The organism is Micromonospora sp. MP36, from assembly GCF_008119785.1.
Lineage (GTDB): Bacteria > Actinomycetota > Actinomycetes > Mycobacteriales > Micromonosporaceae > Micromonospora.
The window spans coordinates 281,068-336,955 of sequence record NZ_VSFA01000001.1 but is presented as its reverse complement, the minus strand read 5'-3'; the positions used below and the strand labels follow the sequence as shown (position 1 = coordinate 336,955).

The 55,888-nt window shown below is 72.9% G+C and carries 53 protein-coding genes and 3 pseudogenes (1 of these 56 cut by a window edge); 23 read left to right on the top strand and 33 right to left on the bottom strand.

Annotated elements, in window-relative coordinates:
- Both FXF52_RS01580 and FXF52_RS01575 read right to left on the bottom strand, forming a co-directional pair.
- Positions 1-734 carry the 5' portion of an alpha/beta fold hydrolase gene (locus tag FXF52_RS01580; protein WP_148793308.1) on the bottom strand. It extends 61 nt beyond the left edge of the window, so only the first 734 of its 795 coding nucleotides appear in the window; its start codon is at positions 732-734; the stop codon falls past the left edge of the window.
- Positions 735-840: 106 nt separating this feature from the next.
- The gene (locus FXF52_RS01575) at positions 841-1,761 is read right to left on the bottom strand and encodes a proline dehydrogenase family protein (RefSeq protein WP_148793307.1); all 921 of its coding nucleotides are present in this window, start codon (positions 1,759-1,761) and stop codon (positions 841-843) included.
- 114 nt (positions 1,762-1,875) lie between these two features.
- Here FXF52_RS01575 and FXF52_RS01570 point away from each other — a divergent pair, with 114 nt between their 5' ends.
- Genes FXF52_RS01570 through FXF52_RS01560 form a run of 3 tightly spaced genes read left to right on the top strand, consistent with a single transcriptional unit; the run spans position 1,876 to position 3,905 of the window.
- A complete protein-coding gene (locus tag FXF52_RS01570) occupies positions 1,876-2,142 on the top strand; it encodes a hypothetical protein (protein ID WP_255471687.1) in 267 nt (88 codons plus the stop codon).
- A gap of 1 nt (position 2,143) precedes the next feature.
- Complete coding sequence (locus FXF52_RS01565; RefSeq protein ID WP_148793306.1) at positions 2,144-3,310, top strand: glutathionylspermidine synthase family protein; 1,167 nt, start codon at positions 2,144-2,146, stop codon at positions 3,308-3,310.
- Positions 3,311-3,329: 19 nt separating this feature from the next.
- Positions 3,330-3,905, top strand: a complete 576-nt coding sequence (locus FXF52_RS01560; protein ID WP_148793305.1) for a CGNR zinc finger domain-containing protein — start codon at positions 3,330-3,332, stop codon at positions 3,903-3,905.
- 8 nt (positions 3,906-3,913) lie between these two features.
- Here the strand turns inward: FXF52_RS01560 and FXF52_RS01555 are convergent, their stop codons facing one another.
- Both FXF52_RS01555 and FXF52_RS01550 read right to left on the bottom strand, forming a co-directional pair.
- A complete protein-coding gene (locus tag FXF52_RS01555; RefSeq protein WP_187413280.1) occupies positions 3,914-4,720 on the bottom strand; it encodes a sugar phosphate isomerase/epimerase in 807 nt (268 codons plus the stop codon).
- Positions 4,721-4,792: 72 nt separating this feature from the next.
- Positions 4,793-5,737 (bottom strand): Ppx/GppA phosphatase family protein, encoded by a 945-nt coding sequence (locus tag FXF52_RS01550; RefSeq protein WP_148793304.1) that lies wholly within the window; start codon positions 5,735-5,737, stop codon positions 4,793-4,795.
- Between the two features lie 74 nt (positions 5,738-5,811).
- Here FXF52_RS01550 and FXF52_RS01545 point away from each other — a divergent pair, with 74 nt between their 5' ends.
- Positions 5,812-6,621 (top strand): hypothetical protein, encoded by an 810-nt coding sequence (locus tag FXF52_RS01545; RefSeq protein WP_148793303.1) that lies wholly within the window; start codon positions 5,812-5,814, stop codon positions 6,619-6,621.
- A gap of 6 nt (positions 6,622-6,627) precedes the next feature.
- Here FXF52_RS01545 and rraA read toward each other — a convergent pair whose 3' ends face one another.
- The 6 genes from rraA to FXF52_RS01515 are packed head-to-tail and all read right to left on the bottom strand — an operon-like array spanning position 6,628 to position 11,914.
- On the bottom strand, positions 6,628-7,113 hold the full coding sequence (gene rraA, locus FXF52_RS01540; protein WP_148793302.1) for a ribonuclease E activity regulator RraA: 486 nt from the start codon (positions 7,111-7,113) through the stop codon (positions 6,628-6,630).
- Positions 7,114-7,123: 10 nt separating this feature from the next.
- Positions 7,124-8,299 carry an MFS transporter gene (locus tag FXF52_RS01535; protein WP_148793301.1) on the bottom strand — a complete coding sequence of 392 codons (1,176 nt, stop codon included), beginning with the start codon at positions 8,297-8,299 and terminating at the stop codon, positions 7,124-7,126.
- Positions 8,300-8,314: 15 nt separating this feature from the next.
- Positions 8,315-8,707: a universal stress protein gene (locus tag FXF52_RS01530; protein ID WP_148793300.1), complete on the bottom strand. Its 393-nt coding sequence runs from the start codon at positions 8,705-8,707 to the stop codon at positions 8,315-8,317.
- Positions 8,704-10,209, bottom strand: a complete 1,506-nt coding sequence (locus FXF52_RS01525; protein ID WP_148793299.1) for a tripartite tricarboxylate transporter permease — start codon at positions 10,207-10,209, stop codon at positions 8,704-8,706. Before FXF52_RS01525 ends, FXF52_RS01530 begins: the two co-directional genes overlap by 4 nt.
- Positions 10,209-10,910, bottom strand: coding sequence for a tripartite tricarboxylate transporter TctB family protein (locus FXF52_RS01520; protein ID WP_148793298.1), 702 nt, complete (start codon positions 10,908-10,910; stop codon positions 10,209-10,211). The genes FXF52_RS01525 and FXF52_RS01520 overlap by 1 nt, the downstream gene beginning before the upstream one ends.
- The gene (locus FXF52_RS01515) at positions 10,907-11,914 is read right to left on the bottom strand and encodes a tripartite tricarboxylate transporter substrate binding protein (RefSeq protein ID WP_255471683.1); all 1,008 of its coding nucleotides are present in this window, start codon (positions 11,912-11,914) and stop codon (positions 10,907-10,909) included. Before FXF52_RS01515 ends, FXF52_RS01520 begins: the two co-directional genes overlap by 4 nt.
- A gap of 72 nt (positions 11,915-11,986) precedes the next feature.
- On the opposite strand from FXF52_RS01515, the gene FXF52_RS01510 reads away from it, so the two are divergent.
- Both FXF52_RS01510 and FXF52_RS01505 read left to right on the top strand, forming a co-directional pair.
- A complete protein-coding gene (locus tag FXF52_RS01510) occupies positions 11,987-13,657 on the top strand; it encodes an ATP-binding protein (protein WP_255471682.1) in 1,671 nt (556 codons plus the stop codon).
- The gene (locus tag FXF52_RS01505) at positions 13,654-14,328 is read left to right on the top strand and encodes a response regulator (protein ID WP_148793295.1); all 675 of its coding nucleotides are present in this window, start codon (positions 13,654-13,656) and stop codon (positions 14,326-14,328) included. Before FXF52_RS01510 ends, FXF52_RS01505 begins: the two co-directional genes overlap by 4 nt.
- A gap of 534 nt (positions 14,329-14,862) precedes the next feature.
- On the opposite strand, the gene FXF52_RS01500 is transcribed toward FXF52_RS01505, so the two are convergent.
- The 3 genes from FXF52_RS01500 to FXF52_RS01490 all read right to left on the bottom strand — a co-directional run bounded on the left by FXF52_RS01500 (position 14,863) and on the right by FXF52_RS01490 (position 18,396).
- Positions 14,863-15,459, bottom strand: a complete 597-nt coding sequence (locus FXF52_RS01500) for a hypothetical protein (protein WP_148793294.1) — start codon at positions 15,457-15,459, stop codon at positions 14,863-14,865.
- 940 nt (positions 15,460-16,399) lie between these two features.
- Positions 16,400-17,083 (bottom strand): response regulator transcription factor, encoded by a 684-nt coding sequence (locus tag FXF52_RS01495; RefSeq protein ID WP_148793293.1) that lies wholly within the window; start codon positions 17,081-17,083, stop codon positions 16,400-16,402.
- A 29-nt stretch (positions 17,084-17,112) separates the two neighbouring features.
- A complete protein-coding gene (locus FXF52_RS01490) occupies positions 17,113-18,396 on the bottom strand; it encodes a cell wall metabolism sensor histidine kinase WalK (protein WP_187413279.1) in 1,284 nt (427 codons plus the stop codon).
- A gap of 210 nt (positions 18,397-18,606) precedes the next feature.
- On the opposite strand from FXF52_RS01490, the gene phoU reads away from it, so the two are divergent.
- On the top strand, positions 18,607-19,251 hold the full coding sequence (gene phoU / locus FXF52_RS01485) for a phosphate signaling complex protein PhoU (protein WP_148793292.1): 645 nt from the start codon (positions 18,607-18,609) through the stop codon (positions 19,249-19,251).
- Between the two features lie 58 nt (positions 19,252-19,309).
- Here phoU and FXF52_RS01480 read toward each other — a convergent pair whose 3' ends face one another.
- Positions 19,310-20,077 (bottom strand): phosphoglyceromutase, encoded by a 768-nt coding sequence (locus FXF52_RS01480; RefSeq protein ID WP_148793291.1) that lies wholly within the window; start codon positions 20,075-20,077, stop codon positions 19,310-19,312.
- A gap of 151 nt (positions 20,078-20,228) precedes the next feature.
- On the opposite strand from FXF52_RS01480, the gene FXF52_RS01475 reads away from it, so the two are divergent.
- Complete coding sequence (locus FXF52_RS01475; protein ID WP_148793290.1) at positions 20,229-21,551, top strand: MFS transporter; 1,323 nt, start codon at positions 20,229-20,231, stop codon at positions 21,549-21,551.
- A gap of 101 nt (positions 21,552-21,652) precedes the next feature.
- Positions 21,653-22,915 (top strand): MFS transporter, encoded by a 1,263-nt coding sequence (locus FXF52_RS01470; RefSeq protein ID WP_148793289.1) that lies wholly within the window; start codon positions 21,653-21,655, stop codon positions 22,913-22,915.
- Between the two features lie 399 nt (positions 22,916-23,314).
- On the opposite strand, the gene FXF52_RS01465 is transcribed toward FXF52_RS01470, so the two are convergent.
- The 3 genes from FXF52_RS01465 to mshA all read right to left on the bottom strand — a co-directional run bounded on the left by FXF52_RS01465 (position 23,315) and on the right by mshA (position 26,334).
- Positions 23,315-24,301 (bottom strand): SAP domain-containing protein, encoded by a 987-nt coding sequence (locus FXF52_RS01465; RefSeq protein WP_148793288.1) that lies wholly within the window; start codon positions 24,299-24,301, stop codon positions 23,315-23,317.
- Positions 24,302-24,377: 76 nt separating this feature from the next.
- Entirely contained in the window at positions 24,378-24,911 is a 534-nt protein-coding gene (locus FXF52_RS01460) for a YbjN domain-containing protein (RefSeq protein WP_148793287.1), read from the bottom strand.
- A 58-nt stretch (positions 24,912-24,969) separates the two neighbouring features.
- A complete protein-coding gene (gene mshA / locus FXF52_RS01455) occupies positions 24,970-26,334 on the bottom strand; it encodes a D-inositol-3-phosphate glycosyltransferase (RefSeq protein ID WP_148793286.1) in 1,365 nt (454 codons plus the stop codon).
- A gap of 170 nt (positions 26,335-26,504) precedes the next feature.
- Here mshA and FXF52_RS01450 point away from each other — a divergent pair, with 170 nt between their 5' ends.
- Entirely contained in the window at positions 26,505-27,269 is a 765-nt protein-coding gene (locus FXF52_RS01450; protein WP_148793285.1) for an SDR family NAD(P)-dependent oxidoreductase, read from the top strand.
- Positions 27,269-28,054 (top strand): class I SAM-dependent methyltransferase, encoded by a 786-nt coding sequence (locus FXF52_RS01445; protein WP_148793284.1) that lies wholly within the window; start codon positions 27,269-27,271, stop codon positions 28,052-28,054. The genes FXF52_RS01450 and FXF52_RS01445 overlap by 1 nt, the downstream gene beginning before the upstream one ends.
- Before the next feature lie 47 nt (positions 28,055-28,101).
- Here FXF52_RS01445 and FXF52_RS01440 read toward each other — a convergent pair whose 3' ends face one another.
- Positions 28,102-29,193 carry a UDP-N-acetylmuramate dehydrogenase gene (locus tag FXF52_RS01440; protein ID WP_148793283.1) on the bottom strand — a complete coding sequence of 364 codons (1,092 nt, stop codon included), beginning with the start codon at positions 29,191-29,193 and terminating at the stop codon, positions 28,102-28,104.
- 70 nt (positions 29,194-29,263) lie between these two features.
- Here FXF52_RS01440 and FXF52_RS01435 point away from each other — a divergent pair, with 70 nt between their 5' ends.
- The 3 genes and pseudogenes from FXF52_RS01435 to FXF52_RS01425 all read left to right on the top strand — a co-directional run bounded on the left by FXF52_RS01435 (position 29,264) and on the right by FXF52_RS01425 (position 31,614).
- Complete coding sequence (locus tag FXF52_RS01435) at positions 29,264-30,019, top strand: maleylpyruvate isomerase family mycothiol-dependent enzyme (RefSeq protein WP_148793282.1); 756 nt, start codon at positions 29,264-29,266, stop codon at positions 30,017-30,019.
- 389 nt (positions 30,020-30,408) lie between these two features.
- Positions 30,409-30,587, top strand: a pseudogene (locus tag FXF52_RS01430) (family 1 glycosylhydrolase); the annotation flags it as partial.
- A gap of 19 nt (positions 30,588-30,606) precedes the next feature.
- Entirely contained in the window at positions 30,607-31,614 is a 1,008-nt protein-coding gene (locus FXF52_RS01425) for a LacI family DNA-binding transcriptional regulator (RefSeq protein WP_148793281.1), read from the top strand.
- A gap of 70 nt (positions 31,615-31,684) precedes the next feature.
- On the opposite strand, the gene FXF52_RS42800 is transcribed toward FXF52_RS01425, so the two are convergent.
- Positions 31,685-37,336 carry a ThuA domain-containing protein gene (locus FXF52_RS42800; RefSeq protein WP_148793280.1) on the bottom strand — a complete coding sequence of 1,884 codons (5,652 nt, stop codon included), beginning with the start codon at positions 37,334-37,336 and terminating at the stop codon, positions 31,685-31,687.
- A 175-nt stretch (positions 37,337-37,511) separates the two neighbouring features.
- Here FXF52_RS42800 and FXF52_RS01415 point away from each other — a divergent pair, with 175 nt between their 5' ends.
- Positions 37,512-38,411 carry a GNAT family N-acetyltransferase gene (locus tag FXF52_RS01415; protein ID WP_148793279.1) on the top strand — a complete coding sequence of 300 codons (900 nt, stop codon included), beginning with the start codon at positions 37,512-37,514 and terminating at the stop codon, positions 38,409-38,411.
- Positions 38,412-38,497: 86 nt separating this feature from the next.
- Here the strand turns inward: FXF52_RS01415 and FXF52_RS01410 are convergent, their stop codons facing one another.
- The gene (locus FXF52_RS01410) at positions 38,498-39,289 is read right to left on the bottom strand and encodes an EI24 domain-containing protein (RefSeq protein WP_148793278.1); all 792 of its coding nucleotides are present in this window, start codon (positions 39,287-39,289) and stop codon (positions 38,498-38,500) included.
- 64 nt (positions 39,290-39,353) lie between these two features.
- Here FXF52_RS01410 and FXF52_RS01405 point away from each other — a divergent pair, with 64 nt between their 5' ends.
- Entirely contained in the window at positions 39,354-40,373 is a 1,020-nt protein-coding gene (locus FXF52_RS01405) for a YafY family protein (protein ID WP_148793277.1), read from the top strand.
- On the opposite strand, the gene FXF52_RS01400 is transcribed toward FXF52_RS01405, so the two are convergent.
- Positions 40,364-41,278, bottom strand: coding sequence for an SDR family oxidoreductase (locus tag FXF52_RS01400; RefSeq protein WP_148793276.1), 915 nt, complete (start codon positions 41,276-41,278; stop codon positions 40,364-40,366). The genes FXF52_RS01405 and FXF52_RS01400 overlap by 10 nt on opposite strands.
- A 77-nt stretch (positions 41,279-41,355) precedes the next feature.
- On the opposite strand from FXF52_RS01400, the gene FXF52_RS01395 reads away from it, so the two are divergent.
- From FXF52_RS01395 to FXF52_RS01385, 3 genes and pseudogenes are all read left to right on the top strand, one after another.
- Complete coding sequence (locus tag FXF52_RS01395; protein ID WP_148793275.1) at positions 41,356-42,042, top strand: DNA polymerase beta superfamily protein; 687 nt, start codon at positions 41,356-41,358, stop codon at positions 42,040-42,042.
- Positions 42,043-42,054: 12 nt separating this feature from the next.
- Positions 42,055-42,204 (top strand): annotated as a pseudogene (locus tag FXF52_RS43960) (hypothetical protein); the annotation flags it as partial.
- 91 nt (positions 42,205-42,295) lie between these two features.
- Positions 42,296-43,198 (top strand): GNAT family N-acetyltransferase, encoded by a 903-nt coding sequence (locus FXF52_RS01385; RefSeq protein ID WP_148793274.1) that lies wholly within the window; start codon positions 42,296-42,298, stop codon positions 43,196-43,198.
- Between the two features lie 68 nt (positions 43,199-43,266).
- Here the strand turns inward: FXF52_RS01385 and FXF52_RS01380 are convergent.
- The 5 genes and pseudogenes from FXF52_RS01380 to FXF52_RS01360 all read right to left on the bottom strand — a co-directional run bounded on the left by FXF52_RS01380 (position 43,267) and on the right by FXF52_RS01360 (position 46,595).
- Positions 43,267-44,003: pseudogene (locus FXF52_RS01380) on the bottom strand (alanyl-tRNA editing protein).
- Positions 44,004-44,013: 10 nt separating this feature from the next.
- The gene (locus FXF52_RS01375) at positions 44,014-44,901 is read right to left on the bottom strand and encodes an alpha/beta fold hydrolase (protein WP_148793273.1); all 888 of its coding nucleotides are present in this window, start codon (positions 44,899-44,901) and stop codon (positions 44,014-44,016) included.
- The gene (locus FXF52_RS01370; protein WP_148793272.1) at positions 44,898-45,218 is read right to left on the bottom strand and encodes a DUF2516 family protein; all 321 of its coding nucleotides are present in this window, start codon (positions 45,216-45,218) and stop codon (positions 44,898-44,900) included. Before FXF52_RS01370 ends, FXF52_RS01375 begins: the two co-directional genes overlap by 4 nt.
- Positions 45,219-45,291: 73 nt before the next feature.
- Positions 45,292-45,945, bottom strand: a complete 654-nt coding sequence (locus FXF52_RS01365) for a hypothetical protein (protein ID WP_148793271.1) — start codon at positions 45,943-45,945, stop codon at positions 45,292-45,294.
- Positions 45,942-46,595: a helix-turn-helix domain-containing protein gene (locus FXF52_RS01360; protein WP_148793270.1), complete on the bottom strand. Its 654-nt coding sequence runs from the start codon at positions 46,593-46,595 to the stop codon at positions 45,942-45,944. Before FXF52_RS01360 ends, FXF52_RS01365 begins: the two co-directional genes overlap by 4 nt.
- Before the next feature lie 111 nt (positions 46,596-46,706).
- On the opposite strand from FXF52_RS01360, the gene FXF52_RS01355 reads away from it, so the two are divergent.
- On the top strand, positions 46,707-47,504 hold the full coding sequence (locus tag FXF52_RS01355; protein WP_148793269.1) for an alpha/beta fold hydrolase: 798 nt from the start codon (positions 46,707-46,709) through the stop codon (positions 47,502-47,504).
- Between the two features lie 79 nt (positions 47,505-47,583).
- Here the strand turns inward: FXF52_RS01355 and FXF52_RS01350 are convergent, their stop codons facing one another.
- From FXF52_RS01350 to mtfM, 6 genes are all read right to left on the bottom strand, one after another.
- A complete protein-coding gene (locus tag FXF52_RS01350; RefSeq protein WP_148793268.1) occupies positions 47,584-48,543 on the bottom strand; it encodes an asparaginase in 960 nt (319 codons plus the stop codon).
- Positions 48,544-48,637: 94 nt separating this feature from the next.
- Positions 48,638-49,465, bottom strand: coding sequence for a 3-keto-5-aminohexanoate cleavage protein (locus FXF52_RS01345; protein WP_148793267.1), 828 nt, complete (start codon positions 49,463-49,465; stop codon positions 48,638-48,640).
- Positions 49,466-49,591: 126 nt separating this feature from the next.
- Positions 49,592-50,704 (bottom strand): folate-binding protein YgfZ, encoded by a 1,113-nt coding sequence (locus tag FXF52_RS01340; RefSeq protein WP_148793266.1) that lies wholly within the window; start codon positions 50,702-50,704, stop codon positions 49,592-49,594.
- The gene (locus FXF52_RS01335; protein WP_073834482.1) at positions 50,701-51,129 is read right to left on the bottom strand and encodes a Fur family transcriptional regulator; all 429 of its coding nucleotides are present in this window, start codon (positions 51,127-51,129) and stop codon (positions 50,701-50,703) included. The genes FXF52_RS01340 and FXF52_RS01335 overlap by 4 nt, the downstream gene beginning before the upstream one ends.
- 134 nt (positions 51,130-51,263) lie before the next feature.
- Positions 51,264-51,857: an FABP family protein gene (locus FXF52_RS01330; protein ID WP_148793265.1), complete on the bottom strand. Its 594-nt coding sequence runs from the start codon at positions 51,855-51,857 to the stop codon at positions 51,264-51,266.
- A complete protein-coding gene (gene mtfM / locus FXF52_RS43800) occupies positions 51,851-51,955 on the bottom strand; it encodes a small membrane protein MtfM (RefSeq protein ID WP_274534545.1) in 105 nt (34 codons plus the stop codon). Before mtfM ends, FXF52_RS01330 begins: the two co-directional genes overlap by 7 nt.
- Before the next feature lie 12 nt (positions 51,956-51,967).
- Between mtfM and FXF52_RS01325 the strand changes: the two genes are divergently transcribed.
- The 3 genes from FXF52_RS01325 to FXF52_RS01315 all read left to right on the top strand — a co-directional run bounded on the left by FXF52_RS01325 (position 51,968) and on the right by FXF52_RS01315 (position 54,867).
- Positions 51,968-52,342 (top strand): DsrE family protein, encoded by a 375-nt coding sequence (locus FXF52_RS01325; RefSeq protein ID WP_148793264.1) that lies wholly within the window; start codon positions 51,968-51,970, stop codon positions 52,340-52,342.
- Positions 52,343-52,432: 90 nt separating this feature from the next.
- Positions 52,433-52,825: an SCP2 sterol-binding domain-containing protein gene (locus tag FXF52_RS01320; protein ID WP_148793263.1), complete on the top strand. Its 393-nt coding sequence runs from the start codon at positions 52,433-52,435 to the stop codon at positions 52,823-52,825.
- Positions 52,822-54,867 carry a glycogen debranching N-terminal domain-containing protein gene (locus FXF52_RS01315; protein ID WP_148793262.1) on the top strand — a complete coding sequence of 682 codons (2,046 nt, stop codon included), beginning with the start codon at positions 52,822-52,824 and terminating at the stop codon, positions 54,865-54,867. The genes FXF52_RS01320 and FXF52_RS01315 overlap by 4 nt, the downstream gene beginning before the upstream one ends.
- A 134-nt stretch (positions 54,868-55,001) precedes the next feature.
- Here the strand turns inward: FXF52_RS01315 and FXF52_RS01310 are convergent, their stop codons facing one another.
- Complete coding sequence (locus tag FXF52_RS01310) at positions 55,002-55,847, bottom strand: hypothetical protein (RefSeq protein WP_148793261.1); 846 nt, start codon at positions 55,845-55,847, stop codon at positions 55,002-55,004.
- Positions 55,848-55,888: the final 41 nt, after the last annotated feature.

The following is a 55,888-nucleotide window of genomic DNA, read 5'->3' as shown; positions in this document are numbered from 1 at the left end:
TCGGCGTGCGGGTAGTGGCCGGACTCGGCGATCATGCGGGCCTCGGCGGTGGCGAACAGCCGCCGGGCGGCCCGCGCCTCGGCGCCCGGATCCGGGAAGTCCGGGTCCTTCGTACCCATCAGCACCAGCACCGGCTGCCGCACGTCGCGGGTGCGTGCGGTCCAGTGCGGCTCGACCGGCGCGACCACGCCGCGCACCGCGGCCATCCGGCCGCGCAGCTTGGCGACCAGCTCCTTCCGGTACGCGGCGTCGTCGTCCGGCCGCCCGCACGGGAAGAGCGTGCGGTGGAACATCCCGAACAGCCGGGGGCTGCGCAGCACGACCGCCTGCGCCAGCCGCATGACCGGGTTCGGGTTCGGCACGGCGACGAACGGGCTGACCTGCACGATGCCGTTGACCAGCTCGGGCGCGTCGGCGGCGGCGAAGACCACGGCCGCCGCGCTGGACGAGCTGCCGACCAGGGTGGCCGGGCCGCCGCCGAGCGCCCGGACCACGGCGAGCAGGTCGGCGCCCACCTCGGCCGGGGCGTACGTGGGCCAGTGGGCGCTGGAGTCGCCGTGCCCGCGGACGTCGACCGAGGCCACCCGGTAGCCGGCCGCCACCAGCCGGGGCACCAGGTGCCGGAAGGCCGCCCGGTTCTCCCCCATGCCGTGCGAGAGGACCACCATCGGCCCCTCCCCGTGCACCTCGTACGCGATCGTTCCGCCGTCCCGCGACACCTGGCTAGCTGTCATAGCCAGAAAGCTAATACCATTAGCTTTCAGCGTCAAGCCCGCCCCGGAAAACACGGAACGGGCCGGGGGACATCCGTCCCGCCAGCCCGTTCGCCGTTCGGTCAGCTCACTTCTTGGAGATCAGCGCGCGGCCGAAGAACGCCAGGTTGGCCGGGCGCTCGGCCAGCCGCCGCATCAGGTAGCCGTACCACTCGTCGCCGTAGGGGACGTAGGTGCGCACCGTGTAGCCCTCGCCGACCAGGCGGGCCTGCTCCTCGGGGCGGATGCCGTACAGCATCTGGAACTCGAAGCGGTCCGGCCCGCGGTCGAACCAGCGGGCCCGGTCCGCGCCGATGGCGATCAGCCGCGGGTCGTGGGTGGCCAGCATCGGGTAGCCGTCCCCGGACATCAGCACGTTCAGGCACCGCACGTACGACTTGTCCACCTCGCGGGCGGACTGGTAGGCCACCGACTCCGGCTCCTTGTACGCGCCCTTGCAGAGCCGCACCCGCGACCCGGCGCCGGCCAGCTCGCGGCAGTCCGACTCGGTACGCCGCAGGTACGCCTGGAGCACGGCACCGGTCGACGGGTAGTCCTTGCGCAGCTTGGCGAGGATGTCCAGCGTCGAGTCGGTGGTGGTGTGATCCTCCATGTCCAGGGTCACCGTGGTGCCCGCCGCGTCGGCCGCCGCGCAGATCGCCCGCGCGTTGTCGTAGCCGAGCTGCTCGTCGAACTTCTGCCCGAGCGCGGAGAGCTTCACGCTCACCTCGGCCGCGGGGGTGAGCTCGGCGGCGGAGAGCAGCCGCAGCAGCTTGAGGTATTCGTCCCGGGTGGCGTTCGCCTGCTCGGGGGTGACGGTGTCCTCGCCGAGGTAGTCGAGGGTGACCGCCTGGCCGTCGGTGACGAGTGCACGGGTCGCGCGCAGCGCGTCGTCGGTGCCGGCACCGGCAACGAACCGGCGGACGACGTCCCGGGTGAACGGGGCCGTCGCGACGAGCCGCTCGACCCGGGATGACCGGGAGGCGGCGAGGATGACGGTACGGAGCATGAGCTGAGCGTAACGCCCGGCCGCCGACCCCCGCCGGGGGGCGGCGGCCAACGTCACGCGGCGTTCACCCTGGGGGAAAGCAGGGGGCTGGCATCGATCAGCTACAACGATCTTGTGGAACGACACCCCCGACGCCGGCTCCGGTCGGCCACCGTGCAGCTCGGCGCGCTGACCGCCCTCGCGCTCGCCCTCTCGGGCTGCAACCTGACCGACGACGATGACGACTGCGCTCTCGGGCCGGCCGGCGGTGGCGGGGACAGCGTCGCCATGGCGTCGCGGATCCCGGCGCCCGCCGCCGCCCGGGACACCTCCGCGCCGGTCGCCGCGGCGCTGCCCGCCTGGGGCGGCTTCGGCAGCCACCTCGCCTCCTGCGGCGGCTGAGGTGCGCCGCGAGGCTAGCGTCCCGCGCCCCGACTGGGACGCCACCGTCCGCGCGCAGGGGCTGGTGTACGTCGACACCGAACTGCCCGACGGCGGGGTGATGTCGTACTGGGACGAGACCGCCGCGTACGCCTTCGGGCTGGACGAGGTGCTGCGGCTGGAGGAGGCGACCGAGGAGCTGCACCGGATGTCGGTGGCCGCCGCCGAGCACGTGGTGGCTCGCAACCGGTACGCGGAGTTCGGCATCCCGGCCTGGGCCGCCGAGGCGGTCGCCCGGGCGCTGCGGGAGGCCCCGCCCACCCTCTACGGCCGCTTCGACCTCTGGTACGACGGCTGCTGGCCGCCCAAGCTGCTGGAGTACAACGCGGACACCCCGACCGCCCTGGTCGAGGCGAGCATCGTCCAGTGGTACTGGCTGGAGCACACCCGGCCCGCGGCGGACCAGTGGAACAGCCTGCACGAGCGGCTGGTCGGGGCGTGGGCGAAGATCGGCGCCGGCCTGCACGACCGCCGGGTGCACGTGGTCTGGTCCGCGGAGGAGGAGTCGGGCGAGGACCAGATCACCGCCGGCTACCTGGCCGAGACGGCCCGCCAGGCCGGGCTGGACGTCACGCTCATGCCGATCCAGGAGATCGGCTGGGACGGGCGGCGCTTCGTGGACGCCGCCGACCGGCCGGTCACCACCTGCTTCAAGCTCTATCCCTGGGAGTGGATGCTGGCCGAGCCGTACGGGCCGCCGGCGCTGGCGCCGGGCACCCCGACCACCTGGATCGAGCCGGCCTGGAAGCTGCTGCTGTCGAACAAGGCGCTGCTGGCGGTGCTCTGGGAGCTGTATCCGGACCACGAGTACCTGCTGCCGGCGTATCTGGACTCGCCGCGCGGGATGACCGAGTACGTGGCGAAGCCGCTGCTCGGCCGGGAGGGCGCCGCGGTGCGCATCGTCGCGGGCGGCACCGAGATCACCAGTCCGGGCAGCTACGGCGACGAGGGCTTCTGTTACCAGGAGTTCCGGGCGCTGCCCGATTTCGACGGCAATCGCATGGTGCTGGGGAGCTGGATCGTCGACGGTGAGTCGGCCGGTGCCGGGGTGCGGGAGAGCGCGAGCCTCATCACCGACAGTTACGCCCGGTTCCTCCCCCACTTCATCGACACGCCGCGAACGCCATGAGTCGTCTACCGTTGGTCTCGTGAACTTCGACGCGTACGCCCGGACCGGAGTTGATCTCGTCAACACCCGTCTGGACGACCTCGACGACCTGCGGGCCCTTTTCCCGGACGAGAACGCGTGGATGCGCGACGAGGTCACGGAACGGGACCTGGCGATCCTCCGGCGGGCGCAGAAGCGCCTGCGCGACGTCTTCGAGTACGGCACCTCGGGCCGGGACGCCGCGGCGGTGGCGGAGCTGAACGCGCTGCTGGAGGCGTTCCCGGTGCAGCCGCGCATCTCCGGCCACGACTCCAGCGACTGGCACATGCACGTGACCGGCCGGGGCGCCTCGGTCTCGTCGGAATACCTGGCCGGCGCGGTCTGGGGCCTGTCGGTCTGGCTCTGCGAATACGGCAGCGCCCGGTTCGGCGTCTGCGCCGACGAGCGCTGCGGCAACGTCTACCTGGACACGTCGTCGAACTGCTGCCGGCGGTTCTGCTCGGAGCGCTGCGCCACCCGCTCCCACGTGGCCGCCCACCGGGCCCGCAAGCGGGCCGCCGTCGGCGACCAGCTGGCCGTCCCGGCCCAGTCGGAACCGCTCACCCCGGTCAGCTGACCCCCGGGTCAGGCGTCGACCGGGGACGGGGCGGTGAGGTTGGCGCGGGCGAATTCCAGCGCCTCGCGGAGGTCGGCCTCGCGCACCGCGCGACTCTTCGCGCCCCGCGTGGTGACCTCCACTGCCACCGAGCCGGTGAAGCCGCGGCCGGCCAGCGAGCGGAGCAGCTCGGCGCAGGGCTGGCCGCCGCGCCCGGGCACCAGGTGCTCGTCGCGCCCCTCGCCGGTGCCGTCGCCCAGGTGCACGTGGGCCAGGCCGGCCCCCATCCGGTCGGCCATCGCCAGGGCGTCGGTGTGCGAGGCGGCGCAGTGCGAGAGATCCAGGGTGTACGCGGCGTAGCCGGTGTCGGTCGGGTCCCAGCCCGGGACGTACGGGACGAACTGCCGGCCGGCCATCCGTACCGGGTACATGTTCTCCACCGCGAAGCGCAGCCCGCCGAACTGCCCGGCGATCGTGTCGAGGCCGTCCGCGAAGTTGCGGGCGTAGTCCCGCTGCCAGGTGAACGGCGGGTGCACCACGACCGTGGGCGCCTCCAGCGTCTCGGCCAGCTCGGCGGCCTTGCGCAGCCGCTCCCACGGGTCGGGGCTCCACACCCGCTGAGTGACCAGCAGGCACGGCGCGTGCACCGAGAGGACCGGCACGCCGTAGTGGTCGGCCAGGCCGCGCAGCGCACCCGGGTCCTGGCTCACCACGTCGGTCCAGACCATCACCTCGACGCCGTCATACCCGAGCGCCGAGGCGAGCTGGAACGCCGCCGCGGTCCGCTCAGGGAAGACCGAGGAACTGGAGAGGAGCACCGGCACGCGGGAAGTCACACCCTTCAGGGTAACCGCCTCCGCCGCAGCCCATCAGGACGAGCCTCCCCAAACCGCCCAGACCGACCCCGATCACATCGGCACCAGCTGATCCAGCCGGCGAAGGATGACCCCCTCCCGCAGCGCCCACGGGCAGATGTCCACCCGGTCCACGTCGAGCCGGCGCATCACCGCCTCGGCCACCACGGCACCGGCCAGCAGCTGGTGGGCCCGCCCCGCGCTGACCCCCTCCAGCTCAGGCAGCTGCGCCGGCGGGATGTGCCGGATGAAGCCGAGCACCTGCCGCAGCCCGGTCCGGGTCAGGCTGCGCGGGGCCCACAGCCCGGCGCTCGACGGGGCGGCCCCGGCCAGCCGGGCCAGCGTCCGGAACGTCTTCGAGCTGGCGACCGGCCGCTCCCAGCCCACCTCGGCCAACTGCTTCACCACCGGGTCGAGCATGGTGTGGACGTACTCCCGCAGCTCCTCCACCGCCTCGGCCGACGGCGGCACGGCGCCGGACGGATCCACCCGCAGCCGCTCCCGGCTCAGCCGCCCGGCACCGAGCGGCAGCGAGATCGCCACGTCCGGCTCCTCGTCGATGCCGGCCGCCAGCTCCAGCGAGCCGCCACCGATGTCGAGCGCCAGCAGCCGCCCGGCGGACCAGCCGAACCACCGCCGGACCGCGAGGAAGGTCATCCGCGCCTCGTCCGCGCCGGTGAGCACCTCCAGCCGTACGTCGGTCTCGTCGCGGACCCGGGCCAGCACCTCCCCGGCGTTGCTGGCGTCCCGGACCGCGGAGGTGGCGAAGGCGAGCAGGTCGTCGACCGCCAGCCCGGCCGCCGCGGCGCGGGCCATGCCGACGGCCTTGACCAGCCCGTCCGCGCCCGCCTCGGTCAGCGCGCCGTCCGGACCGATCTGCTCTGCCAGCCGGAGCACCACCTTCTCCGAGTGCGCCGGCCACGGGTGCGCCCCGTGGTGGGCATCGACCACCAGCAGGTGCACCGTGTTCGAACCGACGTCGAGAACACCCAGTCGCATGGTGACGACCCTAGGGCCAACACGTTTCCCCGGCTCGCCGGCCGGCCGGGCCGACCACGCGTACGCTGGTCCGGGTGACAGGCCAGATCGAGCTGCAGGTGCTGGTGGACGACCCGGACGACCCGCGCAGCCGGGAGGTGGAGCTGGACTTCCCCCGGGAGTGGATCGAGTTCGTCGACCCGGCGGACGAGAAGCACGTGATCCGCGCCGACCTGACCTGGCTGCTCTCCCGGTGGACGTGCATCTTCGGCAAGGGCTGCCACGGCATCATCGCCGGCCGGGGCGCGGACGGCTGCTGCTCGCACGGCGCGTTCTTCACTGACTCCGACGACGAGAAGCGGGTCCGCGCCGCGGTCAAGCGGCTCACCCCGGAGACCTGGCAGCACTTCCGCAAGGGCTTCAAGAACTGGACCGAGAACGACACCATCGACGGGAAGAACCCGGCCCGTCGTACGGCCACCCGGGACGCCGACTCGCCGTGCGTGTTCCTCAACGACGCCGACTTCGCCGGCGGGGGCGGCTGCGCGCTGCACGCCCAGGCGCTGCGCGACGGGGTGCACCCCCTGGAATACAAGCCGGACGTCTGCTGGCAGCTGCCCATCCGCCGGGACCAGGACTGGCACAAGCGGCCGGACAACACCAAGGTGCTGATCTCCACGATCGCCGAGTTCGACCGGCGGGGCTGGGGCGCGGGCGGGCACGACCTGGACTGGTGGTGCACCTCCTCCACCGACGCGCACGTCGGCGCCGAGCCGATGTACCTCTCCTACGGCCCGGAGCTGACCGCGCTGATCGGCGCGCCCGCGTACGTGAAGCTCGCGGAGCTGTGCGCGGCCCGGTTGCGCCAGGGTCAGGTCGCCCCCCACCCGGCCAGCGAGGGCTGACCCCGGCTACGCCGGCCCGTCGACGGGCAGGACGACCACCCCGTCGTCGTCGCTGTAGACGTGCGCGCCCGGCGCGAAGACGCAGTTGCCGAAGAACACCGGCACGTCCCGCTCGCCGACGCCGGTCTTGGCGCTCTTGCGCGGGTTCGTGCCGAGCGCCTTGATGCCGATCGGGAGGGTACGCAGGGCGGCCACGTCCCGGACCGCGCCGTTGATCACCACGCCGGCCCAACCGTTCTCCGCCGCCGTGCCGGCGATGAGGTCGCCCATCAGGGCGGTGTGCACGGAGCCGCCACCGTCCACCACCAGGACCCGGCCCTCCCCCGGTTCGGCGACGATCGTCTTCACCAGGGCGTTGTCCTCGAAGCAGCGCACCGTCACGGCCGGACCGCCGAAGGCCGGCACCCCGCCGAACTGGCGCAGCTGGGCGTCGCACGAGCCGAGGGTGTCGCCGTACCGGTCGTAGAGGTCGGCGGTGGTGGGAGTTTCCATGGTCGTCCTTTCAGTCGGGGTTCGGATCCGGGCGGTGCAGGCCGGTGGCGGCGACGGCGGCGCCGGCCAGGCCCGCGGCGGTGCAGGCGAGCACGCCGGCCGCGCCGGCACCGGCCGCCAGCACACCGGCGGCGCTGGGGATGAGCACCTGCCCGAGCCGGTTGCCGGTCAGCCGCAGCGACATCGCCCGGCCGCGCAGCCCGGGCGGCGCCGACTCGGCCAGGAACGACATGGTCAGTGGCTGTCCCGCGCCGAGGCCGAGGCCGGCGACGGTGACTACCACGGCCATCGCCCAGAACGGCAGTGGCGGCAGCAGCAGCGCCAGCCCGGTGGCGGAGAGGGCGACCGTGCCGATCAGCAGCCGGAGCCGGCCGATTGCGGCAACCAGCCGGCCGAGCCCCAGCCGCGAGAGCATCGACGCGACCGCGCGCAGCCCGAGCAGCAGGCCGATCTCGCCGGCCGCGATGCTCCGCTCGGCGCCGAGGGCGGGCAGGTAGACCAGGGTGATGTCGACCGCCGCGAGGACCACGCAGCTGACCGTGAGGGCGCGCACCAGCCCGGGCTGGCGGAGCAGGTCCCGCATCCCGCCGGCGGCCGGTCCCGCCGCGGCCCGGTGGTGCGCCGACGGGCGGAGGAACGCGGCGGCGACCAGGAGCGGCACGGCCAGCGCGGCGGCGCCGAGGAAGATGGCCCCGGTGTCCGGGATGGGCCGGTCCCCGCCGAAGACCACGATCAGGCCGGGCCCGAGCGCCTGCCCCAGCGAGGCGGCGAAGGTGTAGTAGCCGAACGCCGCGTCGTAGCGGTCGGCCGGGGTGCGGTTGGCGACCAGCGCCTGCTGGGCCACCACCGCGCAGAGATGGGCGGTGCCGAGCAGCATGCTGGCCAGCACCAGACCGGCCACCGAGCCGGCGAGCAGCACGAACCCGAGGCCGGCGGCGGCGAGCAGGGCCGACCCGGCGAGCGCCACCCGGCGCTCGCCGAACCGGTCGACCGCGTGCCCGCTCGGCACGGCCAGCACCAGCGGTACGACGGCGAAACTGGCCCCGAGCACGCCCAGCCACGCCCCCGGCACGTCCAGTTCGAGCGCCCGGTACGCGGACGCCGGTCGGAGCATGAAGGTGACCGCCTGCAGCACGATGGTGTGCGTGAGCAGCAGGGCGGTCTGGGCGCGCCCGGGAGCCGTCAAGCCCCCGGGCGCCACTCAGCCAGCCTTCACCGCGAGGACTGGGCAGGGCACCCGGAGCAGGATCTCCTGCGCGGCCGACCCCATGATCAGCTTGCCGACCGGGGTGCGGTGCCGGATGCCGATCACCACCAGGGACACGTCCTCAGCCTCGACGATCTCCTCGATCTCCTCGGCCGCGTCCTTCCCCCGGACGAGCTGCCGCATGCTGTGCGGCACCCCGGCGGCGGTCAGCTCGCGGGTGACCCGCTCCAGGTCATCCTCCTGGGCCAGCCGCGGGTCCGCGTACGCGTCGCCGCGGGACGTGTTCACCACGAGGATCGGCTCCTCGCGGAACCGGGCCTGCTCGATCGCCGCCCGCAGGGCCGCCTCGCCGAGCGGGGACGGCACGTAGCCCACCAGCACGGTCATCCGGTCACCAACCTTCCCCGCAGCGGACGGACCACGAACCGCCCGATCAGCGGCCAGAGGAGCACCACAACGACCGTGGCGTAGATCAGCCAGGACACCCAGCCGCCGATCAGCCCGTGCAGCTCGCCGCCGGAGAGCTGCAGCGCCCGCCGGCCCTGCAACTCGGCGCGCGGGCCGAGGATGACACCCACGATCAGCGGCAGGATCGGCAGGCCGAAGCGGCGCATGCCGAAGCCGAGCAGGCCGAGGGTGAGCAGCAGGAACAGGTCGAACGGCTGGGCGTTGACCGCGTACGCACCCATGGTGGCGAAGAAAATGATCCCGGCGTACAGGTACGGGCGCGGGATCCGCAGCAGGCGCGCCCAGGCCGGGGCGAGCGGCAGGTTGAGCACCAGCAGCAACAGGTTGCCGATGAAGAGGCTGGCGATCAGCGTCCAGACGAGCCCGGACTCCCGCGTGAACAGCAGCGGGCCGGGCTGAATGCCGTACTGCTGGAAGGCGGCCAGCATCACCGCGGCGGTGGCGTTGGTGGGCAGGCCGATGGCCAGCATCGGCACCAGCGTGCCGGCGGCCGAGGCGTTGTTGGCCGCCTCCGGGCCGGCGACTCCCTCGATCGCGCCCCGGCCGAACTCCTCCTTGTGCTTGGAGAGCTTCTTCTCCGTGGCGTACGACAGGAAGGTCGGGATCTCGGCCCCGCCCGCCGGCAGCGCGCCGAACGGGAACCCGAAGACGGTGCCGCGCAGCCAGGGCTTCCAGGACCGCTTCCAGTCCTCCCGGCCCATCCACGGCTGGCCGACCGGGATCACCTCGCCGGACTTGCGGCGCAGGTGGGCGGCGATCCAGAGCGCCTCGCCGACGGCGAAGATGCCGACCGCCACCACGACCACGTCGATGCCGTCGGCCAGCTGCGGCAGGCCGAAGGTGAGCCGTTGCTGGCCGCTCACCGAGTCGATGCCCACCAGGCCGATGATCAGGCCGATCAGCAGCGAGGCGAAGCCGCGTACCCGGGACGAGCCGAGCACCGCGGTGACCGCCACGAACGACAGCAGCATGACCGCGAAGTAGTCCGGCGCGCCGAGGCTGATCGCGAAGGCCACCACCGGGGGCATCACCAGGACCAGCGCCAGGGTGGCGATGGTGCCGGCGACGAACGAGCCGATCGCTGCGGTGGCCAGGGCCTGTGCGGCCCGGCCGGCCTTGGCCATCTTGTTGCCCTCGATGGCCGTCACCACCGACGACGATTCGCCGGGGGTGTTGAGCAGGATCGAGGTGGTCGAGCCGCCGTACATGCCGCCGTAGAAGATGCCGGCGAACATGATGAACGCCTGGGTGGGCTCCATGCCGTAGGTGACCGGCAGCAGCAGCGCCACCGTCATCGCCGGGCCGATGCCGGGCAGCACGCCGACCGCGGTGCCGATGGTCACGCCGAGCAGCGCGATCAGCAGGTTCATCGGGGTCACCACGTTGGCGAACCCGTCGAGCAGATTGCCCAGGTTTTCCATTACAGGATCCCTTGCAGTACGCCTGCGGGCAGGTTGACGCCGAGCCCGATGGCGAACGTGTAGAACGTGACCAGCGACAGCGCGACGGCGATCAGCAGGTTCCGGAAGTAGTGGCGGTTGCCGAGCGCGTACGCCGACCCCCAGAAGAGGATCGTCCCGCTGATCACCCAGCCGAGCCGGTCGATGAGCACGGCGTTGACCACGAACGCGCCGATCAGCAGCAGCACCGTCCGCCAGTCGATCGGGGTGGCCAGGTCGACGTCCTCGCCGGCCTCCGGCTCACCGGCGCCGCCGCGGGCCACGTCCACCGCGTAGATCGCGGCGACGATGAGCAGCAGCACGCCGAGCAGGATCGGCACGGGCTTCGGGCCGATCGGGTCGGCGGTGCTCACCGCGTGTCCGACCCGCAGCGCGTCGATGATCACGAAGCCGCCGACCAGGGCGAGGAACGCGCAGACCCCGTACTGCGCCCGGTCCGGCCGCGCCGTCGCCTGCTCGCCGTCCGGCCCGGCGGAGGGTGCCGCCGACCCGGCGGGCGAACCCGCCGGGTCGGCGGCCGGCGGGTCCGCGACCGGGGCGGGCACGGGGGGCAGGCCGCCCGTCTCCCGGTCCGGCGGCCCCGCCTGGTCCGGCATGGTCGGTACGGCCGGCCGGGACGGCGGGTCGCCGCCCCGGTCCGGTCGGGTCGTCCTGCCGGTCATGCCAGCCCGAGCTGCTTGAGCACGTCGGCCACTGCCTTGTCCTGCTCGGTCAGGAAGGCGCCGAACTCGTCGCCGGTGACGAACGCGTCGGTCCAGCCACGCTTCTTCAGCTCGGCCTTCCACTCCTCCGAGTCGTGCATCTTCGTCAGCACGTCGATCCACACCTTCTTGTCGGCGTCGCTGATCCCGGGCGGCGCCACGATGCCCCGCCAGTTGGTGAAGACCAGGTCGATGCCGGAGGACTTCAGGGTCGGCACGTCCTTCAGCGCCTCGATCGGCGCCTCGCTGGTCACCGCGAGGACCCGGATCTGGCCGGCCTCGACCTGGTCGAGGAACTCGCCGAAGCCGCTGGCGCCGAAGGCGACCTTGCCGCCGAGCACGGCCGGCAGCAGCTCGCCACCACCGTCGTACGAGACGAAGTTGACCTGGCGCGGGTCGATGCCGACGGTCTTGGCCAGCTGCATGGGCAGCAGGTGGTCCGGGCCGCCGGGCGAGGAGCCGCCGCCGACGGCGATGCCCTTGGGGTTGGCCTTCCAGGCCGCGACCAGGTCGTTGATGGTCTTGTACGGGGAGTTCTTCGGCACCACGATGGCGCCGGCCTCCTCGATCATCTTCGCCAGCGGCGTGGTCTGGGTCAGCGTCGCCGCGGACTTGGAGGTGTACGAGGCACCGACGACGCCCAGCCCCATCTGCATGGCGAGCTTGCCGTTGCCCTTCTCGTTCACGGTCCGCTGGAGGCCGACCGTGCCGCCCGCGCCGGGCAGGTTGAACACCTGCACGCCGGTGGCGATCTTGGCGTCCTCCATCACCTTCGCGGCGGTACGGGCCGTGGTGTCGTATCCACCACCGGGGGTGTTCGGGACCATGATCCGCAGCCCGCTGACCGGCTTGCCGTCGTCGGCGGCACCGGCCCCACCCTTGTCGGCAGTGGCACCGCAGGCGCCCAGGGCGAGCGCCGTCGCGGCGGCCACGCCCATGACCAGCAGGTTTCTCCTAGTTGCCATCATGTTTCTCTTCCGTTTCGAATGAGTCCGGCGGCAAGATGGTGGCCTCTGAGCAGGCAAGCTGTCTGCGTTGTGTCACCAGCGGAAGTTGAGGTCTTTGTGGTCGCGGTCACGTCCCGGCGCCGTACGCTCGCCGGGCAGTTGCTCGTCCTCCAGCTCGCGATCATCGTCGTGGTGCTGGTGGCGGTGGCCGCTGTCTCGCTGGCCCAGTCCGCGGCCACCTTCAACCGGGTCGAGGGGCGCCGGGTCGCCGCGCTCGGCGAAGAGCTGGCCGGCAACACCCTGCTCCGGGGTTGGCTCAACCAGCCCGCGCCCGGCGAGGCGATCGCACCGCTGCTGCAGAACACGCTGATCCGGTCCGGGGTGACCCACGTGACCGTGGCCAACGAGCGGGGCCGGGTGGTCAGCTCGACGGACCCGACGCTGGTCGGCAGCCCCGTGGTGCTCGGCGACCCCCGGGTGGCCCAGGAGGGGCGCAGCTGGTTCGGCGAACTGGAGGTCGACGGCACCCGGCAGCTGGTGGCCCAGGTGCCGGTGCTCGGGGACCGGAAGGAGGAAAACCTCGGCCGATACCTGGGCGTGGTGGTCGTCGGTGAGAAGTCGCCGACCTGGTCGGAACGGCTGGTCGGGGCCTCCTCGTACCTGATCACCTACCTGGGCATCGCCTGCGGTCTCGGGGTGGTCGGGTCGTGGCTGCTGGCCCGCCGGATCAAGCGGCAGACCCTCGGCCTGGAACCCCGGGAGATCGCCGGGCTGGCCGAGCACCGGGAGGCGCTGCTGCACGGCATCGCCGAGGGGGTGATCGCGCTGGACCCGCAGCAGCGGGTCACCCTGGTGAACGCGGTGGGCCGGCGGCTGCTCGACCTGCCCGAAAACTGTCTCGGCCGCAGCCTCCGCGAGCTGCGGATCAGCGGCCGGCTGCGGGACGTGCTGGCTGGCGCCGGCAGCGGCCCGGAAGCCCGGGACCAGGTGGTGGTCCGGCGCGGCCGGGTGCTGGTGATGAACCGGATGACGGTCCGCAAGGACGGCCGCCGGCTGGGCTCGGTCACCACCCTGCGGGACCGGACCGAGCTGGCCCGGCTGGAGCAGGAACTCGGCTCGTTCCGCAGCACCACGGAGCTGCTGCGGGCGCAGACCCACGAGTTCGCCAACCAGTTGCACACCATCTCCGGGCTGATCCAGATCGGCGAGCACGACGAGGTGGTCCGCTACGTGGACGCGCTGAGCCGCCACCGCGCCTCGCTCGACCTGACGGTCACCAGCCGGATCCACGACACGGCCATCGCGGCGCTGCTCATGGCGAAGTCGGCGCTGGCCGCGGAACGCCGGGTGGAGCTGCGGATCTCCGAGCGGACCGGGCTGGACCGGCTGCCGGCGGAGCTGTCGGCGGACGTCGCCACGGTGCTCGGCAACCTGGTGGACAACGCGGTCGAGGCGGTGGGCGGAGACGCGTCCGACCGCCCCGCCTGGGTCGAGGTCGAGCTGCGGCAGGACGCCGCCTCGGTGGAGATCATCGTCCGCGACTCCGGTCCCGGGGTCGCGCCGGAACTTGCGCAGGAGGTCTTCACCCACGGCTTCACCACCAAGGCGGCCGACAGCGGCGAGCGGGGCATCGGCCTGGCACTCACCCGCCTGGTGTGTCACCGTCGCGGCGGCGAGGTGGCGGTGACGAACACCGACGAGGGCGCCATGTTCACCGCCCGGATGTCGGTACTGGCCAGCATGTTGGAGGAGGCGCGATGATCGACGTGCTCGTCGTCGACGACGACTTCATGGTGGCCCGGATCCACCGCGGGTTCGTCGAACGAATCGACGGCTTCCGGGTGGTGGGCACCGCCAGCACCGGCGAGCAGGCGGTGGCCGCCGTCAACGAGCTGCGGCCCGACCTGGTCCTGCTCGACCTCTACCTGCCCGACATGTTCGGCCTGGACGTGGTGACCCGGATCCGGGCCGCCCGGCACGACTGCGACGTCCTGGTGATCAGCGCCGCCCGCGAGGCCGAGGCGGTACGCCGCGCGGTCCGCTACGGCGCGGTCAACTACCTGCTCAAGCCGTTCGGCTTCGACGAGCTGCGCACCCGCCTGGAGCAGTACGCCGCCCGCCGCACCGCGCTGCGTACGGCGGTGGTCGCCGACCAGGCCGACGTCGACCGGGTGCTCTCCCGCAGCGGCTCGACCGTCGCCACCCCGGCCCTGCCGCGCGGGCTCAGCCCCGAGACCGCCGAACTGGTGGAACGCGCCCTGCGCGAGCACGTCGGCACCCTCTCCGCCAGCGAGTGCGCCGACCGGGTGGGCATCTCCCGGGTCAGCGCCCGCCGCTACCTGGAGCACTTCTCCGGCACTGGGCGGGCCGAGGTGACGCTGAAATACGGCGCGGCCGGTCGGCCTGAGCGCCGCTACGCCTGGGTGGCCTGACCGGGGTTGCTCTTGTGGGCGGGCTCTGGGTTGCGGTTCTGAGCTGGGTCCGGGTCGGTGGTTGCGCTTGTGGGCTGGGGGCGAGGGTGACCGGCTCCGGGCGATCAGGCTTGATCCCTGCGCCGGTCACCCTCGCCCCCAGCCCCGTCGTGCGCCTTGCCCGCCCGCCGGTCACGATTCATCCTCCGGAGCCCGTTGCTGCCTTCCGATCTTGGACAGTTGCCGTTCACGGCGGACGGCAACTGCCGCCGGTCACGGTTCTTCCTCTGGCACGAACCCTGCCGTTTTCCGATCTTGGACAGGTTTCCGTTCGCTGCGGACGGCAACTTTCAAGATCTCTGGAGGCGGCGCTCTCTGGGAGATGGCGGTCTCTGGGGACGGCTCTCTTGAGGCGGCGCTGCCTGGCGGGGGCGCTGCCTGGCGGCGGCGCTGTCTGGAGACGGCGCTGTCTGGAGACGGCGCTGGCCGGCACCCGTCTTCGGGTGCCGGCCAGCAGCGCTTGTTCACGGTGTTCGGTTGTGCTCAGCTGTTGGGTCAGCTGTTCCAGTACTGGGCGACCAGGTCAGCGGCCTGCTGCTCCCACTGGGCGTAGGCGTCCGGGTAGGCCGACACCTGCACCGTCTGCGCCGCCTTCGTCAGCGGCATGTCCTGCCAGCCGTCGACCTGCTTCAGACCCTTCTCGAACGCCAGGGTCGCGTACTCGGGGTTGGTGATCTGCTCCGGCGTACCCCAACCCGAACTCGGGCGCTGCTGGAACAGGCCCAGCGAGTCGTGATCATTCTTGTCGCCGAGGTGGCCCAGGTTCTCCAGCTTCGACTCCTGCAGGCTCGTGGCGATCGAGATCACCGCAGCGCGCTCCGGGAGGCCGGCCTTCTTGGTGGCGGCGATGATCGCCTTCACGTTGCCGGTCTGCTCGTCGTTCAGGGTGATCTTCGACTGGGCGCCCTGCACACCATGCGGAATCAGCTTCCCCATGTCCACGCCCGGCTTGTCGGCCTGCACCGCGGCGACCGGCTTCCCGGCAGCGGCGGTCGGGGCGTCGGCGTGAGCGGCGATCGGACCGGCGAACACACCACCGGTGAAAGCCAGACCAGCAACACCAAGAACCGTCTTACGCAGCATCGTGTTCATGACGAAAGCTCCATTCGGGGGTTGGCGCACACACCGACGGGGGCCGGCTACATGTGCGCAAGCACCGTCAGGCGCTCAAACCAGGGGGAAAGTCTTCGAACCGGCAAGCTCGCGGGGCGACGGGGGTCGCCTCTTCGCGGCGCCGAGACCATATCCAACGACCGACGACCCACCAACATTCCGGGCCCGGCCACCCCACTGGGGCGCCTCGATCGCGTGGCTCACGTGCAACGACCGGCGACCCCACCATCATTCCGGGCCGGCCACCCCCTGCGGGGGCTCGATCGCGGTGGTTCACGTGCAACGACCGGCGGCCCGCCATCATTCCGGAACCGTGCCGGCGCCCCAGATCTCCGTGAAGCGACCCCGGCGGCCCCACCTCACGGGGCCTTCCTCGGCCGTGCACCCGGGTTCAACGACCCCCAGCCGCCCGCCATTCCGGCCCCAGGATGCCGCCGGTCACTCGCAAACCGGACACCATGCGCCAGAACACCCGGACAGGCGACCACGAACCTCCGCTGATCCACTCCACATCGCGTAAACGGCGGTATCCGACAGCCGCCGACACCGCCACATCCCGTATGTGGAGTCGATCAAGGATCGGCCGGCACGCAAAGGGCGCGACAAACTCCACGAAAGGGACCCTCGGGGCCGCGGGAAAGACCGCATCTTCCCCACAGTGCGCTCCAGCAGACGGCCACCGGCGCTCCGCCAGACGCCCACCGAGGGCGTGGGGGGGCAGGTGCGGCACCCCGTACACGACGGGCGAACCACGCAGGCCGGACATCCGGGCGGCGCAGGCCCACGACGCGGGTGTGGCCCGCCGTGACCGGCGCAGGGATCAAGCCTGACCGCCCGGAGCCGGGCACGGCGGGCCACACCCGAAACCGCAACCAAAGGCGACACCGCACGCCAGGAGACCGTCACCAGAGGCGGACGGTCAGGGCTCGAACTTGTAGCCCAGGCCCCGGACCGTGACGATGTATCGCGGCGCCGACGGCTCCGGCTCGATCTTGGAGCGCAGCCGCTTGACGTGCACGTCCAGCGTCTTGGTGTCGCCCACGTAGTCGGCGCCCCAGACCCGGTCGATCAGCTGCCCCCGGGTGAGCACCCGGCCGGCGTTGCGCAGCAGCAGCTCCAGCAGCTCGAACTCCTTGAGCGGCAGCTGCACGGCGCCGCCGTCCACGGTCACCACGTGCCGCTCGATGTCCATCCGGACCGGGCCGGCGGCGAGGGTCGGGGCACCCGACTCGGTCGCCTCCGCGCTCTGCCGGCGCAGCACCGCTCGGATCCGGGCCACCAGCTCGCGCGGCGAGTACGGCTTGGTCACGTAGTCGTCGGCCCCGATCTCCAGGCCGACCACCTTGTCGATCTCACTGTCCCGGGCGGTGACCATGATGATCGGGACGTGCGAGCGCTGGCGGAGCTGCCGGCAGACCTCGGTGCCCGACATCTCCGGCAGCATCAGGTCGAGCAGCACGATGTCGGCGCCGGTCCGGTCGAACTCGGTGAGGGCGGAGGTGCCCGTCGCGGCGACGGAAACCTCGAAGCCCTCCTTGCGCAGCATGTAGGACAGGGCGTCGGAGAACGATTCCTCGTCCTCGACCACCAGTACGCGGCTCAACGGGGTGTTTCCTTTCCTGTCGGTCAGGCCTACCGGAGTTCGGCCGGGCCGGCCTCGATCCCAGCGGAGGAGAGTGTCGCCTCCAGGTCGTCCGGGGGTCGCGCGGGCAGCCGGAGGGTGAACGTCGACCCTCCACCAAGAGTGCTCGACACGTCCACCCGACCGCCATGGTTGCTGGCGATGTGCTTGACGATGGCCAGGCCCAGGCCGGTGCCACCGGTGGCCCGGGAGCGCGCCTGGTCGGCCCGGTAGAACCGCTCGAAGATCCGGTCGACCTCGTTCGGGGCGATGCCGATGCCCTGGTCGGCCACGGCGATCTCGACGTGCTCGTCGGTGGCCCGCGCGGTCACCCGGACCGTGGTGTCCTCGCCCGAGTAGTTGATCGCGTTCTCCACCAGGTTCGCCACCGCGGTGGCGAGCTGGCTGTCGCTACCGTACACGGTCAGGCCGCGCTGGCCATCGACCACGATCTCCACGTGGCGGGCGGTGGCCCCGGTCCGGGTCCGGTCGATCACCTCGGCGATCACCCAGTCCACGGAGACCGGCTCGGGTGCGGGTTGCGGCTCGGCGCCCTGGAGGCGGGTCAGCTCCAGCAGTTCCTGGACCAGCCGGCCCAGTCGGGTCGACTCGTGCTGGATCCGCTCGGCGAACCGCCGGGCGGCGATCATGTCCTCGGAGAGGTCGGCCGCGCCCTCACCGGCCGGCTCGGTGGCGTCGACCAGCGCCTCGGCGAGGAGCTGGAGCGCCCCGATCGGGGTCTTCAGCTCGTGGCTGACGTTGGCCACGAAGTCCCGCCGGACCCGGGCCAGCCGGTGCGACTCGGTGACGTCGGCCGCCTCGACCGAGATGTAGCCGGCGCCCAGCCCCATCGCGCGCAGGTGCACGCCGAGCGGGTTGTCCCCGGCGCTGTCGCGACCGCGCGGCAGGTCCAGCTCGATCTCGCGGCGCACGCCGGTGCGGCGGACCTGCCCGGCGAGGGTACGGATCAGCGGGTGCGCCACCATGCTGCCGGGCGTCCCGCCGGTACGCAGCAGGCCCATCGCCCGCGCCGCCGGGTTCACCAGCACCGGCTGGTCGTCCGGGTCGAGCACCACCACGCCGGCGCGGAGCGAGTCGATCGTCTTCCGGCCGAGCCCGGCGAGCCCGCCCTGCTGATCGTCCGGAATCGCGGGCCTCCCTGTAAGCCGACGGGAGCCCTCGCTCCCCGATGACACCGCTCGCCGCCACTGCCGGACGGGTCGGGACAGCAGCAGCCCGGCGATCAGTCCGATCACCAGAGCCACGGCCACCGCGACCGCCACCGCCCAATCCACCCGGCGATCGTAGGGTCAATGTTCACCTGACGACCGGGCAGAACGGGATGAACCACGCTCACTTCCCGGAAAGTTCACTCACGGGCCCCGCGTCGTTCACCCGCGTTCACCTTGGCACCGGCAACCCCGGCCTACGGTGGGTCGCGCACCTGCTCACGCCGTACGCGGCTGATCCCGGCCGCCGGCGGCCACCGACCTCAGGAAGTGACGATGCGCGACGAGTTCCGGGCCGACCTGCAGATTGTCAGCCAGCTGCTGGTGGACATGGCGGAGGGGGTGCGTGCCGCCCTGCGCCAGGCCACCAGGGGCCTGCTCACCGCCGATCGCGCGGCCTCGGAGACCGTGGTCGCGCGGGACGCCGAGATCGACGACCTCTACCGGCACGTGGAGGAGCGGGTCTGCGACCTGCTGGCCCGGCAGGCGCCGGTCGCCTCCGACCTGCGGGCGATGATCACGGCCCTGCACGTGGCGGCCGACCTGGAGCGGATGGGTGACCTGGCCGACCACGTGGCCAAGACGGCGCTGCGCCGGCACCCCTCCCCCGCGGTGCCGGCCGAGCTGCGTCCGGTCTTCACCGACATGGCCGCCATCGCCGACCGGATGGCCGAGAAGATCGCCTCGGTGCTGGCCAAGCCCGACGCCGCGCTCGCCGCCGAGCTGGACAGCGACGACGACGCCATGGACGACCTGCACAAGAGCCTCTTCGGCGTGCTGCTCGGCGACGACTGGCCGTACGGGGTGGAGACCGCGATCGACGCCACCCTGCTGGGCCGCTTCTACGAGCGGTTCGCCGACCACGCGGTGAACGTCGGCGAGCACGTGGTCTACCTGATCACCGGCGAGGCCGCCGCCTGACCGCGAGGGAGGGGCCCCTTGGCAACGACCTCGTTGCCAAGGGCCCTTCCTCACCAGCTCAGCGGCCCTGGTTGGCGACCGCGGCCGCGGCCGCCCTGGCCGCCTCCGGGTCCAGGTACGTCCCGCCCAGCGTCTGCGGGCGCAGCTGCGGGTCGAGGTCGTAGCGCAGCGGGATGCCGGTCGGGATGTTCAGCTTGGCGATCGCCTCGTCGGAGATCTGGTCGAGGTGCTTGACCAGGGCGCGCAGCGAGTTGCCGTGCGCCGCGACCAGCACCGTCCGGCCGGCCAGGATGTCCGGCACGATCGAGTCGTACCAGTAGGGCAGCATCCGGTCGACGACGTCCTTCAGGCACTCCGTCCGCGGCATCAGCTCGGTCGGCAGCAGCGCGTACCGGGGGTCGCCGACCTGGGACCACTGGTCGTTGTCGTCGATCGGCGGCGGCGGCGTGTCGTACGACCGGCGCCAGAGCATGAACTGCTCCTCGCCGTACTCGTCCAGGGTCTGCTTCTTGTTCTTGCCCTGGAGGGCGCCGTAGTGCCGCTCGTTGAGCCGCCACGACCGGCGCACCGCGATCCAGTGCCGCTCGGCGACGTCCAGCGCCAGCTCGGCGGTGCGGATCGCGCGGCGCAGCACGCTCGTGTGCACCACGTCCGGCAGCAGGCCGTGCTCGCGGAGCAGCTCACCACCGCGCCGCGCCTCGCTCTCCCCCTTGGCCGTCAGGTCGACGTCGACCCAGCCGGTGAAGAGGTTCTTGGCGTTCCAGTCGCTCTCGCCGTGCCGCAGCAGGACCAGCGTCCCGACGGTGGGCCCCTCGCTCGCAGTCATGCGGATCATCCTGCCGTACGTCGTCGGCGGACACGCGGGGACCGGTCGTGACGACCACCACGTGGAAAAGCTGATGACCGGCGCTCCCGGGCGAGACTAGGTTGTAAGGCGCTGGGGATTCATCGGTCATTACCAAAACGGGGGCGTCGGGATGCGGACGGTACGCGGCTGGTTCCGGGACACCACGGGCGGGCTGCCGAGGTCCTTCTGGTACCTCTGGACCGGCACGCTGATCAACCGGCTCGGCTCGTTCGTCCTGGTCTTCCTGGCCATCTACCTCACCAAGGAGCGCGGCTTCTCGGCCTCGCAGGCCGGCCTGGTAATCGGCCTGTGGGGCGTCGGCGGCGCGGTCGGCACCACGATCGGCGGCACCCTCACCGACCGGTGGGGCCGCCGCCCCACGCTGCTCACCGCGCACCTCGGCGCGGCCGTCATGATGCTCGCGCTCGGCCTGGCCCGGCCACTCTGGGCGGTAGCCCTGGGCGCGCTGCTGCTGGGCCTGTTCGCCGAGGCGGCCCGCCCGGCGTTCGGCGCCATGATGGTCGACGTGGTGCCAGAGAAGGACCGGCTGCGCGCCTTCTCGCTGAACTACTGGGCGATCAACCTCGGCTTCGCCTGCGCCGCGGTGCTCGCGGGCGTCGCCGCCGAGGCCGGCTACCTGCTGCTCTTCCTGGTCGACGCGGCGACCACGGTGGTCACCGCGCTGATCATCTTCACCCGGGTCGGGGAGACCCGGTCGCCCGTGACCGGCCCGGTCGTCGCCAAGGGACCGGCGGTCCCCGCCGGCGCCCTGCGGACCATCCTCACCGACCGGGTCTTCCTCGGGTTCGTGGCGCTCAACCTGTTCTCCGCGCTGGTCTTCCTCCAGCACATCTCGATGCTGCCGATCGCGATGGGCGACTCGGGCCTGAGCCCCGCCACGTACGGCTCGGTGATCGCGCTCAACGGGGTGCTGATCGTGGTCGGCCAGCTCTTCGTACCCCGGCTGATCAAGGGCCGGAGCCGCTCGCACGTGCTGGCGCTCGCCGCGGTCGTGACGGGCTTCGGCTTCGGCCTCACCGCGTTCGCCGACGCGGTCTGGTTCTACGGCCTCACCGTGCTGATCTGGACGGTCGGCGAGATGCTCAACTCGCCGTCCAACGCCACGCTCATCGCCGAGCTCTCCCCCGCCGCGCTGCGCGGCCGCTACCAGGGCGTCTTCTCGCTCTCCTGGCAGTTGGCCGGAGCCACCGCGCCGATCCTCGGCGGCCTGGTGCGGGAGCACGCCGGCAACAGCACGCTCTGGCTCGGCTGCGCGGCGATCGGCGTCGTGACGGCGGTGGCCCACCTGATCTCCGGGCCGGCTCGGGAACGGCGCGCCGTCCAGCTCCGGCCCCTTGCCACGCCGGTCCGGCCGGTCACCGTGGTCCGGCCGCCAGCGCCGGAGGTGGCCGAGGCCGCGGCCACCGCACCGGCCGAGCCGGTCCGTTCCTGAGGTACGCCCGTCCGGGTGGTGATCAGGGCCACGCTGGCGTGGTCGGACCCGGCTCCCTACGGTCTGAGGCGGACCGGTTAACAAACCTTCCTGGAGGACGGGTGCGCGGCCTGCGGCGCTGGTGGGACGACACGGCCGGCGGGCTCCCCGCCACCTTCTGGTACCTGTGGTCCGGCCTGCTGATCAACCGGGCCGGCGCCTTCGCGATGCTCTTCCTGTCGCTCTACCTGACCGCCGCACGGGGTGCCTCCGCGTCCCTCGCCGGGCTGGTGGTCGGGGCGTACGGGGCGGGCGGGGCGGGCGGGACGCTGCTGGGCGGAGTGCTGGCCGACCGCTGGGGTCGTCGGGCCACCCTGCTCGCCGCACACCTCGGCGCGGCCGCACTGATGGTGGGCCTGGCGTTCAGCCGGCAACTGGCGGTGATCGCCGTGCTCGCCGCGCTGGTCGGGGTGGTGCACTCGATGCCGGGTCCGGCCTTCGTGGCGGCCATCGTCGACGTGGTGCCCGAGGAACGCCGCTCGCGCGCGTTCAACCTCCAGTTCTGGGCGTTCAACCTCGGCATGGCGGTGGCCTCGCTGCTGGCCGGCCTGCTCGCCGAGGCGAGCTTCCTCGCGCTCTTCCTGGTCGACGCCGCCGCGACGCTGGCCGCGGCGGCCGTCATCGCGCTGAAGGTCCCCGAGACGCTGTCCCGCCGGGTGGCGACCCCTCGCGCCGTGGCGGGTCGGTCCCGGCAACCGGGACTGCACACCGCGCTGACCGATCGGACCTTCCTCGTCTTCGTCGGGCTGAGCTTCCTGCTGGCCGTGCTCACCATGCAGACCTCGACGATCATGCCGCTGGCGATGCGGGCCGACGGGCTGGGCCCCTCGGCGTACGGGGTGGTGGTGGCGGTCGGCGGTGCGCTGATCGTGGCGGGGCAACTCTTCGTGCCCCGGCTGATCGAGCCGTACCGGAAGTCGACCGTACTCGCCGCCTCCACCGGGCTGATGGCGCTCGGCTTCGGCGCGCTCGCCCTCGCCGATCACCTGCCGTTCTATCTGGGCGCGGCGGTGGTGTGGACCGTCGGGCAGATGCTCGCCGCACCCCCGAACGCGCAGATCAACGCGGATCTCGCGCCACCGGAGCTGCGGGCCCGCTACCAGTCGGTCTTCTACCTGACCTTCCCGGCGGCGTCCTTCGTGGCGCCCGCGTTGGGCGGCCTGAGCCTGCAGCACCTCGGCGAGCGGCACTGGCTCGTCGTGGGCGGGTTGGGCCTGGTCGCGGCCGTCGGTCACCTGCTCGCCGGGCCGCCTCGGGAACGCCGGGTCGCCGCGCTGCGGGCGGCGTCGGCGGACCGGACGGAAGCGCTGGTCGGGGGCCGCTGAGGCGGGGTACGCGCGGCGTCCGGCCCCAGGACGGCGTCGAGCGCCCACCTCGACCCCCGTCGAGGTGGACGCTCGCACCGTACGCCCGGCGGCGGCGGGCGACACTCACCCCCGTAAGCGTCGCCCGCTCGCGCCGCCGGTTCCACGGGTGGCACCGTCCCCCAACGATGTGCTCCACCCGATCCCTCGCGCCTCGCTTGCGCGGATCTGATCGATCCGCCGCTCCCCCGAACGATTACAAGCGTGGCGCGGTGCAATAAAGTTAGTTCGCCCGGATTCCGGATTCAACCCAGATTGCTGTCTTGCCCGTCACAGCACCCGTGTCGGAAATCCGGCTGTCCCTTGCTCCGGGCCATGTGTTGACCAACAGCGGGTTCCCGCCAACCATTCCCGCAAACCTCAGGCGTCCTCCCGGTTGGGATTCTCGGTGCGGAAGAAGTTGCTCTGCCGGCCGTCCCGCATCTGCTCCTGGTAGATCAGGTTCAGGCCGCGCAGGTCGAAGGTCCGGAACCAGTCGTCCCAGGTGATCTCCCGGATCCGGCTGCTTTCCCGGTACCCGGGGATGTTGAACGTCAGCACGCCCGGCCGGCCTTCCCGCTCGGTGCCGGCGATGGTGGCCGGTTTGGCGCCGCGGTCCCGCGCCCAGCGCTGGATCACCTCGTGGTTGGCGGTCACCAGGCTCCGCCCGGGACGCTCCGGACGATCCTGCAGCGAGGTGATCTGCTGGGACGACCGCACCGAACGGGCTGAGGATCCGCCGGTCCGGACCGGCGTCGCCGCCGTACCTCCGGGAGAGACCGCCGTCCGGCGACCCGCACCGGCGGTCGCCGTCGCGCCGCGCGCCCGGGACACCGCCGCCTTCTTCGCGGGGGCCGCCCGCTTCGCAGCAGGTGCCTTCTTCGCCGCGGCCTTCTTCGTGGGGGCCGCCCGCTTCGCGGCGGGCGCCTTCTTCGCCGCGGCTCGCTTCGCGGGGGCGGCCTTCTTCGCCGCGGCCCGCTTCGCGGGGGCGGCCTTCTTCGCCCGCGCACCGGTGACCTTCGCGGCGGGCACCGCCTTGGCCGCGGCGGTCCGCTTCGCCGGTGCCTTCTTGGCGGCCGCCTTCTTCGTGGCGGCGGCGCGCCCGGCCGGCCCGGTCGGCCTGCGTGCCGCGCCACCGCCTCGGCTCTCCGCCCGCAGGGTGTTCGCCAGCGTCTTCACCAGTTCCGGCTTGCGCAGGGCGGAGATCCCGGAGACCCCGCGCCGGCGAAGCTGGTTACGCAGGTCGTCGACCCGCATCCGGGAGATCTCGGATTCGGAGATCCGCGGCGTGTTCGGGGTCTTGTTGCCGGCTTGCCGCTTGGTCCTGGTCGCAGTCGTGCCGCGACCTGAGCTGATGCGCTGAGCCATGGGACACGCTCCTCGACAGTCCGTCCTCGGCCCGCGGTGGGTCCCAAGTGCCGCACCGCGCGGTGCGGCATACCCGTCATGACGGGTCCGAACCTCCGGTGGCCGGGCCGGAACTGGTCGACGGCGCGAAGAGGTGGGCGAACGCGGCCAGATTGGCGGTCGACTCGCCCCGCTTGACCCGCCATTCCCACTCCCGGCGGATCGCGGTGCCGAAGCCGATCTCCAGCATGCTGTCGAAGGACTCGTCCGCGTACGTCAGGACGGCCCCGAGCAGCCGGTCCAGCTCGTCCTCGTCGAGCCCGGCCAGGTTGACCCGGCCGGTCAGGTAGACGTCGCCGACCGCGTCGATGGAGAAGGCCACCCCGTACATCCGGGCGTTGCGCTGGAGCAGCCAGGCCCAGAGCTCCTCGCGGCGCTCGTCCGGCTGGCGCATCACGAACGCCTCGATCCGCAGCGCGTGCTCGCCGACGATCAGGTTGCAGATCGTCTTGAGCTTGTGCGTCCCCGGCAGGGTGACCGCGTACGACGCCTCGCCGGTAGACTCCCACTCCAGCTCGCGCTCGGCGCACCCGGACTCGATCAGCGCGGCGACCTCACTCCTGCGGCTCACCGCACCCACTCTACGGGCGCGCCACGGACCCCACCCGCCGCCGGCCGGGCGGGACCGGTCACCAGGAGCAGGAGAGGGCCGGGTCGCCGGAGAGCTGCCCGGCCAGCCGGGCGCGGTGCTCGGCGATCGCCTCGCCGTACACGGCGAGCAGGCCGGAGACGGTGCGATGCCAGGAGAAGTTGCGGGCGTGACGCTGCGCGCCCCGGCCCAGAGCGGCGCGGCGCAGCCGGTCGGGGAGCAGCCGGGCCAGCGTACGGGCCCAGTCGACCGGGTCGTGGCCGTCGATGAGCACCCCGCTGACCCCGTCGCGGACGGCGGTGACCAGACCGCCCACGGCGGCGGCCAGGACGGGTGTGCCGCACGCCTGGGCCTCCAGCGCGACCAGACCGAACGACTCGTTGTACGACGGCACCGCGACCAGGTCGGCGGCCCGGTAGAGGGCGGGCAGGTCGTCGCCGGTCTGCGGCGGCAGGAAACGCACCCGGTCGGCGACCCCGAGCGCGCCGGCCAGCTCGATCAGCGCGGTGGGCCGGTCGAGACCGCTGCCGCTGGGGCCGCCGCAGATCACCACGGTCAGCTCGTCGACCAGCGCGGGCTCCCGCTCGCGCAGTGCGGCGACCGCGCGGACCAGCACGTCCGGGGCCTTGAGCGGCTGGATCCGGCCGACGAACGCCACCACGTACCCGGTGGTGGGCAGGCCGAGGCGGCGGCGGGCGGCGCGTACGCCGGCGTCCCGGTCCCCGGCGACCGGGCGGAACCGGTCCAGGTCGACGCCGGGCTCCACGACGGCCACCCGGTCCGGCTCGGCGTCGTACCGGGAGAGCAGGTCGCGGGCCTCCACCCGGGTGTTGGCGACCAGCCGGTCGGCCTCGGCGACCACCTGCTCCTCGCCGATGAGCCGGGCCTTCGGCTCCGGCCGGTCCCCGGCGGCGAGCTGGGCGTTCTTGACCTTCGCCAGGGTGTGCGCGGTGTGCACCAGGGGCACGCCCCACCGCTCCTTGGCCAGCCAGCCGACCTGCCCGGAGAGCCAGTAGTGCGAGTGGATGAGGTCGTAGTGGCCCGGCGGGCGCGCCGCCTCGGCACGGAGCACGCCGGCGGTGAAGGCGCAGAGCTGCCCGGGGAGCTCCTCTTTGGTCAGCCCCTCCAGCGGGCCGGCGGTGACGTGCCGGACGTGCACGCCGGGCGCCATCTCGACCACCGGCGGCAGGTCGCCGGAGGTGGCCCGGGTGAATATCTCCACCTCGACGTCGGCCTCGGCCAACCGCCGGGCGACCTCCAGGATGTAGACGTTCATGCCGCCCGCGTCGCCCGTGCCAGGCTGGTGCAGCGGCGAGGTGTGTACGGAGAGGGTGGCGATCCGGCGCGGCCGCGGCCACGGCAGGGCACCTCGCTGACGACCGACACCGGTGTGCAACTCCGCCACGTCCGCTCCCTCTGTCACGGTTGATGCCGTCCCGCACGCCCGGCGCTTTTCGGACAACGTCCTCGCCGGATGTCATCTTCCCGATCGGCGGGTGGTAATGCGCGGGGCGGTCCGCCGGCGTGACGGACCTCATCACCGCGTCGATGCCGGACGCGGGGGAGAATGCCGGGATGACCTCTGTCGCCATCGTCACCGGAGCGTCCAGCGGGATCGGCGCGGCCACCGCCCGCCGGCTGGCCGCCGAGGGTTTCCACGTGCTCGCCGCCGCGCGGCGTACCGACCGGCTGGCCGGCCTGGTCGCCGAGATCGAGGCGGCCGGCGGCGCGGCCACCGCGGTGGAGTGCGACGTCACCTCGGACGAGTCGGTGGCCGGCCTGGCCACGGCGGCCGCCGCCGCGCCCGGCCCGGTGACCCTGCTGGTCAACAACGCCGGCGGGGCGCGCGGCCTGGACCCGGTGGAGTCCGGCTCGATCGGCGACTGGCAGTGGATGTACGACGTGAACGTGCTGGGCACGCTCCGGGTCACCCAGGCGCTGCTGCCCGCGCTGGAGGCGTCCGGCGCCGGCACCATCGTGATCGTCAGCTCCACCGCCGGGCGCGTCGTCTACGAGGGCGGCGGCGGCTACACCGCGGCCAAGCACGCCCAGACGGCGATCGCCGGCACCCTCCGGCTGGAGCTGTGCGGCCGCCCGGTGCGGGTGATCGAGATCGACCCGGGCATGGTGAAGACCGAGGAGTTCGGCCTGGTCCGGTTCGGAGGCGACGCCGAGCGGGCCGCCGCCGTCTACGCCGGGGTGGCGGAGCCGCTGGTCGCCGAGGACGTGGCCGACTGCGTCGCCTGGTGCGCCACCCGCCCGCAGCACGTCAACATCGACCAGCTGGTGGTCCGCCCGCTGGCCCAGGCCGCCCAGCACAAGGTGCACCGGACAGCCTGATGCGGCACCGGCCGCTCGGAGTGGTGACCCGGGGGACGACCAACCCGAACCGGCTCCGCCGGGTCGACAACTGGATCGTGAAGACCTGCGGCGAGGCGCTGCGCTCCGCCGCCGACCCGCTGGTGGTCGACCTGGGCTACGGCGCCACCCCGGTCACCGCCGTCGAGCTTCGGGCCCGACTCGCGGCCGGGGTCCGCGCCGACGTCCGGGTGGTCGGGCTGGAGATCGATCCGGTACGCGTGGCCGCCGCCCAGCCCGCCGCCGACCCACCCGGGCTGACCTTCGCCCGGGGCGGCTTCGAGCTGGCCGGCCTCCGGCCCGCCCTGGTCCGGGCGTTCAACGTGCTGCGGCAGTACGACGAGAGCGAGGTGGCCGACGCCTGGCGTACGGTCACCGAACGGCTGGCCCCGGGCGGGCTCCTGATCGAGGGGACCTGCGACGAGCTGGGCCGGCTGGGCGGTTGGGTGCTGCTCGACGCGGCCGGCCCACGCACCCTGACGCTGGCCGCGAAGCTGACCACGCTGGAGAGCCCGGCCCAGCTCGCCGAGCGGCTGCCCAAGGCGCTGATCCACCGCAACGTCCCCGGGGAACGGATCCACGACCTGATCCGCGCCCTCGACGAGGCCTGGCAGGCCGCCGCCGGCTACGCCCCCTTCGGCCCCCGCCAGCGCTGGCTCCGAACGGTAGCCGCCGTCGAAGAGGCGGGCTGGCCCGTCCTCGACCGCCCCCGCCGCTGGCGGCACGGCGAACTCACCGTCCCCTGGCCCACCATCTCCCCCACCTGACGGCCCCCTCTCCCCCGCCCCCGGGCCGGCGACCCGGGTGGGTGGGGTCAGATGGTGCAGTTGATGAGGACGGGCTCGGGGTGGAGGGTGACGCCGAAGCGGTCGTGGACGCCGTCGCGGATCTCCCGGGCCAGGGCCACCAGGGCCGAGGTGCTGGCGGTGCCGCTGTGGTTGGTGAGCGCGAGGGTGTGCTTGCTGGAGATGGCCACCCCCTCCGGGCCGGGGTACCCCTTGCCGAAGCCGGCCTTGTCGATCAGCCAGGCGGCGCTGACCTTGACCACGTCCCCCGCGCCCGGCCAGGACGGCGGCTCGCCGAGGTCCGCGGCGCGCTCCCGGAACAGCTCGTACGCCTCGCGCTCCAGCACCGGGTTGGTGAAGAACGAGCCCACCGACCAGGTGTCGGGGTCGTCCCCGTCTAGCACCATGCCCTTGCCGGCGCGCAGCCGCAGCACGGTGGCCCGAGCGTCGGCCAGCGGCACCCGGTCGCCGACCTCGACGCCGAGCGCCCGGGCCAGTTCGGCGTACCGCACCGGGCCGGAGAGCGGGGAGCGGGCCAGCCGGAAGTCGACCGAGAGCACCACCCAGCGGTCGCTGTACTTGAAGATGCTCCCCCGGTACACGAACCCGCAGTCGCCCGCCTCGATCCGTACCACCTCGCGGTGGGTGCGGTCGTACGCCTGGACGCCGGTGATGGTCTCGGCCACCTCCTGGCCGTACGCGCCGACGTTCTGGATGGGGGTGGCCCCGGCCGAGCCGGGGATGCCGGAGAGGCACTCCAGCCCGGACCAGCCCTGCCCGACGGTGGCGGCCACCAGGTCGTCCCAGGGCTCGCCGGCCTCGACCCGTACGGTGACCGTGTCGGCGTCCCCGGCGACCACCCGGAACCCCCGGGACCGGACCAGCACCACCGAGCCGGGGAAGCCCTGGTCGCCGATCACCACGTTGCTGCCGCCGGCGAGGATGAGGACCGGCTCGTCCCGTGCCTCCGCCTCCTGCACTTTTTGTACGATTTCCTCGGCGCTGCCGGCGGTCTCCAGCCGCCCAGCCGCGCCGCCGAGGCGAAGCGTGGTGTATCTCGCCAGGGTGGCCGGGTCGGTCGGGTCGGCTCCGGTCGTCGGTTCGGCGTAGACGTCTGACACGCCTTTCACCCTAGGCTGAGGGGTAGCCGCGGCACCCACTGGTGGCCCGGTCACCCCCGGGAGGATTGCGATGAGCAGACTGCACGGCACGAAGGACTTCTGGATCGGCGCATTGCGTACCGAGGGCCCCGCCTTCGCCGCCGCCGTCGCGGAGGCGCCGGCGGAGACTCCGGTGCTCTCCTGTCCCGGCTGGACGGTCTCCGACCTCGCTCACCACCTCTGCGGGGTCTACCGCTGGACCCGCACGGTGGTGACCGCCGGGACCACCACCAGGCCGGTACGCGAGGAGGTGGCCCCGCCCGCGGACCTCACCCCGGCACAGTGGTACCGCCAGGAGTTCGACCAACTCATGCGCCTGCTCGAGGGGCTGGACCCGGAGGCGCCGGCGTGGAACTTCGCGCCGCAGCCGAAGAAGGCGGGCTTCTGGCCGCGACGGGTTGCGCACGAGACGGCAGTGCACCGCTGGGACGCCCAGGTCGCCATCGCCGCCGGTGAGCCGATCGAGGCCAAGCTCGCGGCCGACGGGGTGAGCGAGGTGCTGGACACCTGGCTGCCGGCGGGCCGGCGGATCCAGCCCGGCCAGTGGCACGGCGTGGTGCAGGTGACCGCGATCGACGCCGCCCAGAACTGGTACCTGCGGCTGCGCGGCGAGGGGGTGGCGCTGCTGGACACCACCACCATCCTCGACCACGACGAGCACCATGCCCGGGCCCAGATCACCGGGACGGCGAGCGACCTGCTGCTGGCCCTGATGGGACGGATCAGCTTCGACGCCCTCGGCGTGGCCGGCGACCGCCGGCTGCTCGACGGGTTGCGGGTGGGCTGACCCCTCGCCCGGCGGCACCCTGGGCTCGCGCAACAGCCCGGCGGAGAGTGGCGTCCCGGCATGGGGAGGCCACGCTCCGCCGTTCGCCTGGGCGCCGAGCGTCGGGCAACGAGTGACGGCGGGTAATCCTCACGTTGGGTCACCAACGCCGAACCTGCGTGACCTTGGGACCACCCAAACCCTCCGCCGAACGACAGCAAATCGGACTATTAGCCCCAGCAGCGCGGAGGCACCGTAGTCGCTCCCGTCCGCCTTTGCTCTGCAGCCACCTACGCAGCGGGCACGGAACGTGGCTGCTGCGTATGCGGCTGCAGGGCAAAGCGGGCGCCGGAGAAGGTGCCTGCAGTCGTCGCCATTACGCACGGTGACGAGATGTCGGCGATCGCGGCGTCGCCCGCAGGGTCGACCTGCGCGGGCGATCTCGTATGGTCGTCGTTGGACAACTTCGAACGGGTCGAGGGTTACCGCATGCGGTTCGGGATCGTCCACGTCGACCACCTGACCCGGCGGCGCACGCCCAAGGAGCGCCCGCTGGCACCAGGAGGTGATCTCCCGGAACGGGCTGTGACGAGGTGGGGGTAACGGGGATGACGACGGCGCAGCGCCCGACCCTGGAGGCGGTGGCCCGCCGGGCCGGCGTGTCCCGGGCCACGGTCTCCCGGGTGGTCAACGGCTCCACCACGGTCGCCGAGTCGATCCAGCGGGCCGTCCGCCAGGCCGTCGAGGAGCTCGGGTACGTGCCGAACCTGGCCGCCCGCAGCCTGGTCACCCAGCGGACCGACTCGATCGCGCTGGTGCTGCCCGAGGCGGCGACCCGGGTCTTCTCCGACGACCAGGTCTTCCCGGGCATCATCCGCGGAGCGGCACAGGAGTTGGAGGCGGCGGACAAGCAGCTCGTGCTCATGCTGGCCGGCTCGCCGGCCGGGCACGAGCGGGTCGAGCGGTACACCACCGGCCGGCACGTGGACGGGGTGCTCTTCGCCTCGCTGCACGGCGCGGACCCGCTGCCCGGCAAGCTGGCCCGGCTCGGCATCCCGGTGGTGTGCAGCGGCCGGCCGCTGGACGGCGCCGAGGTGCCGTACGTCGACATCGACCACGTCGGCGGGGTCGCCCGGGCGGTGCGCCACCTGATCGAGGGGGGCCGGCGGCGGATTGCCACCATCGCCGGGCCCCAGGACATGGTCGCCGGCATCGAGCGGCTGGTCGGCTACCGGGAGACCGTCGCCGCGGCCGGGCTGCCCGAGCTGGTCGCGTTCGGCGACTTCACCCGGGAGTCCGGCACCGCGGCGATGCGGCAACTGCTCGCCGAGCACCCGGACCTGGACGCGGTGTTCGCCGCGTCCGACCTGATGGCGCACGCCGCCCTGCGGACCCTGCGGGAGGCGGGGCGGCGGGTGCCGGACGACGTGGCGGTGGTCGGCTTCGACGATATCGAGACGGCGGCGTACACCGAACCGCCGCTGACCACGATCCGGCAGCCGATAGTGGAGCTGGGCCGGGCGATGACCCGGCAGCTGCTCCGGATCGCGGCGGGCGGGACGGTCGAGCAGGCGCTGATGCTGCCGACCGAGCTCGTCGTCCGCGACTCCGCGTAGCCGAGAACCACCGGACAGGGCCGGGGCCGGGGGTGTGGCACCCCCGGCCCCGGCCGCCTCGCAAACCCTCCTACTTCCCGGACAACCGCCCGATCATCACGTCCGCGTCGCGGACCAGGACGGCGCGCACCTCGGCGTTCGGCACGACCTTCGGGTCACCCGCCAGGTCCCGGAACGGCCGGAGCTCCCGCACCGCCTGCTTGTTGAGCCCCTTGGCCGCGAACTTGCCGGCCTGGTCCAACGGTTTGTGCAGCTGGGTGGCACTCTCGGCAGAGAGCCAGCCGGTGGACCGGAACCGGTCCACCAGGTTGCCCATGTCCTCGATCGAGGTCGTCACGGTGAAGGTGATCGACCGGGTCGACCGGTTGCCCGCCTCGTCGGTCGCCACCACCGCCAGGGTGTGCTCGCCGAGCGACAGCCCGTAGAGCGGCAGCAGGGTGTTGTCGAGGATCGGCTTCCCGTCGAGCGTGCCGACCAGCGACGCCACCCCCGACGTACCGTCCGTCGCCGAGTAGGTGATCCGCACGTCCTGGCTGTCGCCGTACGTGGCGCCGGCCGCCACCCCGGAGAGGAGGACCGCCGGGGCCGTACCGTCGATCTTCAGCACGGCGGACTTCACGTCCTCGACGTTGCCCGCCCGGTCCGTCGCCCGGTACCGGAGGGTGTGGTTGCCGTCGCCGCGCACCTCCACCGAGTCGCTGTACGGCGTCCAGGCACCCCCGTCGAGCGAGTACTCGATCTTCCCCACTCCGGAGGTCTGGTCGGCGGCCGTGATGGTGACCGGCACAGCTCCGTTGTGCCACCCCGCGTCGCCCGGCGGGGCGAACGTGGCGGCGGAGACCGGCGCGGTCCCGTCGAGCTTGACCACCAGCTGCCGCGCCTCCTCGGCGTTGCCCGCGAGGTCCACTGAGCGGTACTCGACGGTGTGCTCGCCGTCGCCGGACACCGGGATCGGCCCGGTGTACGCGGTCCACCCACCGTTGGTCCGGTACTCGGTCCGCGCCACGCCGCTGTCGCCGTCGGTGGCGTTCAGGGTCACCGTGACGTCGGAGCGGAACCAGCCGGCGGCACCGTCCGGGTCCGCCGGGGAGGTCGTCGCCCGGGTGGTGGGCGCGACGGTGTCGGCCGGCAACTCCTGGAGCCGGATGTTGCGGAAGTAGACGTCGTCACCGTCGCCGTGGTTCTGGATGCCGACGTAGCTGGGCTGCTGCATCCGGGCCGGGTCGGTGTTGACGTACTGGTTGATCTTCACGCCGTTCAGGAAGACCACGATGCTCTGGCCCCGGACGACGATCTCGTACGAGTTCCACTGCCCCGGAGGCTTGAGCGCGGCGTCCCGGGCGGCCAGGTCGGCCGACTGGAAGTTGTAGATCGCTCCGGTCGTCTTCTCCGGCACGTCCGTGGCGTCGATCTGGATCTCGTGCCCCTGGTTGACCGCCGACCACGGGTCGTTGCCCGGGTTCGGGAACCCGACGAAGACCCCGGAGTTGTCGTCCCCGGCCAGCTTCCAGTCCAGCTTCAGGCGGTAGTCCCGGAAGCTCTGGTCGTACCAGTGCAGGCCCAGGCCGCCGTAGGACAGCAGGGTGCAGTCGGCGGCGTGCAGGAAGCCGCCCGGCCCGGCCTGCTTCCACTTCGCCAGGCTCGCCGCGGTGCCGTCGAAGAGGCTGGTGTAGCCGGCCTCCGGGGCGGTCGGCGTGCAGGCGTGCTGCGGCGCGTCGTCGAGCCGGAAGAAGTCGAACGACGCCGGGTTGCCGGTGCCGTTGAAGGCGGCGACACCCACCTTCGGGTTCGGCACCGCGGCCAGGTTCCGCGGCCGACCGACGGTCGTCCACTGCTCGCCGTCGGTCGAGTACGCCGCCGTCAGGGTCCGCCCGTCGCTGGTGACCTTCATCCACACCGTGTGCGGGAAGTCCACGGCCAGGTTGGGCGAACGGTCGACGGTGCCGCCGTCGATCGGCGACCCGCCCTGCTGCTGGATGAACTCGAAGTTGCGTACGCCGCTGTCGGTCCGGATGAACGAGAACTTGACGAAGTTCGGGTCGTCGCCGTGGACGATGAGGCCCGCCTGCTCCCACGTGTCCGTGTGGTCGATGGTCAGCTTCGTCACGGCCTGCCACGACCCGTCCGGGGCGTCCTGGAGCAGGATGTTCTTCGCGTCCGTGGCGCCGCCGTACATGTCACCCGGGAGGGCGTCGACCTGCAGCGACCCGTTGACGAGCCGGTAGTGCGCCGAGTCCTCGCGCAGCACCGTCCACCGGCACCGGTCGATGACCTCGCCGGTGAACTCGTCGTCCGGGTTCACCTCGGCGGACGGGTCTGCGCAGGGCGGTGCCACCCGGTAAGTGTTCACCGTGACGGTGGCCGACGCGGCCAGCCCGGACGGATCCCGCACCGTGACCTTGGCGGTGTGGATGCCGGCCCTGGTGTAGGTGTGCGTCGGGTTCTGCTCGGTCGACGTCGCGCCGTCACCGAACTCCCAGGCGTAGCTGAGCGGGTCCCCGTCCCGGTCCGCGCTGGTGGCGGTGAAGTGGACGGTCGCCGGGACCTCCGCCTGGGTGACGTCGGCCGACGCGCTCACCTCCGGCCGGGTGCTCGACGCCACGCCCTTGCCGTGGAAGGTGAACTGGTCGACGTCGAACAGCCCACCGCCGGAGCCCTTGAACACCAGGTAGAGCCGGTGGGTGCCGCCGGGGTCGGTGACCGGGACGACCGGGCTGTCGACGTAGTTGTCCCAGCCGCCGGTGTTCGCCACGGCCAGGCTGGCGACCAGGGGCCCGTCGGGCCGGTCCGCCCGGAATTCGAGGGTGCCGCCTCCGCCGCCCGAGGAGAGCCGGGCCTGGACACCGGTGATCCCGGTCAGGTTGTACGTGTCGAACGCGATCCAGTCGCCGTTGTCGATGTATCCGACGCGCTTCCCGCCGCGCGCGCCGCCCGCGTCGACGACCTGGATCCCGTTGGCCTCGGTGAAGTGCTCACTCTGCCGGACCCGCGGCTGGAGGACCAGCCGGGTCTGCCCGGTGAGCGGCGGCACCCCGGCCGCACCCTGGTCGGTGTAGGTCGCGGCGAGCACGCCGTAGAGGTTGGCGTCGGCGCTGTGGCCGTCCTCGGCGACGGTGTCGAGCACCCCCTCGCAGGCGTGCGTCTGGACCAGCCCGTGGCTGTGCGTGTCGTGGCCGAGGGCGTAGTCGATCTGCACGGTCCCGCAGTCGATCTCGCCGTCCTCGGGATCGGTGACGGTCGTCTTGAACGGCACCCGGTCACCGAACTGGAACACGCCACCGGCGGGCGGGGAGGTGAACTCGACGCGCGGCGCCGTGTTGCCGACCGTGATCTGCACGGTCGCCGTCCCGGTCGTACCGGCCTGGTCGGTCAAGGTGAGCCGGGCGGTGAACTGCCCCTTGGTGGGGTAGGTGAACGTGGGGTCCGGCTCGGTCGAGTCGACCGTGCCGTCGTCGGTGAAGTCCCAGGCGTAGGTGAACGAGTCGCCGGGGTCGGGGTCCCGGGATCCGGCGGAGGAGAAGGCCACGGTGAGCGGGGCCGCGCCGGAGGTCGGGTTGGCGCTCACCGCCGGGATCGGGGCGCGCTTGCCCTTGACGTAGTCGATCCGGTAGACGGCCGAGTCCGGCGCGCCGCCGAAGTAGCCGCTGCCGTAGTCGAGGACGTAGAGGGAGCCGTCGGGTCCGAACTCGATGTCCATCGGCCGCACCACCTGCTCGGGGAACGGGTTGATGCTCTGCGGCTGGCCGGCGTCGTCCAGGACGATGTTCTTGATCCAGCCCCGTCCCCAGTCGGCCGCGAAGAACGTTCCGTCGTAGTACGCGGGGAACTTGGTGTCCGACCTCAGGTCCGGGTCGTACCGGTAGACCGGGCCGCCCATCGGCGACTCGCTGCCGTCGCCGAACTCCGGCACCGAGGCGCCGTCGTACGTGATCCACGCCGGTTGCGCGGCGGGCAGGTCCTGCTTGCCTGTGTTGTGCGGCGAGGTGTTGCGCGGGGCGGCGCAGTCGAACTTCGGGCCGGAGGTCCCGGTGGCGAAGTCGTAGTCGTTGTATGCGACGTTCGGGCCGACGCAGTACGGCCAGCCGAAGTTGCCGGGGCCGCGGATCTGGTTGAACTCCACCATCCCGGCGGGGCCGCGGTTGGGGTCGGCGGCGCCGGCATCCGGGCCGTACTCGCCGAGGTAGAGCCAGCCGGTCTCCGGGTCGACGGTGAAGCGGAACGGGTTACGGAAACCCATCGCGTAGATCTCGGGGCGGGTGCCGGCGGTGCCGGCCGGGAAGAGGTTCCCCTCCGGCGACTGGTAGCTGCCGTCGGCGGCCACCTTGATCCGCAGCACCTTGCCCCGCAGGTCGTTCGGGTTGGCCGACGAGCGCTGCGCGTCGTACGCGGGGTTTCGGCTGGGCCGCTCGTCGATCGGGTTGTAGCCGCTGGAGGCGAACGGGTTGGAGTCGTCGCCGGTGGAAAGGTAGAGGTTGCCCGCCGCGTCGAAGGCGATGTCACCGCCGGCGTGGCAGCAGATGCCCCGGTTGGCCGGCACCTCGAGGATCTCCTGCTCGCTGGCTAGGTCGAGGGTGCCGCCGGTGAGTTTGAACCGGGACAGCCGGTTCACCCCGTCGAAGCGGGCGAAGTCGGCGCTGGTGCCGTCGTTCGGCGCGTCCCCCTCCGGGGTGTCCAGCGGGGGTGCGTAGTAGAGGTAGATCCAGCCGTTGCCGGCGAAGCCGGGGTCCACCCCGATGCCCTGCAATCCGTCCTCGTCGTGGTTGTAGACCGGGAGCCGGCCGGCGAGGCTGGTCACGCCCTCCGGGGTGGTGAGGAAGACGCGGCCGTCGCGGGAGGTGTGCAGCACCCGCCGGTCGGGCAGCACCGCGAGGTTCATGGGTTCGCCGGTGGTGTCCGCGCCCTTGGCGAGGGTCACCTGGGCGAAGTTGTCGTCGACGGTCGCCCCGCAGTCCGCCGGCAGCACGCCGGCCGCCGTCTGGATCCCGCCGAGCAGGTGCTTGAGGAACTCCGGTTCGGCGTACGAGGCGTCGGTGTGGCCGCCGCCGGTGTACCAGGACCGTCCTCCGTCGTACTGCTGGCACCAGGCGATCGGGTGGCTCGTGCCCATCGCGCCCGATCCCGCGCCGTACGTCCGCTCGTCGAGGGCCGCGAGCACGTGCACCTTGCCGCGCGGGTCGGTGCGGTAGTTGTACCACTCGTCGGTGCGAACCCACCGGTCCGGCAGGGACTCGGTGGACGGGTGCACGTGGTCGTCCACCTTCACCGTGGCCTGCTGGATGGCCGGGTGGCTGTTGAAGTACGCGCCCACGAGCTTGCCGTACCACGGCCACTCGTACTCGGTGTCCGAGGCGGCGTGTACGCCGGCGTAGCCGCCGCCGGCGCGGATGTACCGCTCGAAGGCCGCCTGCTGGTCGTCGTCGAGCACGTCGCCGGTGGTGGAGAGCCAGACCACCACGTCGTAGCGGGCCAGGTTCGCGTCGGTGAACGCCCCGGCGTCCTCGGTCGCGTCGACCGTGAAGTTGTTGTCCTGGCCGAGCTTCTGAATCGCCGCGATCCCGGCGGGGATCGAACCGTGCCGGAATCCCGCGGTCTTCGAGAAGACCAGGGCCCGGAAGCCCGGTTCGGCCGCCGCGGCCGGCGTGGCGAAGCTTCCGGATATCGGCAGCGCCAGCAGCGCACCGAGCGCTGCCGACAGCAGACGGCGTAACGGCTTGCGGGACACGGCGCCTCCTCATCCGATCGACCATCTTCTACGGGACCTTAACGGCCGCGAAACACAAAGGACAGATGCTGGAGACGAAACTTCTGATGGTGAGCGCACGACTTTTTGCATTTACAGGCGAAAGTGGCGGCATTAACTCGTCGCGCGTTCTGGGGGCTGCGGCTACCGTCGGCCCGTGTCTGCGATCCGTCCCGCCCACCCCGACGACGCGCCGGGCGTCGTGGCCCTCCGGACTGTCGTGCACCCCTACCTGGTGCGCGGTGTCGAGTCGACCCGGCACATGATCGCCCATCCGCCGCCCGAGGAAGACTGGACGGCCTGGGTGGCCGAGGCGGACGGGCAGGTGGTCGGCTGGGTGTCGGCGTACCGGAACAGCCAGACCTCGGAGCCGGACGTGGGTGAGATCTCCACCCTGCACGTACACCCGGCGCACCGGAGTCGGGGCATCGGCACCGCACTCCTGCATGCCGCGCTCGGCCACCTGCGCGCCATCGGCACGCGGCGGGTGCTCACCTGGTCCCAGCCCGGGTCCCTGCCGTTCGCCCGCCGGCACGGCTTCGCGCCCAGTCGGGAGCTGCGCTACTCCGCACTCGACCTACGGCCCGCCCCGCCGATGCCCGAGCCGCCGCCGGACGTACGGCTGCTCCCGGCCACCGAGGTGGACCCGCACCGGATCCATCAGGTGGACGCCGAGTCTTCGCTGGACGAACCGGGCGACGTCCCGACGGACGCCATGGGCTACGACATCTGGCACAACGAGGTCTGGATCAACCCAGGGCTGGACCGGGACGCCAGCACGGTAGCCGAGGTGGACGGCGTGCTGACCGCGGTCAGCCTGGTCAAGCGGGACGGCGACCGGATGTGGTCGGCGTTCACCGGCACGGTGCCCGGGCACCGGGGGCGGGGCCTGGCCCGCCTGGTGAAGCAGGCCGCGCTGCACCGCGCCGCCAAGTCGGGCGTACGGATCGCGTACACCTCGAACGACGAGGCGAACGCGCCGATGCTGGCGGTCAACGCCCGGCTCGGCTACCGGCCGGTGGCCGCCCAGTGGTCCTGCCTGCGCGAGCTCAGCTGAGCCCGGCGGCCACCTGTTCGGCGGTCGCGTACGTGCCCGTGCCGAAGGGGATGGTGATCTCGCCCTCGACCAGGATGATCTCCAGGTCAGCCCTCCTCGACGGACTGTCCGAGCGACCGGCGGGCGAGCAGGGTGGCGCCGGCGACGGCCGCCGGCATGATCAGCACCGCGCCGAGCGGGATCAGGAAGCACACGAAGACGGCCACCCCGAACCCCAGGGTGGTCGGGCGGTTGGCCTTGAGCAGTGACCGGCGCTCCGGCAGCCCCATCCCCCGGCGGTAGAAGGCCGCGCCGACCAACTCCAGGGCGAGGAACCAGCCACCCACCGCCGCGCCGATCACCGGGACGACCGTCTGCCCGACCACCGGGATGAAGCCGGCCGCGAAGAGGGGTACGCCGACCAGCGCGGAGACCGCCACCAGCCGTAGCGAGTCGACGATGCTGCGGCGCAGCGAGGCCCAGAAGGACACCTCGACCGCGCCCGGCGTGCCGCCGAGCCGGTCCTCGACCCGCTCGGAGATCTTCTCGTAGAACGGGTCGCCGACGGCCAGGGTGACCGCGGTGAAGGTGAGCACCCCGAGCAGCCCGGCCAGGCCCACGATCGCCAGCCCGGCGATCACCCGGACCAGGCCCCGCCAGGCCCCCGACCAGTCGTCGGCGAACGGGGTGACCAGGGCGGCGAGGTCGTCCACGAAGTACAGCAGGGTGGCGAACGCGGCGACGAAGAGCACCCCGGAGATGAGCGCCGGGACGATGCCGAGCAGCATGAGCCCGGGGCTGCGGACGTAGAGGCCGATGCCGCGCAGCAGCAGGCCGGCGCCGGAGAGGAAGCGGCTGGCGGCGCCGGTCACCGGCGCGGCGAGGCGGGGTACGTCCACGACCGGACAGCCTAGTGGTCGCCCGCAGCAACCCTGGTCGCGTGAACTCGGGCAGGATGGGCGGGTGCGTGCGTCCCGGCTGATCTCGCTCGTGCTGCTGCTGCAGTCGCGGGAGACGATGACCGCGGCCGAACTGGCCCGCGAGCTGGAGGTCTCCGAGCGCACCGTCTACCGGGACGTGTTGGCACTCTCCGCCGCCGGCGTGCCGGTGTACGCGGACCGGGGCCGGGCCGGCGGGTACCGCCTGCTCGGCGGCTACCGGACCCGGCTGACCGGGCTGACCCGGGACGAGGCGGAGGCGCTCTTCCTGGCCGGGCTGCCCGGTCCGGCCGGCGACATGGGGCTGGCCGACGCGGTGGCCGCCGCCGAGCTGAAAGTGCTCGCCGCGCTCCCGCCGAGCCTGCGGGACGCCCCGGCCCGGACCGGGCAGCGGTTCCACCTCGATGTGCCGGGCTGGTTCCGGCAGAGCGAGCCGCCCCGGTGGCTGACCGAGCTGGCCCGGGCGGTCTGGCGGGACCGGGTGGTCGAGCTGCGCTACCGCCGGGGCGAGCGGGAGGTGACCCGCGTGGTCCAGCCGTACGGGCTGGTGCTGAAGAGCGGCGTCTGGTATCTGGTCGGCCGGGTCGGCGACGGGTACCGGACGTACCGGGTGGACCGGGTGGTCGGCGTCGAGGTGGGCGGGGAGACCTTCGACCGGGACCAGGGCTTCGACCTGGGGGCGTACTGGCGGGAGCAGGCCGAGGCGTTCCTGCGGGACATCTTGCGGGCCGAGGTCACCGTCCGGCTCAGCCCCGCCGGCCTGCGCGCGCTCCGGCACCTCGTCGACGCCCCGTTCGTGTACGACGAGGCGGTCGGCGCCGCCGACGGGCCCGACGGGCAGGGCCGGATGGTGCTCCGGCTGCCCGTCGAGTCCGTCGAGGTGGCGTACACCCAACTGCTCTCGCTCGGCCCCGAGGTGGAGGTGCTCGACCCGCCGGAGCTGCGGGAGCGCTTCGCTGCGGCGGCCCGCCGCGCGGCCGCGCTCTACCTCGGCGGGCCCCTGTCGGATGCGGCGGAGACGGCCACGGCCGCCGGTCAGCGGTAGCCGGTGTCGTCCGCCGGCTTTCCGGCCGCGATCACCTCCTTCTCGTACCGCAGGAAGTGCGGGCGGGTGCCGTCGAGGTCGGTGAAGCCGTACACCTGGGCGAGTCCGCCGGCGTCGACGGACTCGCCGTTCCAGCGGGCCCGGTCCGGGTCGGCGGCCAGTGCGGCCACCGCGCGCCCGACGAAGGCCGGCGTCTCCGACATGACGAAGTGCGGCTCCTTCGTCGCGCCGTCGCGCCAGTTGGCCTCGGTGACCCCGTAGTGCTCCAGCATCGCCTCGGACCGCATCCATCCGGGGGTGAGCGCGACGGCCGTGCCGCCGTGCGGCGCCAACTCGTGCGACTGGGTGAAGGCGAGCCGGTTCACCGACACCTTGGCCAGGTCGTAGAAGACCGAGAGCCGGTACGTCCGGTCGTTGTACTCCTTGGTGCCGTCGCCGATCTCGACGACCAGGCCGCCCGGGTTGCGGATCAACAGCGGCAGGGCGAAATGGCTGGTGATGATGTGGGTGTCCACGGCCAGTCGGAGCATGCGGAAGCCGGCGTCGAGCGGCTGCTCCCAGACCGGCTTCTCCCAGGTGATCAGCGGGTCGCCGCCCCAGATGTCGTTCACCAGCACGTCGAGGCGGCCCTGCTCGGCGTCGATCCGGTCGACCAGGCGGCGTACCTGGTCGGGGTCGAGGTGGTCGACGGGGACGCCGATGCCGGTGCCGCCGGCGGCGGTGACCAGCTCGGCCGTCTCCTCGATGGTCTCCGGCCGGTCCATCTCGGAGCGGCGCTCCCGGGTGCTGCGGCCGGTGGCGTAGACGGTCGCCCCGGCGGCACCGAGTTGGACGGCGATCTGCCGACCGGCGCCCCGGGTCGCCCCGGCGACGAGTGCGATCTTCCCTGTCAGCGGTTGCGTCATACGGATGACGATGGCAGCGATACCTGACAGCGGAAGTCCGGTTTCCCGGGCGATCCGGATCCGCCATCATGGCCGGCATGCACCTGCTGCTCTCCGGGATCGTCGGCTCGGTCGCGTACGGGCTGGCCGGCCCGGGCTCGGACGTGGACCGGATCGGCGTCTTCGCCGCGCCGACGGTGGCCTTCCACGGCCTGCACCCGCCCCGGGATTCGGTGGTCACCACCGAGCCGGACGTGACCCGGCACGAGGCGCGGAAATACTGCCGCCTGGCGTTGAGCGGCAACCCGACCGCCACGGAGCTGATGTGGCTGCCGGACGACTGCTACGAGACCCGGACCGAGTTCGGCGAGCGGCTGATCGCCATCCGCTCGGCGTTCCTCAGCGCGCCCCGGGTCCGGGACGCCTACCTCGGATACGCCGGACAGCAGTTCCGGAAGCTGGCGGGCCGGGACTCCACCGTGGGCGGGCGGCGGCGCACGGCGAAGCACGCCCGGCACCTGGCCCGGCTGCTGCACCAGGGCCGGGTGCTCTACGCGACCGGCGTGCTGGAGATCCGGCTGGCCGACCCGGAGTGGTTCCGGGCCTTCGGCGAGCGGGTCGCGGGCGGTGCCCTGGCCGAGGCGGAGGCGCTGGTCGCGGCGGCCGAGCGCGACTTCGACCGGATCCGTACGCCGCTGCCGGACCGGCCCGACGAGGAGACCGTGGAGCGCTGGCTGCTCGACGTAAGGGCCGCCCACCTGCCGCCCGACCTGCTCCGGCGCTGAGGCCTCGGCCAGCGCCGCTGGTGTGGCATCGAGCGGTGCGGCAGCCGGCACAAGGTCCGGTCAATGCGCGCGCCAGCCGGGCCGCCGAGGGGATATCCCGGTGCCGGCGCGGCACCCGGCCGGTATGCTCGCCGAGCGTCCTCGACGACCGGAAGGAGGTGAGCGCCGTGTCCATCACGACATTGCCGTGCTCCCACCCGGTCACGAGGACCCGGGCGTCCTGACGGGAGCACTCGCCTCCCGGAAGGAAACCATGACCGACCTGGTCATCCGCCCGCTCAACGCGGGCGAGGAAAAGCTCTTCGATTCCCTGTCCGACCCCGGTCTGGTCGGGCGCGCCGCGTTCGGCGAGCGCTGGCTCGACATGGCCGCCGACGGCCAGTACCGCCCCGAGTGGAGCTGGATCGCGCTGCGCGACGGCGTCGTCGTGGCCCGCGCCGCCTGGTGGGGTGGGCCGGACGACGACCAACCCCTGGCGCTCGACTGGTTCGACTTCACCGACCCCGACGCGGCGGTCCAACTGCTCCGGAGCGCGCCGCTGCGGGCCGAGTACTCGATCTCACTACCGGTCGGCTGGCGCACCGACCCGGCGGTACGGGCCGAGGCCGAGGCCCGGATCGCCGCCGCCACCGAGGCCGGCATGTCGGTGCTGGTGTGGCGGTACCGGTACCGCTGGACCCTGGACTGCGGGCTGCCCGACCGGCCGGGGCGGCTGGAGTTCCGCCCGGAGCCGGACGACGCGGTCGTGCTGGACGTGCTCCGCCGCGTCGTCGAGGGCAGCCTGGACGCGCACGCCCGGCACACCGCCGCGGCGTCCGGACCGGACGCCGCCGCCCAGGAGGAGCTGGACCTATTGCGCTGGCTGCCCAGCCCGCGCGACTGGTGGCGGCTCGCCTGGACTCCGAACGGCGAGCTGGTCGGCCTGACCGTGCCGGCCCGCAACCACCGCGACCCGATCGTCGGCTTCGTCGGCGTGGTGCCCGGGCAGCGCGGGCACGGCTACGCGTACGACCTGCTGGTCGAGGCGACCCACGTGCTGGTCGAGGCCGGCGAGACGGAGGTCGTGGCGGCCACCGACCAGACCAACCACCCGATGGCCGCGGCCTTCGCCCGGGCCGGCTACCCGATCGAACGCGAACGCGTCGACCTGGTCTGAGCCCACGGCTCCCGGCGCGCGGGTCGCGCGCCGGGAGTCGCGTCAGTCCGCCAGGCGGCTGCCCAGATTCAGTCCACCAGGCGGACGCGGACCCGGCGGTTGGCCCGGCCCTTGCTCTCCACCTTGACCACCTGGACCTTGCCGATCTGGGCGGTGGAGGCGACGTGGGTGCCCCCGTCGGCCTGCACGTCCAGCCCGACGATGTCGACGATCCGGACCTCCTGCTCGTCCGGCGGGATCAGATTGGACTGGGTACGGATGATGTCCGGCAGGGCCAGCGCCTCCGCCCGGGGCAGCACCCGCACGGCGACCGACCGCTCGGCGGCCACCTCGGCGTTGACCAGCTCCTCGATCCGGGACTTGAAGTCCGGCGGCACCTCGGGGAGGTTGAAGTCCATCCGGGCCTCGCCGGGTTCCATGTTGCCGCCGGTGACCAGCGCGCCGAAGTCGCGGAAGACCACCCCGCAGAGCACGTGCAGCCCGGAGTGGGTACGCATCAGCATGGTCCGCCGGACGTCCTCGACCGCACCGGTGACGGCGGTGCCGACCGGCGGCAGTGGGTCACCCTCGGCCGGGATGAGCCAGAGGTCGTCGCCCTTGCGGGTGCCCACGATCCGGGTCTGCACCCCTGCCAGAGCAGCACCCCGTGGTCCGGCGGCTGCCCGCCGCCGCCCGGATAGAAGGCCGACCGGTCCAGCACGATGCCCTGCTCGGGATCGGCCGCCAGCACCGTGCACTCCCACTCCCGCAGGGTGGGGTCAGCGAGGTCGAGGCGGTGCGTACGGCCGTGGTGTGTGACGCCCATGCCGGGCAGGTTACCCGTTGAGGAACGCCGAGATCCGCTCCCGCAGGTCGGCGCGGTCGGACCAGAGGACGCCGGGCCGGTCGTACACGTGCAGGGTGGCCTGCGGCAGCGCGGCGGCCAACTGCTCGGCGACCGCCACCGGGTGCAGGTCGTCGCCGGCGCAGCCGATCACCAGCGCCGGAACGGTGACCCCGGCGAGCGCGTCGGGGGTCCGCAGCGGGGTCTGGTCCGGCAGGCTGGCCAGCCCCGGCGCGAGCCCGTCCCGGAGCAGTTGGTCCAGCCGTTGCCGCAGGTAGGCCCAGCCGGCCGGGGTGTTGCGGACGGCCGGCGGCAGCTCCAGCGACACCACGTCGGCCAGCGCGGAGGCGTCTCCCTCCGCCACCGCGTCGAGCAGATCGGTCAGCCGGACCCGGGCCACCTCGCCCCGCGGGGTGTCCAGCACGGCGGGCAGGAAGAAGACCAGCTTCTCGAAGCGTTCCGGGCTCTCGGCGAGCAGCCGGCACAACGCGCCCGCGCCGAGGCTCGCCCCGAAGGCCCGGGTGGCGCCGCCGAGGTCGGCGATCGCCCGCAGGTCGCGGGCCAGGTCCAGGTAGCTCCACGGCCCGGGCGGCGAGTCGGAGCGGCCGTGCCCACGGAACTGGAAGAAGATCTTCCGGCCGGTGACCCCGCTGCCGAACGGGCGGGTGATGGCGATGCCGTTGCCGAGCCCGTGGGCGAACACCGTCACCGGGTCACCGGTGCCGGTGACCAGCCGCTCCAGCCGTACGCCGTGCGGGGTGGTGACCAGTTCGGTCTCCGGCTCGGGCAGCGCCGGCCGGCCGGTGCGAGGGGCGCCGGGGCCGGGCCCCCAGGTGCGGGGGCCGCCGTCCGGTGGCGGGGGCCAGCGGAAGCTCCTCACCAGGAGCCCCGGCCGTCGTGCAGGTCGCGCAGCCCGACCCGGACGTCCAGCAGGTAGATCATCGCGGCCGCGATGCCGATCAGGGTGAAGATGCTCAGCACGCCGCCGCCGACGCCGAGCAGGGTGAGCACCAGGCAGACCGCCAGGATGGCGATCCAGCCGCCCTTGGGCAGGGTGCCGATCGCGGCGAACGCGTCGGAGCGCTGGGTGATCGCGTGGACCAGCGCCACCGCCTCGATCACCAGGGCGAAGACGAGCAGGATCAGCTCGATCACGTAGCGGACTTCGAACGCGAAGATCGGCGCGGCGTAGGCCATGTCGGCAAGCTTATGCCGAGACCCCGGAAAACGTCCGACAGGACGCTGTCCGGGGTCTCGGTCCAGCTTCGACTCACTCGGCGGCGGGCCGGGTCCGCTTCGTGGTCTTCGGCAGCTTCGCCGACGGGGTCGCCGACTTCGCCGCGGTGGCCCTGGTGGCGGTGGCCTTGGTGGCCCGGGTGCGCTTCACGGCGGCCGGCTTGGCCTCGGCGGCCGCGGCCACCTCGGTCGGGGTCGGCACCTCGGCCGGCGGGGTGACGCTCTCGGTCGCCTCGATGTCGGCGTTCACCGTGTCGGCGGCCTCCAGCACGCCCGCGCCGACGACCCGCTCACCGCGGGCGACCAGCTCGGCGTACGCGGCCACCGCCCGGGCCTGCGCGGCCTGGGCCCGCTCCTGGGCGCCGGCCAGCACGGCGGCGGCGTTGCGGCCGGCGGCCTCGCGGAGCTTGTCCAGGTCGAGGTCGGTCGGGACGGCCTTCTCCCGCAGCCCGGTCGCGGTCAGGTTGGCGGTCTTCAGCGTCTGGTTGGCGGTCTTCAGCGTCTCGGTGGCCTTCTGGCGCAGCTCGACACCGGTCACGACGGCCTTGCCGCCGAATTCGGCGACCACCCGGGTGCCGAGGTCGCTGACCGCGGCGGGCAGCTTGCGGAGCTGCTCGAGGGCCAGCTCGCCGGCGCCGGCGGCGGCGTAGAGCGGGGCCGGAATGCGGTTGGTCTTCGGCTGGGTCATAACTTCTCCTCCTCGGCCGCGCCGGCGGCCTTCCGGACCACCCGGTGGGCGGTCTTCCTGTCGGGGTCGGCGGTGGTCGGGGCGGGCGCGGGACCCGCCTCGGTGACGGCGACCGACTCGAGGACGGCCTCGGTCGGCGTGCCGCCCGGCGTCGCGGGGCCGGCCGTGGCCGGCGTGCTGGCGGCCGGGGCCGACGGCGCCGCGGCCGGCACGCCGGTCGACGGGGTCGGCTCGGTGGCCGCCGGGGTCGGCGCGGTGGCCGCGGTCGGCTCGGTGGCGCCCTGCGCCGCGGCGGTCGCCTCGGCGAGCCGGGCGTTCTCCCGGCGGAACGTCTCGTAGATCTGGGTGAGTGACTGTTTCTGGGCCATGGTGAGCTCGGGATCGACGGCGATCGCCGCGAGCACGCCCTGCCCCTCCTTGGCGTCCAGCAGCCCGGCGCGCAGGTACATCGCCGGGGTCGAGACGCGCAGCGCGCTGGCGAGTTGCTGGAGCACCTCGGCGCTCGGCTTGCGCAGGCCGCGCTCGATCTGACTGAGGTACGGGTTACTCACGCCGGCCTGCTCGGCGAGCTGCCGCAGCGAGATCTTCGCGTTGCGGCGCAGATCGCGAATGAACCCGCCGACGTCGGGAAGGTCCTTACCGGTGGCCATGACTCCACGCTAACGCGGGGCGCTAGCTACTGCAAGCAAAATGCTAACCAGAGTTAGCAGGGTCTCAGATAGCCGGTTGCGTGACCGGTGTCCGGTCCGTACCGTTCCCCCGTGGTCAAGATCGACGTGAATGGTGCGGTGCTCGCGTACGACGAGGTCGGCAGCGGCAGCCCGGTGGTGCTGCTCCACGCCGGCATCGCCGACCGGCGGATGTGGCGGGGCCAGCTGCCCGCGCTCGCCGCCCGACACCGGGTGATCGCCGTGGACCTCCGCGGCTACGGCGAGTCCGAGCTGCCACCGAGCCCGTTCGCGCACCACGACGACGTGATCGGGCTGCTGGACGCCCTGGGTGTCCCACGCGCCGCGCTGGTGGGCTGCTCGTTCGGCGGCAAGGTGGCGGTGGACGCCGCGCTGGCGTACCCGGACCGGGTCTCCGCGCTGGCCCTCTTCGGCGCCCCGGTCTCCGGCAACGAGTGGTCCGAGGAGACCGAACAGCTCTGGGACGAACTGATCGGCGAGGTCGATCCGGAGGACTTCGCCGCGACCGCGGCGGGCGAGGTGCGGTTCTGGGTGGTCGGCCCGACCCGCGGCCCCGAGGACGTCGATCCGGAGCTGATCCGGTTCGCCGACGAGATGGACCGGCGGGCCCTCGCCGCCGAACTGGCGCTCAGCGCCGTCGAGGTGGGCGAACTCGACCCGCCGGCGATCGGCCGGCTGGGTGAGCTGGCCATGCCGGTGCTGGTCGGCGCCGGCGCGGACGACCTCGCGGACCTGCGCCGGCTCGCCGACCGGATCGCCGCCGAGGCCCCGCACGGGGTGCGGCTGCCGGACGTCCCCGACGCCGCCCACCTGCTCCCGCTCGAACGCCCCGAACCGGTCAACGCCGCCCTGCTCGACTTCCTGCCCTGAGCCCTGCCGGACGCAGGCGTGTCACGCAGCTTCACGGAAAGAGTGGCTGTCCACTCTTTCCGTGAATCAGGCCCCAGGGCTACCAGAGCGGGCGGATGGCGCCGACCGGCAGGCCGCCGCCGAGCAGCGGCAGCTCGGCGTACTCGGCCAGCACCGGGGCCTCGACGCCGAGCCGGCGCAGCGCCGCCACCAGCACCGGCATCCGGGCCCGTCCGGCGCCGTCGTCGATCTTGAGGGCCACGGCGCCGATCCCCGGGACCGCCGCCGCGACGACACCCTCCGCGCCGACCTTCGCCAGCAGCCCGGGTACGCCGCGCATCAGCCGGGTGTCGTCCGCCTGGGTGCCGCCCACCAACTCCGGGTACGCCCGCATGGCGTCCGCCACCGTCCGCTCGACGGTGCCGGGCTCGGCGGAGACCAGCCGCAGGTACGCCCGGGCCAGCCCGGTCAGCGAGACGGCGAGCACGGGAGCGCCGCAGCCGTCCACCCCGACGGCCGCCGCCGTCTCCCCGGTGAACTCCTCGATCGCGGCGGCCAGCCGCTGCTGGAGCGGATGCTCGGGCCGCCAGTAGCCGTCCAGCGGCCAGCCGGCCGCGAGGCAGGTCAGCAGCATCCCGGTGTGCTTGCCGGAGCAGTTCATCCGGGTCCGCGTGGGCCCGCCGCCGGCCCGCAGCACCGCCTCCCGGGCCGCCTCGCCGACCGGCAGGTCCGGCGGGCAGTGCAGGGCCTCCTCGGTCAGTCCGGCGCCGCGTAGCAGCGCCGTGACCCGCTCGACGTGGAACTCCTCACCGGCATGGCTGGCCGAGACCAGCGCCACGTCGGCCGGTTCGGTCAGCGGCAGGCCGGCCCGGAGCATGCCGATCGCCTGCATCGGCTTGTTGGACGAGCGGGGGAAGATCGGCGAGGCCACGTCCCCCGCCCCGGCCACCGGTGCACCGGCGGCGTCGAGCACCGCCACGGAGCCACGGTGGATGCCCTCCACGAACCCGGACCGGACCACCTCGGCGAGCGGCACGCCGCCCTCGTACGTCTTTCCCACGAGGTGGACGGTACCGACGGGCGCGGCGGGCCCGTCACCGGGGTGACCAGCGGCGTCGGCCCTGGGCGTACAGGGGTGCCGGGCCTGCCGCGGCTTACATGCCGAGGAGCTGCCGGGCCTCGGTGGTGGTCAGCGGCGGACGCTGGGCGAGCTGGGCGAAGCCGACCGCGCGGGCGACCAGTTGCATGTTGGACTCGACCGGCTGGCCCTTGGCGTAGGTGACCGTGTCCTCCATGCCGACCCGCAGGTGGCCGCCGGCCGAGAGGGAGGCGAGCAGCACGGGGAGGGTGCTGCGGCCGATCCCGGTGGCCGAGAAGGTGGTGCCCTCCGGCAGGTCGCGCAGCATCTGCTGGGCGGCGACCAGGGTCGCCGTGCTGCCCGGCATGCCGCCCGGCACGCCCATCACGAAGTCGACGTGCACGTGCCCGCCGTGCGGCAGGCCGTACTTGCCGAGCAGGCGCTGGAGGGCGGTGAGGTGGCCGAGGTCGAAGATCTCGTACTCGGGGACGACGCCCTTCTCCTGCATCCGGGTGTGCAGGTCGACGATGAACTCCCAGCGGTTGAGGAAGACGTCGTCACCGAAGTTGACCGTGCCCATGGTGCAGGAGGCCATGTCCGGGCCGGCGTCCAGCACGGCCAGCCGGTCGGCCTCCGGGTCGGTCACCGCGCCGCCCGAGGAGAGCTGCACGATCAGGTCGGTGGTCTCCCGCAGCGCCGCGACGGTCTCGCGCAGCCGCCCCTGGTCGAGGGTGGGCTTCGCCTCGTCGTCGCGGATGTGGACGTGGATCACGGCGGCGCCGAGCGCCTCGCACTCCTTGGCGGTGAGCAGCAACTCGTCAAGGGTCACCGGCAGCGCCGGCACCTCCGCCTTCGCCGACTCCGCACCGGTGGGGGCAACCGTGATCAACGTCCCTGTGCTCATGCCGGCGATCCTAGACTCCCCACCCACCTCCGGTCGATGGCCGGAGCGGGCCGAGGCGGAAGAATCATGCCTGATCGGGCGCAGAGCCGAAAGAATTTCCGCCTTGCGGCCCTCGGCGAGGCACCCTTACGACGGCTCGATGGCGGCGGCGGCCTCGCCGACCAGCAGGCGGGCGTCCTCGGCGACGTTGCGCTTGACCACGGCGAGGGCGATCTGGCCCAGCTCGTGGTGCTGCACCGCGGTGCCGACGAAACCGACCGCCCGGCCGTCCAGGGTCACCGGGGTGCCGGCGGCCGGCAGCTGGTCGGTGGTCACCCCGTCCAGGTGCAACAGGACGAGGCGGCGCGGCGGCCGGCCCAGGTTGTGCACCCGGGCCACCGTCTCCTGCCCCCGGTAGCAGCCCTTGTCCAGGTGTACGGCCGGCGCGATCAGATCCACCTCGGCCGGGATCGTCCGGTGGTCGGTGTCCACCCCGACCCGCGGCCGCCGGGCGGCCACCCGGATCGCCTCGTACGCCCACAGCCCGGCCACCGGCACGCCGGCCCCCCGCAGCTCGTCCACCACCTGGGTCATCGCGTCCCGGGGCACCAGCAGGTCCACGCCGAGCGGCACCCGCCGGGCCCACCCGCCGACCGGCAGCGGCTTGACGTCGTACACCACGGAGGGCCGGGACGGCAGCTCGCCGGAGCGGAACTTCGGGCCCGGCACGGCGACGGCGTCCGGCGCCGCCAACCCGGTGACGCCGAGCGTGTCGAGCGCGCCGGTGGCCTCCGGCCCGACCAGCGAGAGCAGCGCGTGGTCGGCGGTCGCGTCGCGCGGGTCGACCTTGCTGAAGAACCGCATCTTCTCCAGGTACGACAGCAGCCCGGTGGTCATCCCCGGCTCGGTGTCCAGCCAGGTGGTCTCGCCGTCGTCGGCGACCATGGCGTGCTGCTCGAGGTGCCCGTGCGGAGAGAGGACGAGCAGCTCGGTGCCCTGCCAGGCGCCCAGCCCGGCGAGGTGCTGGCTGGTCAGGGTGTGCAACCAGCCGATCCGCTCCTCGCCCGGCACCGCCACCACACCCCGGTGCGAGCGGTCGACCAGGCCGACGCCGGTGGCCAGGGTGCGCTGCTCGCGCAGCGGGTCGCCGTAGTGGGCGGCCACCGGGCCAACCCCGGCCGCCCGGTGCACCGGCTCCGGCTGCTCCCGGGTCTCCTCGTCGATGGCCTCGGCGGCCACCGCTCCCGCGATGTCGATCATTTGCGTCCCCCGTCCTCGCACTGGCCGCAGACGCCGAAGAGCGCCACGTGCCCGATGTCCACCTGGAACCCCCGCTGTGCGGCCAACTGGTCGGCGAGCGGGCGGAGCAGCTCGGGCTCGATCTCGTCGATCGCGCCGCACTCCCGGCAGACCAGGTGGACGTGCTGGTGCTCGCCCGCCGCGTGGTAGGTCGGCGAGCCGTGGGACAGGTGGGTGTGCGTCACCAGCCCGAGCCGCTCCAGCAGCTCCAACGTCCGGTAGATGGTGGTGATGTTGACCCCGGCGGCCACCTCCCGGACCGCCGTGTGCACCTGCTCCGGCGTGGCGTGCCCCAGGTCCATCACCGCCTGCAGGACGAGCTGCCGCTGCGCCGTCAGCCGCAGCCCACGGGAGCGGAGCAGTTCCGCGAGGGAGGATTCGGACACCGTCCGATCATAGTTCGGCCACCGCACCGCCCCGCCCACACCGGCGGAGCCCCGCGCTGTCGACCGCGAGGTCGCCGGCGGCGTCGGGCGCGGCATCGCCGGCACCCTCATGATCCCGACGGGCCGGGGCGGCGTCAGCCGGCCACGCGGAGGAGGCGGGCGGAGAGGTGGGGGCTCAGGGGGTGGCCCATGGCGGCCATCTCCTGGGCGTACAGCAGGGCGCCCTCGACGATGCCGAAGAGGCGGGCACCGGCGGTGACCTCCTTGGCGGTGGCCGTCCGGAGCACCGCGTCGGTGGCGAACTCGATCTGGGTGCCCTTGCGCCGGCCGATGTGCAGCTCCATCACCCCGGTCGGCGTGCTCATCAGGGCTTCCACCTCGTCGGTGACCCGGTCGCCGTCCATCACCGGACGCCACCAGCCGACCTCACGGCCGGCCGGGCGGACCGGGCGGCTCTGCTCGTCGAGGATCCAGGCGCGGGACTCGTAGAGCAGGAACGGCCGGCCGTCGTGGCTGATCCGGATCTCCTGTGCGAAGTCGAAGTCCTCGATGGTCGGGAACCCGCCCCGGCCGCGCCCCCGCCACACCCCGATGTACGGCAGCAGGCCGTCCAGGCTCGGGTGCAGCTTCGGGCCGACGCGCAGGTCGTGGCTCTCCTCGTACGGGTACGGGTCGACCGGCGGCGCGTTCAGCCACGGCGGCGGCGCAAGTGGGTTGTCGCTCACCATTTTCCTCTCGAGATCTTCACGGCCAGATAGACCAGGCCACCGGCGAGCGCGCCCAGGCCGGCGACCAGCAGGCTGACGAACCCGATCTCGGTAACCATCCGGGCCATCCTATGCTGGGCGCCATGGCCCGTACTCTCGTCGTCAAGGCCACCGCCGGGGCGGACGCACCCGAGCGCTGCGCGCAGGCCTTCACCGTCGCCGCCACGGCGGCGGCCGCCGGGGTCGACGTGTCGCTCTGGCTGACCGGGGAGTCAACCTGGTTCGCGCTGCCCGGGCGGGCGCAGGAGTTCGAACTGCCGCACTCCGCGCCGCTGGCCGAACTGCTGCACGTGATCCTGGCCACCGGCAAGGTCACCGCCTGCACCCAGTGCGCCGCCCGGCGGGACATCGGCCAGGGTGACGTCATCCCCGGCGTACGCATCGCCGGCGCGGCCGTCTTCGTCGAGGAGGCGATGGCCGAGGGCGCCCAGGCCCTGGTCTACTGACGCCGCCCGGGCCGGCCCGGGACCGATGTCCACCTTGTGTGGAGCGCCGATAATGACCCGGCATGTCCGGCTGCTGCCTACGATTCGGATGTGGGTCAGGCGACCGAGGAGTTCTTCGCGGCACTGCCGAAGCGTGCCCCGGCGGTGCTGCGCGGGCCGGCCGGCGGCACCCTCCAGGTCGACCTGACCGCGGGCAACCGCACCGAGCACTGGTACCTGGAGCTGGCGCCCGGGTCGGTCCGGGTGAGCCGGGAGCAGCGGCTGGCGGACGCCACTTTCACGGTCGGTGCCGACCTGTTCGAGGAACTGGCCGAAGGCCGCGAGTCGGCCCTGGCGGCGGTGTTCCGCAACGAGGCCACGCTCAGCGGCAACGTGCTGCTGTTCCTCCTCTTCCGCCGGTTCTTCCCCGATCCGCCCGGCACCCGGGATCCCCGCGAGGTGGCCCGCGAGGTCGCCCGCGAACAGGCCGGACAGCCCGGATGACTCGGGTCAGCATCCTGGACGGCAACACGTTCCTGGTCAGCGACGAGCGCGGCGACATCGAGCCGTCCTTTGACTTCCCCACCGGGCTGTTCTCCTTCGACACCCGGTTCGTCTCCGCGTGGATACTCACCCTCGACGGCCAGCGACTGCAGCCGCTCTCCGTCGACGACTCCCAGTCGTACGCGACGCGCTTCTTCCTGGTCCCCGGCGAGCCGACGCACTACGTGGACGCCAAGGTCTCGGTGATCCGTAGCCGGGCGATCGGCGGCAGCTTCGGCGAGGAGCTGACCCTGATCAACCACTCGGAGCAGGAGAAGGAGTTCAGTCTCCGAATCGACATCGGCGCGGACTTCGCGGACGTCTTCGAGATCAAGCACCAGCGGCCGAAGAAGGGACGCACCACCCCGAGCGTGGCGGCGAACGAGCTCCGGCTGGTCTACCGGCGGGAGAATCTCCACCGGGAGACCGTGATCAGCACGAGCGCGCCGGCCGACATCGACGAGGGCGGCATGACCTTCCGGATCCGGGTCGGTCCGCACGGCGAGTGGGCCACCCGGTTGCAGGTCAGCACCGTCATCTACGGCGCCCGGGGCGAGGACATCCGGAGCACCCTGCCGCTGGGCGGGCACCGCACGGCCGCGGCGATCCACGCCGAGCAGAACGACCTGATCGAGCGGGCGCCGAAACTCGGCTGCGACTGCCAGCCGCTGGCCGGGGCGTACCGGCGCAGCCTCAACGACCTGGCCGCCCTCCGGTACGAGTCGATCGCGCTGGGGGTGCGGCTGCTCGCCGCCGGCCTGCCCTGGTTCATGACCCTCTTCGGCCGGGACAGCATCTTCACCTCGCTCCAGGTGCTGCCCTTCCTGCCCGGCCTGGTCCCGCCGACCATCCTCATGCTGGCCGGCCTGCAGGGCAGCCGGTTGGACGACTTCCGGGACGAGGAGCCCGGCAAGATCCTGCACGAACTGCGGTACGGCGAGACCGCCGGCTTCGAGGAGCAGCCGCACTCCCCGTACTACGGCTCAGCCGACTCGACCACGCTCTTCGTGATCCTGCTCGACGAGTACGAGCGGTGGACCGGGGACGCCACGCTGGTCCGGCAACTGGAGCACGAGACCCGGGCGGCGCTGAACTGGATCGACACGTACGGGGACCTGCTCGGCACCGGATACGTCTGGTACATGACCCGCAACCCGGAGACCGGCCTGCCCAACCAGTGTTGGAAGGACTCCTGGGACTCCGTCTCCTACGCCGACGGCCGGCTGCCCGGGTTCCCCCGGGCCACCTGCGAGCTCCAGGGGTACGCGTACGACGCCAAGCTGCGCGGCGCCCGGCTGGCCCGGACGTTCTGGAACGACCCCGCGTACGCCGACCGGCTGGAACGCGAGGCGGCGGAGCTGAAGGAGCGGTTCAACCGGGACTTCTGGATCCCGGATAAGGAGTACTACGCGATGGCCCTGGACCCGGAGGGACGGCACGTCGACGCCCTCTCGTCCAACATCGGCCACCTGCTGTGGAGCGGCATCGTGGACGAGTCACGGGCCGCCGCGGTGGCCGGTCACCTGCTCGGGCCGCGCCTCTTCTCCGGGTGGGGGGTGCGTACCCTCGCCGACGACCAGGGCCGCTACAACCCGATCGGCTACCACGTCGGCACGGTCTGGCCGTTCGACAACTCGTTCATCGCCTGGGGGCTGATGAAGTACGGCTTCCGGGAGGAGGCCGGCCGGATCTGCGACGGGATGCTCGCCGCGTCCCGCTACTTCGACGGGCGGCTCCCCGAGGCGTTCGCCGGCTACGAGCGCACCCTCACCGACTACCCGGTGCAGTACCCGACCGCGTGCAGCCCGCAGGCCTGGTCGTCCGGCACGCCGCTGCTGCTGCTCCGGGTGATGCTCGGCCTGGAGCCGCAGGGCGAGCACCTGATCATCGATCCCGCCCTGCCCGAGGGGATCGGCCGGGTGGAGGTGCTCGACATCCCGGGCCGGTGGGGCCGGGTGGACGCCCTGGGCCGCAGCCGCGGCCCGCACGACCACAGCCACTGACGTTCGCACCCCGGCGGCCCCGCCACCTCCTCGGCCGGGAGGCGCGGTCCGGAGGGCCCGGGTCGGCCGAACCAGGCGGTCAGCGGGTCGAGGCCGCCAGCCCGGGAGCGGCCCCGGGTCGGCCGGACCGGGCGTCAGCCGGCGCAGCCGGTCGAGGCAGCCAGCCTTAGCTGGTCGCCGGTGGCGTCGGCCAGCACGGCCACCGGCCCGGCCCGGTAGGCGTACGTCTCGGGACGGTCGACCACGGCGACGCCGAGCGGGCGCAGCGGCGCCAGCGACACCGGCTTGCCGCCGGCCGCGGCGCTGACCGTCCGGGCGGTCCCGCCCGCCGGGCAGGGCGCCACGACCACCTCGGCAGGTGGCGGGCCGGAGCGGCCCAGCGCCCGCAGCGCCGCCCCCAGCTCCGGTGCGACGGCGGGCGCCGGCCGCGGCTCGGCGTACGCGGGGTCGACGGGACGGCAGCCGGTCGCGGCAGAGAGTCGGACCCGTCCGTCGGCCACCACCCGCCCGTCGACCGCCACGAACTCCCCCGCGTCGGCGCGCAGCCGGGGACCGCCCGACGCGGCACCGACCCCGGCCCACCAGTCGGCCGGCAGTCGTTGCGCCACCCGCTCCAGCAGGGCCCGCTCGCTGCCGACGGCGACCAGCACGTCTAGGCCCCGGGTCAGTGTCGCCCCGTCGGCCAGCGGGGTGACCCGGCAGCCCCGGCGCAGCTGGGCCGGGGTCAGCTCCCAGGCCTCGCCGTCCACGGCGGCCACCAGGCGCCCCACCGCGCCGTCCACCACCGGAATCGCCTGGCCCAGGCTGCGCTGCTCCTTCACGGTCGGCGGGTCGTGCCGCACCGACCACCAGGTCAGCCCGGCGAGCAGCACCGCCCACGCCGCCGCCGCGGCCACCAGCCAACGCAGCCCGCGCCGCCCCGGGGCCGGCTGGTCGGGACGGGTCGGCGGGGCGTACCCCGCCTGGACAGCACCACTCACCGGGCCATCGTGTCACGCGGCGGCGAGCCCCGGCCTGGCGG

Bases quoted from the DNA above. Each gene is read 5' to 3' on its own strand.
- FXF52_RS01575 (WP_148793307.1), bottom strand. From the start codon at position 1,761: ATGCTCCGTACCGTCATCCTCGCCGCCTCCCGGTCATCCCGGGTCGAG.
- FXF52_RS01550 (WP_148793304.1), bottom strand. From the start codon at position 5,737: ATGCGACTGGGTGTTCTCGACGTCGGTTCGAACACGGTGCACCTGCTG.
- rraA (WP_148793302.1), bottom strand. From the start codon at position 7,113: ATGGAAACTCCCACCACCGCCGACCTCTACGACCGGTACGGCGACACC.
- FXF52_RS01530 (WP_148793300.1), bottom strand. From the start codon at position 8,707: ATGACCGTGCTGGTGGGCTACGTGCCGTCCCCGCTCGGCGAGGCGGCC.
- FXF52_RS01525 (WP_148793299.1), bottom strand. From the start codon at position 10,209: ATGGAAAACCTGGGCAATCTGCTCGACGGGTTCGCCAACGTGGTGACC.
- FXF52_RS01520 (WP_148793298.1), bottom strand. From the start codon at position 10,910: ATGACCGGCAGGACGACCCGACCGGACCGGGGCGGCGACCCGCCGTCC.
- FXF52_RS01515 (WP_255471683.1), bottom strand. From the start codon at position 11,914: ATGGCAACTAGGAGAAACCTGCTGGTCATGGGCGTGGCCGCCGCGACG.
- FXF52_RS01505 (WP_148793295.1), top strand. From the start codon at position 13,654: ATGATCGACGTGCTCGTCGTCGACGACGACTTCATGGTGGCCCGGATC.
- FXF52_RS01500 (WP_148793294.1), bottom strand. From the start codon at position 15,459: ATGAACACGATGCTGCGTAAGACGGTTCTTGGTGTTGCTGGTCTGGCT.
- phoU (WP_148793292.1), top strand. From the start codon at position 18,607: ATGCGCGACGAGTTCCGGGCCGACCTGCAGATTGTCAGCCAGCTGCTG.
- FXF52_RS01480 (WP_148793291.1), bottom strand. From the start codon at position 20,077: ATGACTGCGAGCGAGGGGCCCACCGTCGGGACGCTGGTCCTGCTGCGG.
- FXF52_RS01475 (WP_148793290.1), top strand. From the start codon at position 20,229: ATGCGGACGGTACGCGGCTGGTTCCGGGACACCACGGGCGGGCTGCCG.
- FXF52_RS01465 (WP_148793288.1), bottom strand. From the start codon at position 24,301: ATGGCTCAGCGCATCAGCTCAGGTCGCGGCACGACTGCGACCAGGACC.
- FXF52_RS01450 (WP_148793285.1), top strand. From the start codon at position 26,505: ATGACCTCTGTCGCCATCGTCACCGGAGCGTCCAGCGGGATCGGCGCG.
- FXF52_RS01445 (WP_148793284.1), top strand. From the start codon at position 27,269: ATGCGGCACCGGCCGCTCGGAGTGGTGACCCGGGGGACGACCAACCCG.
- FXF52_RS01435 (WP_148793282.1), top strand. From the start codon at position 29,264: ATGAGCAGACTGCACGGCACGAAGGACTTCTGGATCGGCGCATTGCGT.
- FXF52_RS01425 (WP_148793281.1), top strand. From the start codon at position 30,607: ATGACGACGGCGCAGCGCCCGACCCTGGAGGCGGTGGCCCGCCGGGCC.
- FXF52_RS01400 (WP_148793276.1), bottom strand. From the start codon at position 41,278: ATGACGCAACCGCTGACAGGGAAGATCGCACTCGTCGCCGGGGCGACC.
- FXF52_RS01395 (WP_148793275.1), top strand. From the start codon at position 41,356: ATGCACCTGCTGCTCTCCGGGATCGTCGGCTCGGTCGCGTACGGGCTG.
- FXF52_RS01385 (WP_148793274.1), top strand. From the start codon at position 42,296: ATGACCGACCTGGTCATCCGCCCGCTCAACGCGGGCGAGGAAAAGCTC.
- FXF52_RS01370 (WP_148793272.1), bottom strand. From the start codon at position 45,218: ATGGCCTACGCCGCGCCGATCTTCGCGTTCGAAGTCCGCTACGTGATC.
- FXF52_RS01365 (WP_148793271.1), bottom strand. From the start codon at position 45,945: ATGACCCAGCCGAAGACCAACCGCATTCCGGCCCCGCTCTACGCCGCC.
- FXF52_RS01360 (WP_148793270.1), bottom strand. From the start codon at position 46,595: ATGGCCACCGGTAAGGACCTTCCCGACGTCGGCGGGTTCATTCGCGAT.
- FXF52_RS01345 (WP_148793267.1), bottom strand. From the start codon at position 49,465: ATGAGCACAGGGACGTTGATCACGGTTGCCCCCACCGGTGCGGAGTCG.
- FXF52_RS01340 (WP_148793266.1), bottom strand. From the start codon at position 50,704: ATGATCGACATCGCGGGAGCGGTGGCCGCCGAGGCCATCGACGAGGAG.
- FXF52_RS01330 (WP_148793265.1), bottom strand. From the start codon at position 51,857: ATGGTGAGCGACAACCCACTTGCGCCGCCGCCGTGGCTGAACGCGCCG.
- mtfM (WP_274534545.1), bottom strand. From the start codon at position 51,955: ATGGTTACCGAGATCGGGTTCGTCAGCCTGCTGGTCGCCGGCCTGGGC.
- FXF52_RS01325 (WP_148793264.1), top strand. From the start codon at position 51,968: ATGCTGGGCGCCATGGCCCGTACTCTCGTCGTCAAGGCCACCGCCGGG.
- FXF52_RS01315 (WP_148793262.1), top strand. From the start codon at position 52,822: ATGACTCGGGTCAGCATCCTGGACGGCAACACGTTCCTGGTCAGCGAC.